We start from the raw sequence: 54,922 nt of genomic DNA, 5'->3' as shown, positions 1-54,922 counted from the left end.
TTGGGGACCGTGGGCGAGAGCGTGGACGAGGCGCTGAGCCGGCTGCAGTCGGTGCTCGACACCACTGACGGCATCACCAAGGGCATGTCCGACTTCGCGGCCACGCTGGCCGGCCTCAACTCCAGCATGGAGGCCGCCGCCAGCCGCTTCACCCGGCTCGACAAGTCGATGGCCGAGCTGGCCGACCGTACCGACCGGGTCGAGGCCGTGGTCAACGACATGTCGGACGGCGTCGGTGAGCGCCTGGCGGGCACGGCCGAGCAGCTGGCGAGCAAGGTGGACGCCGCCGAGCAGCGCTTCACCGTCCGGCTGGACGAGACCGACAAGCGCCTGACAGCCCGCCTGGACGACGCGGACCAGCGGCTGACCGTCCGCCTCGACGAGACCGACCAGCGGCTGGCCACGGCCCTCCTGGAGGCCGACGAGCGCCTGGTGAGCCGGCTCAAGGAGGCCGACGAGCAGCTCACCGGCCGCCTGTCCGGTGTCGAGCAGCGGCTCACCACCAGGCTCGACGAGACCGACCAGCACCTCGCGGTGCAGCTCGGGGAGAGCGAGCAGCGCCTGACGGCCCGGCTCAGCGGCGTGGACGCCCGGCTCGACCGGGCCGAGGGCAAGCTCATGGGCCTCGACACCAGGCTCACCGGGTTCGACAGCCGGCTGGAGTCCGCCGACGAGTGCCTGGCCGACATCGACACCCGGCTCGACGGCATCGACGGCCGGATGAGCGGCGTCGACAAGCGGATCCTGTCCATGGACGGCCAGCTCGGCGCGGTCGACAAGCGGCTCGGCACGCTCGACGGTCACCTGGGCCGCCACGACGACCGCTTCGACGCCCTCGACGTACGCGTCGACGCCCGCTTCGCCTCGCTGGACGAGCGCCTGGTCGCCACCGGCCAGCACGTCAGCGAGAGCGCCACCCGCAGCGAGGGCCGCTTCAACAAGCTCGACAACCAGATCGACGCCATCGACGAGCGGCTGGTCGAGGCCGAGGAGCACATGACCGGCCGCTTCGACGCCATCGACACCCGCTTCAACGGCCTCGACACCCACATGAACGGCCTGGCCACCCGCGCCGAGCAGGCCGGCGAGCACCTGGAGTCGGTGGACGACCGCATCGAGGCCGTCAACCAGCGGATGAGCCAGCTCCCCGCCACCCTGGCCATCCCCGAGCGGGTCGGCGAGCTCATCCAGTCCCACACCGGCGAGCAGGCCGAGCGCCTGACCGCCGCCGCCGACGCGCTCACCGACCTGGTCAGGTCGCGGCCCGACCGCGACGAGCTGGCCGGGACGGTGTCCGGCATCGTCCAGCCCGCGACCGAAGACCTGAACAAGCGCCTGGGCGCGCTGGAGGAGACCATGCTGGCCCTGGCGGAGGCCCTGCTGCGCCCGACCCGGGCCAAGGACTGAGCGCCGCTGTGAGACGGCTCACAGCCGTTCCTGTCACGTCCGGGAGGTCATGACCGTCCGTTGCTCGGAGCGAAAGGAGAGCAACGGATGTTCATCAAGATCACAGTGGTCGTGGCCGCGGCGACGATGCTCGTCGCCGGCGTGTGGATGCGGATCGATCCGACGGGCTTCGCCGCATGGGCGAACTGGCCCGACCACGTGCACTTCCTGCACGATGCCGGTGTCTTCCAGATGGGCATCGGCCTGATGATGTTGTGCGCCCTGTGGTGGCGCGACGTGATCGCGGTGGTGCTGGCGGGCTACGTGTTCACCAACACCTTCCACGCGATCAACCACCTGCTGGACCGGCACCTGGGCGGCAGCGACTCCGACTGGTGGCAGATCGGGCTCTTCTCCGTGCTCGCGGGCGCCGCGCTGGCCGTGCGCCTGCGCGCCCTCCGCGGGCGCGAGGAGCCCGGACGCGCACCGTCGTGATCTGCGGCGAGGAGCTCAGACGTGCACCGTCGTGATAGGCAGCGATGAGTCGGCCGGGATCTCCAGCGTCGAGGGCGTGATGCCGGCCGCGACCAGGTCGGAGCCCAGGGCCGCGACCATGGCGCCGTTGTCGGTGCACAGCCCGGGACGGGGCACGCGCAGGCGTACGCCCGCCGCGTCGCACCGCTCCTGGGCCAGCGCCCGCAGCCGGGAGTTGGCCGCCACCCCGCCCCCGATCAGCAGGTCGTGCACGTCGTATTTCCGGCACGCCTGCAGCGCCTTGCGGGTCAGCACGTCCACCACGGCCTCCTGGAAGGAGGCCGCCACGTCGGGCACGTGGATGGACTCCCCCGCCGTCTCCCTGGCCTCGACCCAGCGCGCCACGGCCGTCTTGAGCCCGGAGAAGGAGAAGTCGAGCGTGCCGTCGTCGATCTTGCCGCGCGGGAAGGAGATGGCCGTCCCCGAACCGTCGCGGGCGGACCGGTCGATGTAAGGTCCGCCGGGGAACGGCAGCCCCAGCACCCGCGCCACCTTGTCGAACGCCTCTCCGGCCGCGTCGTCGACGGTGGAGCCGAGCGAGATCACGTCCTCGGCCACGTCGGGCACGAGCAGCAGCGAGGAGTGGCCGCCCGAGACGAGCAGGGCGATGCACGGCTTGGGCAGCGGCCCGTGTTCGAGCTGGTCGACGGCGACGTGGGCGGCGAGGTGGTTGACACCGTAGAGAGGGACGCCGAGGCCGAGCGCGTAGGACTTGGCCGCGGCCACGCCGACCAGCAGCGCCCCGGCCAGCCCGGGGCCGGCCGTCACGGCGATGGCGTCGATGTCGGAGAACTTCAGCCCGGCCGCGGCCAGCGCGGCCTCCACCGTGGGCGTCATGGCCTCCAGGTGGGCGCGCGAGGCGACCTCGGGCACCACGCCGCCGAACCTGGCGTGCTCCTCCATGCTGGAGGCGATCGTGTTGGCCAGCAGCGTGTGGCCCCTGACGATGCCGATGCCGGTCTCGTCGCAGGACGTCTCGATGCCCAGGACCAGGGGTGCGTCAGTCACCTAGCTTCCTTCTCATCATGATCGCGTCGGTGCCGTCGTCGTAGTAGCGGCGGCGGGTGCCGATCTCCTCGAACCCGAAATGCCGGTAGACCGCCTGCGCGCGCGGGTTGTCGGCGCGTACTTCCAGGAAGATCTCCCGCGCGCCCCTGCGGCTCGCCTCTGCCAGCAGCGCGGTCAGCAGCGCGCTGCCGATGCCCGTGCCCTGGTGCTTCTCCAGCACCGCGATGGTCTGCACGTCGGCCTGGTCGGCCGCGGCGGCGAGCCCGGCGTAGGCGACGATCTCGTCGTCCACCAGGGCCACCACGTAGTGGCGGGAGCGCGGCATGTCGGCCAGCTCGCCGCGCATCATGCCCTCGCTCCACGCGTCGAGCGGGAACGTGGCGCGCTCGATGGCCATGACCGCCGGCAGATCGGCCTCGGTCATCGGCCTGAGGTTCACGCCGTCACCCTCTTGGGCGCTCCCGGCGCCACGGCGTCGGGTCTGCGCAGGTAGATCGGGCGCGGCGGGTCGAGCGGGATGCCCTGGGCCAGCCGCTCGGCCGCCAGGGCGGCCAGCGCGCCGGCGTAGGGGTAGGGCGGCGCGTCGCCCCCGCCCCCCAGGAGGTCGGCGTAGAGCTGGGCGCCCGCGCCCACGACCGGCAGCCCCTCCACCGGCACGTCGGCGGGCCGGTCCACGAAGGGACCGTCGAGCCGGGTGCGCGGATCGGAGTAGCGCGCCCAGAACACTTCCTTCCGCCGCGCGTCGGTGGCGACCAGGAAGGGCCCGGTGAGCCCGCTGCCGTAGGCGACGGCGTCGAGCGTGCAGATGCCGTACGCGGGGGCGCCGAGGGTGGTGGCGAGCCCCTGCGCGGTCATCAGCCCGACGCGCAGCCCGGTGTAGGGACCGGGGCCGCTGCCCGCCACGATGGCCGTCACGTCGCGCGGCGACGCGCCCGCCTCACCCAGGACGAGCTCGATGGTGGGCGCGAGCAGCTCGCCGTGTCGCCGGGCGTCGATCGTCGTCGACTCGGCGAGCACGCGCTCCCCGTCGTGGAGCGCGGCGGTGACGGCGGGCGTCGCGGTATCAAAGGCCAGGACCAGCACGACTGTTTAGCCTACCCGCCGGATGGGTCACGCCCAGCCCGTACGCCGCTTCAGCCAGTCGAGGGCCACCACTCCCTGGGCCCGCTGGAACGCCCTGATCGTGGGCAGGCCGGGCGGATCGGGCTGGCGGCCCTGCCGGACGAGGTAGCCGGTGACCGCCGCCACGACCTGGGTGACCGGGAGGCCGGGCAGGTCGAACAGCTCGTCGGCCGAGGGCCCGCCCTGCATGCTCACCGAGGGCAGCATGCCCACCGTGTCGAACCAGGGCGCGCCGCGGCAGGCCCACGGCCAGTCCACGACGTAGACGCGGTCGTCGGTGAGCAGGATGTTGTCGGCCCGCAGGTCGGCGTGGACCAGGGTGTCGCCCGCCGCGGCCGCGGCCCAGCCGGACTCCAGCTCGGCCAGCTCGCCGAGGTGGCGCAGCGCCCAGGGGTCGAGGCCCGAGGTGTCCTCCTTCAGCAGGCGGCGCCAGCCCTGGAACGCCTGCCCGAACACCTCCCCGATCTCCGGGGCGTCGATCGGGGACGGCGTGAGCGCCTCCGACATCTCCTTGACGGCCGCCAGCACCCGGTCGAGCTGGTCGCGCCGCCACGGCAGCTCGGGGTGCTCGGCCTCGACGTCCTCGAAGACCAGCGCGACCCACCCCGCCAGCTCGAAGCCGGTCAGCAGCCTGGGGGCGGGGACGGACTCGGGCAGGGCGGCGGCGATCTTGAGCTCGGCCTGGTAGATGCGCACGGTGTCGGCGTTCGGCTCGGGACCGACGGCCTTGACGAAGGCGCGCCTGCCGTTGTCCGTGCGCAGACGCACTGCTGCGGCCGGGGAGAAGCCGCCCGGCTGCGTGTCGGCTCCGGTCACGCGGCCGCCGAGGAACTCCTCGACCGCGGCGCGCACCCCCGGGTGCACCTCGTGCCAGGGCAAGCGGGTCCCGGCGGCGGGCGGGTTGGCGGTCATGTGCTCTCAGATCTGGGATGCGTACACGATGACATTGTCGAGGTATTCGCCCTTGGCGTAGTCGAACTTGCCGCCGCACGTTACCAGCTTGAGCCCGTCCTCCAGGTAGACCCGCTTGGCAGGGAAGCTGTCCTTGTGCACCTGCTCGATCGAGTCCACCTTGTACCGCACGACCTTGCCGTCGCTCCGCTCCACCTTGACGGTCTCGCCCTTGCGTAACTGCCTGAGCTTGTAGAACACGGCCGGAGCCGTCTTGGTGTCGACGTGGCCGATGATCACCGAGGCGCCCTTCTCGCCGGGGACGGCGCTGCCGGTGTACCAGCCGGCCACCTTCGGCTTCTCGTAGGGCGGCAGCTCGACCTCGCCGTTCTTCTGCAGGTCGAGCTTCATCAGGTCGGCCTCGACGTCGATCGAGGGGATGTCGATGCTCTGGGGCACGACTGCTGCGGCAGGGGTGGTGCCGGTCTGCATGCTCTTGCCGAACGCGACCAGCAGCAGGCCCGTGACGGCGCCGGCGAGCACCACCCGTCCAGGGCGGGCCATGATCTACGCCCGGCTGCGACGCTTGATCGCGTAACCGACGCCACCGGCCAGGGCCAGGGCGATGAGCACTCCTGCCGGGCCGAGCGGGATCGAGGACTCCTCGGAGGCGTCCTGTGCGTACGTGCCGCCGCCGCCGGCCCTGGGCGCCCTGGTGGGCAGCGTGGTGGTCGGCTCGGCCTCGGCATCGGCCGCGACCACCCTGAGCGTGGCCCGGCCCAGGTCGTTGGTGCCGTCGCACTTGACGTCGACGCGGTAGCTGCCGCGCCGGATCGTTCCCGAGACCTGCGCCTCGCCGCGCACCCAGGGGGAGCCCGCGGCGGGGGTGGCCGTCGAGGTGGGGGTGATCGAGGCCGCGGGGACCGGGTTGAGCGTGACGCCGTTGATGAACGCCCTGGACGTGGCGGTGCCGGTGTGGGCGGGCCCGCCGGTCGGGACCGGGCAGTTGGCCAGGATCCACACCCTGGACGTCTCGCCGGCGGTGACGCGGTCGGGGTTGAGCTGGACCGAGATGGTCTGCCTGGTCGTGGTCGTCCGCGGAGTGCTGGTCGCCGTGGTCGTCGCGGTGGTCGTGGCGGTGCCCGTGGGGGAGGCCGTGCCACTGGCCGTGGGGGTGGGTGTGCCTGTTGGATCGGTCTCCGCCGAGGCCGTGCAGCCGGTCAGACCGACCATGACGATGGCTCCCGCGTACGCGACTCGCCTGACCCTGAGCACCGGCCGCACCCCACTTTGCCGTCTTGCAACCCAGCATCCACCAAAAGTGTGGATGTCGCCCCTCCTGATACCCAGAAATTCTGGGCGAATCCCTGACCAACGATCATGATTTATATCTTCGGCCTGGTAAGTCAAGGGTGCCAGCTATACCCGGGTTTGACGGGCGTTTTAGCCTTCTGGCGGATCAGACGGCGTGTCGGACCACCTGGGGCCCACACCTCGCAGCGTGACGATGCGGGCCTCGTCGCCCGCCTCGCGGTCGATGTGGATTTCCAGCCGGTCGTCGGCCAGCCCCTCGACCAGCCCCTCGCCCCACTCCACGACGGTGACCGACTCCTCCAGCGAGGCGTCCAGGTCGAGGTCGTCCACCTCCAGCTCGCCGCCCAGCCGGTAGGCGTCAGCGTGGACGAGCGGCGGGCCCTGGCGCAGCGAGGGGTGCACCCTGGCGATCACGAACGTGGGCGAGGTGATCGGGCCGCGTACTTTGAGGCCCTCGGCGATGCCCTGCACGAGCGTGGTCTTGCCCGCGCCGAGCGGGCCCGACAGGACGAGCAGGTCTCCGGGGCGCAGGCGGGCGGCCAGGCGGGCGCCGTAGGCCCGCATGTCGTCGGCGGTGGCGAGCCTCATCAGAGCTCCACCCGCTTCACCAGGTCGCGCAGCGCGTCGTTGACGATGCCGGGCCGCTCCAGCTGGATCAGGTGGGAGGTGTCGGGCACCTCGGTGAGCTGCGCCTTGGGCAGGGCGGCGGCGATGGCCTTGCTGTGGTCGGGCGGGGTCAGCCAGTCGCGCTCGCCGACCAGGATCGCGGTGGGCACCGGGTCGAGCACGTGGAGGGCGGAGAGCTTGTCGTGGTTCATCAGCGCCGGGTAGAAGTCGGCGAACACCTCGGTCGGCGTCGCCCTGATCATCGACTCGGCGAAGTCGACCACGGTGGGGCTGATGTTCTTGGAGTCGCCGAAGCCCATGTAACGAGTGATCAGGAAGGCGATGTCGCTGCCCACGTGGCGGGCCCGGTCGGCCAGCGCGCCCCGCTTGCCCAGCATCGAGACCGTGGAGGGTGCCACCTTGTGCACGGCCTTGGACAACATCGCGGGCATGCCCAGCGTCAGCTCGGCGAGCTTGCCGGCCGAGGTCGCGATGAGCGCCACCGCGCGGATCTTGTCGCCGAACAGCTCGGGGTAGCGGTCGGCCAGCGCCATGATCGTCATGCCGCCCATGGAGTGGCCGACCAGCACGCACGGGCCGGGCACGTACTGCCGGATCACCTCGGCCAGGTCCTCGCCCAGCCGGTCGATCGTGCTGTCCTCGGCGGTCGAGCGCTGGGAGCGGCCGTGCGAGCGCTGGTCCCAGAGCAGGATCCGGTAGTTGTCGCGCAGGTCTTTCCGCTGGTAGTGCCACGACTCCAGGCTGAGGCAGTAGCCGTGGCAGAAGACGACCGTCAGCGGCGCGTCCTCGGGGCCGTCGACCTCGATGTGCAGGGCCTTGCCGTCAGAGGTGACGAGCGTGCGCTCCCTGCCCCTCAGCTCACCGAACGGCTCGCTCGCCTCGGTGTCGGGACGCAGCCTGATCCGGCCCACCGCGTAACGTTTGGCCAGCGCCGCCGCCGCGACGCCGGCGGAAGCCGCACCGACGAGCGCGCCGGCGATCCCTACCCTGCGCCGTGTTGTCGTCGTCATGTCCCCGATCCTTCTCCGCTCATGGCCGCCGCGATGTGCCCTTCATCACTGCCGGTAAACCCGGGGCACGCGCGCGCCGATCCTGGTCACGATCTCATGCGTGATCGTGCCGAGAGTATCCGCCCATTCCTGGGCGGTCGGCTCGCCCCCGTCACCTGGCCCGAACAGCACGACCTCGTCGCCCGCCGAGAGCGGGTCGTCACCCATGTCGATCATGAACTGGTCCATGCACACCCGGCCGGCGATCAGCCTCCGGCGGCCGCCCGCCAGGACCTCGGCCCGGCCCGTCGCGTGCCGGAGTATGCCGTCGGCGTATCCGAGGGGGACGAGGCCGAGCGTGGTCTCGCGCTCGGTGGTGTAGAGGTGCCCGTAGGAGACGCCCGCGCCCTCGGTGACCCGCTTGACCAGGCCCACCCGCGCCACGAGCGTCATGGCCTGCCGGAGGCCGAAGTCGCCCAGCTCGGGGATGGGGCTCAGGCCGTACATCGCGATGCCGGGCCTGACCAGGTCGTAGCGGGCGGCGGGGAGCGTGAGGGCGGCGGCCGAGTTGGCGATGTGCCTGATCACGTGGGAGCCGGCCGCGCCGGCCTGCTCGGCCAGCTTGAGCGCGGCCTCGAAGGCTTCCAGCTGCCGCTCGATCGACGGGTGGCCCGGGATGTCGGCGCAGGCGAAGTGGGACCAGAGCCCGACGATCTCGACGACGCCCTCGGCGCGCAGCTCCAGCGCCCTGGCCAGCAGCTCCGGCCAGGCGGCGAGCGGGGCGCCGCCCCTGCTCATGCCGGTGTCGGCCTCCAGGTGCATGCGCGCCGTGCGGCCCGTGCGCCGGGCGGCGGCGGCGATCTCGTCGAGCAGCCGCACGTCGGCGGCCGACAGCTCGATGTCGTGGGTCAGCGCCTCGTCGAGCGGCTCGCCCGGGGTGATCAGCCAGGACAGGATCGGCGCGGTCACGCCGCGCTCGCGCAGCTCCAGGGCCTCCCTGACGAACGCGGTGCCGAGCCGGCCCGCGCCTCCCCGCAGCACCGCCTCGGACACCGGCACCAGGCCGTGGCCGTAGGCGTCGGCCTTGACCGCGCCCATGAGCTCCGCCCCGCCGACCCGCTCCTTGAGCAGGGCCACGTTGTGCCTGATGGCGGCCAGGTCCACCCGGGCCTGGGCGGGCGTGTCCATCGAGGAGTACATCCTTCTAGTGTGGCAGCTCCCGCACGTGGCCGAGCGCGATTCCCGTCGCTCGCCCGTCACGAACTCGCGCTGGTCACGGCACGGATGGCCGCCGGGACCGCGGTCGCCACGTCGGCGGCGGCCAGGGGCGCGCCGTCGGCGGCCAGCCGGCCGGCCAGCCCGTGCAGGAAGGCGCCGCAGGAGGCGGCGTCGTAGCAGCTCAGACCCTGGGCGAGCAGCGCGCCGGCCACGCCGGACAGCACGTCGCCGGTGCCGCCGGTGGCCAGCCAGGGCGTGCCGGTGACGTTCACGCGCACCGGCCTGGAGTCCTCGGCCACCACGGTGGTCGAGCCCTTGAGCAGCACGGTCACGCCCAGCTCGGCCGCCGCCCGGCGGGCGTGCTCCAGCCGGGCCGCCTCGATGTCGTCGCGGTCGGCGCGGATGAGCCGGGCCAGCTCCCCGGCGTGCGGGGTGAGCAGGACCGGGGCGGACCGGCGCAGCAGCCCGCGGTCCCTGGCCACCAGGGTCAGCCCGTCGGCGTCGATCAGCACGGGCACGTTGGAGGCGAGCACCCTGCCCGCCAGCTCGTACGCCCAGTCGTCGGTGCCGAGGCCGGGCCCCAGCACCCACGCCTGCACCCGGCCCACCTGCTCGATCGAGGGCTCGTCCAGCAGCGTGACGACGGCCTCCGGCCAGTGCGCGCGCACCTGGTCGACCGGCGCCCGCCGCCCGGCGTAGCGGACCATGCCCGCGCCGCCCCGCAGCGCGCCGCCCACGGCCAGCACGGCCGCGCCGGTGAACAGGTCGCTACCGGCCGCGACGCCCAGCACCCCCCGGCGGTATTTGTCCGACTCGTTGCCCGGCCGTGGCATCAGGTCGTCCACGTCGCCGCCGGTGAGCGCGGCCACGTCGGGATCAGGCAGGTACGCCCCCAGCCCGATGTCCACCAGCTCGACCTCCCCCGCGAAGGCGGCACCGGGATCGACCAGCAACCCCGTCTTGAACGCCCCCATGGTCACGGTCACCCTGGCCCGGACGGCCGCCCCGGCCACCTGCCCGCTGCTCGCGTCCACGCCGCTCGGCACGTCGACGGCCACGATCGTGCCCCTGGCCGCGTTCGCCTCCTCGGCCAGCCCCGCGTACGGCTCCCGCAGCGCCCCCGACGCCCCGATCCCGACGAGCCCGTCGACGATCAGGTCGGCCCGCTCCAGGGCCGAGCGGTCGACGACCCGCCCGCCCGCGTCCAGCAGCGCCCGCAGGCCCGCCTCGTGCGTCTTGGACCCGGCCAGCACGGCGCCCACCCAGGCCCCGCGCCTGGCCAGCCGCTCGCCCGCGTAGAGCGCGTCGCCTCCGTTGTCGCCGCTGCCGACGAGCAGCACGACCCGTTTGCCGTAGACGCGGCCCAGCAGGTCGGCGCAGGCGGCGGCGAGCCCGGTGGCGGCCCGCTGCATGAGCGTCCCCTCGGGCAGCAGCGCCATGAGCGCGTGCTCGGCGCCCCGGATCTGGATGGCGGAGTAGGCAGTGCGCATGATCCGAAGCTATCCCTCCGCGATCACATAGGCCACGGCCACGCCCGCGTCGTGGCTGAGGGAGATGTGCCAGCGCTGGACCCCGAGGTCGTAGGCCACCTCGGCCACCTTGCCGGAGACCCGCAGCTCGGGCTTGCCGAGCTCGTCGCAGCGCACCTCGGCCTCCAGGTGCCCGAGACCCTTGGGGGCGCCCAGTGCCTTGGCCACGGCCTCCTTGGCGGCGAACCTGGCGGCCAGCGAGTGCACCGGCAGCGGCCGCTCGACCTCGGTGAAGAGCCGGTCCTTGAGCTGCGGTGTACGCGCCAGCGCGGCCTCGAAGCGGGCGATGTCCACGACGTCCACGCCGATACCCAGGATCATCGTCCCAGCGTACTCAGAACGGGCCGCGCCCCCACGGCCCCCAGATGGCGATGGACATCCCCTGTTTGGCCTGGATGTTGACGTAGAGGGTGTGGCCGCCGGGACCGAACGTGGAGCCGGCGAACTCCGCCCCCTCGTCGCCGGAGATCGGCGCCAGGCGGCAGAAGTCGAAGATCTCCCCCGCCTTGCTGAGCCCGCGCAGGTAGTTGTCGCCGTCGCCGTCCTCGCACAGCACCAGCGTGCCGCGCCTGCTGACCGTCACGTTGTCGGGCAGGTCGAGCACGGACGAGCGGGGCGACTCGTAGGCGAGCTTGAGCCGCCCGCTCCACGTCTCGTACGCCCACACCTGCCCCCGGCCGTTCCCGAACCCGTCGGGCGCCGTGTCGCCCGGCGCGGTGGCCCCGCCCTGCGTGGAGACGAAGTAGATCGTCCCCTGGTGGTGGACGGCCCCCTCCAGCCTGGCGAAGATGGCCGCGCCCTCCTCCCGGCCCTGCCTGCCCACCGCCTGGGCGGCCTCGTCGTAGGAGGGCCTGCCCTTGAAGGCGGGGTCGGGGTCGTCGATGTCCACCCAGCGCGTCTCGTACGCGGCGCCGGGCGCCTGCCCCACGGACAGGTTCTTGCGGTCGGCGCCCTTGACGGCGAGCATCTGCAGCCGGCCGCCGTCGAGCAGCCGCCCGGCCAGGACCGGGTGCTTCGGCGGCAGATAGCGGTAGAAGCCGGACGGAAAGCTGTAGTTGTCCTCGGTCAGGTAGATCGCGCCCGAGGAGGGGTCGAAGGCGGCGGACTCGTGCGGGAAGCGCCCGGCCGACCGGATCGGCCTGGCGGTGGCGGCGCGGCCGACCGGCACCTCGAAGATGTAGCCGTGCCCGCGCTCGAGCCTGGCGTTGTCGCCGCCGGAGAAGTCGCCGGCCACGTCGGGCCCGTTGACCGTCTCCTCGCAGCTCACCCAGGCCCGCCAGACCATGGGGCCACCCGAGCAGTTCATCATGGTGCCGTTCAGCGAGGGCGCGCTCTTGATCACCTCGCCGTAGCGGGTGACCTGCAACGTGGAGGTGCCGCCCCCGGCCATGCGGTCGTAGGCCTTGTCCCTGTCGCCGAACGCGCCCACGGGCCCGTTGACCTCGTGGTTGCGGATCAGGACGGTGCTGTCCTTCGGCCCGGCGAAGGCCGCCATGCCGTCGTGCCGGCCCGGGACCGTGGACCCGTCGCTGAACTTGTCGCCGGCCACGCTGAACGAGCGGTATTTGAACCCGTCCGGCAGGTGCAGCCGCGCCTTCCCGTCACGCAGGTCGCGGACGGGACGCAGCGGGCCGTAACCGGGTACGGGCCTGGCCCCGCCATGGGCCCCGGCGCACGCGACCCCCGCGAAGGGCCCGGCGATGCCGGTGACCACGTTGGTGATGAAGCGACGACGGTCCACGGAAAACCTCCCGTCCGGACAGTAGCCGCCGACCCACCGTTGCATAACGGATTTGGGGAAGGCCCCCCTTCTTTCCCCGAACTGGGTCTCGGTAATCCCACGTCTTTATCCACAGGCTGTGGATTCACGGGGACCGCCCCGGACACGATCCGGTTTGTCGCACATCGCTACGCTGCCTAGGTGAACAACGGCTACGTGGAACTGAGCAGGGAGCAGTGGAGCGAGCTCCGCAAGAACACGCCCTTGACTCTCACCGCAGACGAGCTGGAAGAGCTACGCGGCCTCGACGACCCCATCGACCTCACCGAAGTCACCGACATCTACCTCCCTCTGACCCGGCTGCTCAACCTGCACTTCACCGGGTCCAAGCAGCGCAGCAGCGTGCTGAGCGCGTTCCTCGGCCATCCCGAGCAGCGCGTCCCGTACATCCTGGGCATCGCGGGCAGCGTCGCGGTCGGCAAGTCGACCACGGCCCGCCTGCTGCACACCCTCCTGGCCCGCTGGCCCGAGCACCCGCACGTGGAGCTGATCACCACCGACAGCTTCCTCTACCCCAACGCGGTGCTCGACGCCAAGAAGATCATGCATCGCAAGGGTTTCCCGGAGAGCTATGACCGGCGGGCGCTGGTCAGGTTCGTGGCGGAGGTGAAGGCGGGAGCGGCGGAGGTGCACGCACCGGTCTACAGCCACCTCGAGTACGACATCGTCCCCGGCACCACCCAGACCGTGAAAAGTCCCGACATCCTGATCATCGAAGGACTCAACGTCCTCCAGCCCGCCCCGCCCACCTCCCTCGCGGTCAACGACTACTTCGACTTCTCCATCTACGTGGACGCCAAGGTCGAGGACATCCGCTCCTGGTACATCGACCGCTTCCACAAGCTCCGCCGGACCGCCTTCGAGGACCCGAAGTCGTACTTCCGGCACATCGCGGAGCTGTCCTACGACGAGGCCACGAACTTCGCGGTCAACGTCTGGCGCGACATCAACGAGCGCAACCTGGTCGAGAACATCGCCCCCACCAGGGGCCGGGCCGACCTCGTCCTCAAGAAGGGCGTAGACCATTCCGTACGGCGGGTACGCCTCCGCCAGACCTGAACGCCTCCTCGAACAGATAACGGGCGAACCTGCCACCGCACTCCTGGTCGTCCACGTCGGCGAACCAGCACTCCTCACCGTGGTCATGGCACCTGTACCGGATCATGTGAGGAAGCCTCGGGTAATCGCGTCAACACATCGTCAACGTCCGATCGACGACAATGGGGCGCGTGCTCCATCTACGACTGATCATCCCGGCCGCGCGCACCGACGAGGTGACGACGGTGTTGGAGGACTGCCCCGGCGTCACCAACATCGTCGTCCTGCCGGGCGCGGCCCGCGAGCCACGCGGCGACGTGATCCTGTGCGACGCGGCCAGAGAGTCGGCCAACCAGGTGCTGACCCAGCTCAAGTGGCTGGAGACCGAGGGGTCGATCGCCGCCGAGCAGGTCGATCTGTCGCTGTCGAAAGTCGCCGAGGACGCCGTCAAGGAGGCGCCGGGCGAGCCCGACGACGCGGTGATCTGGGAGGAGCTGGCCCAGAAGGTCTACGCCGACACCCGTGTCACGTGGGCCTACCTGGCCTTCCTGGCCATCGCCACGCAGCTCGCGGGCATCGGCGTGCTGCAGAACTCCCCCATCCTGATCGTCGGCGCGATGGTGCTCGGCCCCGAGTTCGGCGCGGTCGCGGCCATCTGCTTCGGCCTGCTGCGCCGCAGGGGCCACCTGATCGCGACCGCGCTGCGGACGCTGGTGATCGGGTTCGCGGTGGCGATCGCGATCACCTACGCCTGCGCACTCGTCTCTTACTGGCTCGGCTGGATCGACCTCGGCAACCTCACCAGGAACGAGGAGGTCCAGTTCATCGTCAAGCCGGACCGCTGGTCGTTCATCGTGGCGCTGCTGGCGGGCGCGGCCGGGGTGCTGTCGGTCACGGCCGGCAAGTCCTCGGCCCTGATCGGCGTCTTCATCTCGGTCACCACCGTGCCCGCCGCCGGCTACGCGGCCGTCGCGCTGGCGCTGAGCGACTGGAAGGAGGTCGCGGGGTCGGTCTCGCAGCTCGCCGTGAACATCGTCGGCATGGTCATCGCGGGCACCGTCACCCTCCTGGTCCAGCGCAGATTCTGGCCTCAAGTAGGACGGCGTTCATCCGTATGACCGAGGCGCCGGCCATGGCGGCCCCGGTAGTGTCCGGCACATGCACATCCTCGCCACCGAGGGGCTGACCAAACGTTTCCCCACCGTCACCGCGGTCGACCAGCTCACGGTCACCGTGGGCGCCGGGGTCACCGGTCTGGTCGGGGCGAACGGCGCCGGCAAGTCCACGCTGATCAAGATCCTGCTCGGCCTGCTGCCGCCCACCGCCGGCGCCGCGCGCGTCCTCGACCTGGACGTCACCGCGCAGGGCGCCGAGATCCGCAGGCTCGTCGGCTACATGCCCGAGCACGAATGCCTGCCCCCCGACGTCTCCGCCACCGAATTAGTCGTCCACCTCGCCCGCATGTCCGGGCTGCCACGAACCGCCGCCCGCGAGCGCGCCGCCGACGTCCTGCGCCACGTCGGCCTGGCCGAAGAGCGCTATCGCGCCGTCGGCACCTACTCCACCGGCATGAAACAGCGGGTGAAGCTGGCCCAGGCGCTCGTCCACGACCCCAAGCTCATCTTCCTCGACGAGCCCACCAACGGCCTCGACCCGCGCGGCCGCGACGAGATGCTGACGCTGATCAGGCGCATCGGCACCGAGTTCGGCATCAGCGTCCTGGTCACCTCCCACCTGCTGGGCGAGCTGGAGCGCGTCTGCGACCACGTGATCGTCATCGACGCCGGGCGGCTGCTGCGCTCGTCCGCGATCGGCGAGTTCACCCAGGCCACGCAGACCGTGACGGTCGAGGTCGACGAGGGCCTCGACGAGCTGGCCGCCCGCCTGGCCGCCGACGGGCAGACCGTCTCGCGTCAGGGGCGCCTGCTGGTGATCAAGGTGCTGGGGCCCGAGACGTACGACGCGATCCGCGACGCCGCCGTCGACCTGGACCTGTGCCTGATCCGCCTCGAAGAGGGCCGCCACCGCATCGAGGACGTCTTCAGGGATGAGGTCGCACATGTCTGAGATTTACGACATCGGCTATCGGCACTACGACGGTCCCCGGCTCGGCCGGGGCTACTCGGCCAGGGCGCTGGCCGTGCACAGCCTGCGCGGCATCTTCGGTCTCGGCCGCCCGGCGCGCAGCAAGGTCGTGCCGTTCGCCCTGGTCGCCATCATGATGCTGCCGGCGGTCGTGAACATCGCCATGATGGCGCTGGTGCAGCAGCGCGGCATCCCCTACAGCGGGTTCGCCGTGGTCATGCAGGCCGTGGTGGCGATCTTCCTGGCCGCGCAGGCGCCCACCGTCGTCGCGCCCGACCTGCGCCACCGCGTGCTGCCGCTCTACCTGTCGCGCCCGGTCTCCGTCGCCGAGTACGTCGGCGCCAAGGTCGTGGCCATGACCGTGGCGGTGTTCGCGCTGGTCGCGGCTCCGCTCACGCTGATCTTCGTGGGCGAGCTGGTGGTGGACATGCCGGGACCGCCGGCCACCGGCGAGTTCCTGGGCGCGGTGGTGATGGCGCTGGCGCTGGCGCTGCTGCTGTCGGCGTTCGGGCTGGCACTGGCCTCGTTCACGCCACGACGCGGGCTCGGCGTGGCCTCGGTGATCACCGTCTACCTGCTGTCGTTCGGGTCGGTCCCGCTGATCTACGGCACGCTGTACTCGTCGGGCAACGAGTCCGTGGCTTCCTGGGCGTGGCTGATGAGCCCGTTCTGGCTGGTCGACTCCGTACAGGTCTGGCTGTTCGACACCCCGCGGCACTCCATCGAGAGCGCGCCCTACCCGAACGGCCCCGCCTCGGCGGCGGTGCTGGTGGTGCTGATCGGCCTCGCCCTGCTCGCGCTGGGGCTGCGCTACAGGAAGGCGGCCGCGCAATGAAGATCGAGCTCTCGCAGGTCTCCCGCTGGTACGGCAACGTGGTGGCGGTCAACGACGTCACGATGACCATCGGCCCGGGCGTCACGGGCCTGCTCGGCCCGAACGGCGCGGGCAAGTCGACCCTCCTGCACATGATGGCCGGCTTCCTGGCCCCGTCGGGCGGCACGGTCACGCTGGACGGCACCAAGGTCTGGAAGAACCACCACATCTACCGAAATATCGGCCTAGTTCCCGAAAAGGAGGGCGTGTATGGCTTCCTGACCGGCTGGCAGTTCGTCCTCTCGGCCGCCCGCCTGCACGGCCTGGGCAACCCGGAGGAGGCCGCCCGCAAGGCCCTGGCCACGGTGGAGATGGAGGAGCCCAAGGACCGGCGGGTCGAGACGTACTCGAAGGGCATGCGCCAGCGCGTCAAGGTCGCGGCGGCGCTCGTCCACGACCCGCCCGTGCTGCTGCTCGACGAGCCGTTCAACGGCATGGACCCGCGCCAGCGCATGCACCTCATGGACCTGATCCGCGCCATGGGCACGGCCGGCAAGACGATCCTGTTCAGCTCCCACATCCTGGAGGAGGTCGAGCGGGTCGCCCAGCACATCGAGGTCCTGGTGGCCGGGCGGCACGCGGCGTCCGGGAACTTCCGCGAGATCAGGCGCCTGATGACGGACCGGCCCCACCTGTTCATGATCCGCTCCAGCGACGACAGGAAGCTCGCCGCCGCCCTCGTACGCGACGACTCGACCGGCGGCATCGCGCTGCGCCCGGAGGGCCTGGAGGTCCAGGCCACCGAGCTCCGCCGCTTCACCCGTCTCCTGCCCCGGGTCGCCCAGGCCGAGGGTGTGCGCCTGCACCAGGTCTCCCCGGCGGACGAGGACCTGGAGAGCGTCTTCTCCTACCTGATCAACAGGAGCACCTGACCATGAACACAGTCGTCGCCGGCATCACCTACCGGGCCCTGCTGGGCCGCCGGCGGATCCTCCTGCTCCTGCTGCTCCCGCTGGCCCTGATCGGCCTGGCCGTGATGCTGCGCGTGTTCGGCGCCGACGACCAGCGCACGACCGTCCAGCTCATGGAGAACTTCGCGCTCGGCACCATGCTCCCGCTGCTGGGCCTGATCGCCGGCACCGGCGTCATCGCCCCGGAGATCGACGACGGCACGATCATCCACCTGATGTCCAAGCCGATCTCCCGCCCGGTCATCGCCCAGACGAAGTTCCTGGTGGCGGTCACGCTGCTGGCCTTGTTCGCGACCGTGCCGACGTACGTGGCGGCCTGGATCCTGGTGGGCAACGAGGACGGCATCGCCCCAGGCTTCGCCGTGGGCTCGCTGGTGGCCGGCATCGCGTACGCGGCCGTCTTCCTCCTGCTCGGCGTCGTCACCCGGCACGCGGTCACGATCGGCATCGTCTACGCCCTGGTCTGGGAGACGCTGGTGGGCAACCTCATCGCGGGCGCCCACAAGTTCTCGATCCAGCGCTGGGGCCAGTCGATCGCCGACCAGATCAGCGACTCGGCGTTCCTCAAGACGGACGTCACGCTGGGCTTCGCCGTACCGGCCCTGCTCCTCGTCACCGTCGGCGCGGTCCTCTGGGCCGGCCAGCGGTTGCGCGCCTTCTCGCTCACGGGCGACGAGTAGACATGGATCCGGCCCGCGGGAATCCCCGCGGGCCGGATCCGAAATGTTCAGACGCAGGCCGTACGCACCACGTCGGCCAGCCGGCCCGCCACCTGCGTGGCGTGCTCCTCCGACGCGGCCTCGACCATGACCCGGATCATCGGCTCGGTCCCGCTCGGCCTGATCAGGACCCGGCCGGTCTCCCCCAGCTCCGCCTCCGCCTCCGCCACCGCGGCGACGAGTTCGGGCACCGAGGACTTGCCCTTGTCCACGTCCTTGACGTTGATCAGGATCTGCGGCAGCGGCGTCATCACCGCGGCCAGCTCCTTCAGCGGCACCCCCGACTTGGCCATCACGCCCAGCAGGTGGAGCGAGGTGAGCAGGCCGTCACCGGTGGTGGCGTGGTCGAGCATGATGACGTGGCCCGACTGCTCGCCGCCGAGGTTGAAGCCGTCGGACTTCATCCGCTCCAGCACGTAACGGTCACCCACCGCGGTCTCCACCACGGTGATCCCGGCATCGCGCATGGCCAGCTTGAAGCCGAGGTTCGACATCACGGTCGCGACCACGGTGTCCTTGGCCAGCAGGCCCTCGCCGTGCATGGCGGCGGCCAGGATGGCCATGATGTGGTCACCGTCGATGATCGAGCCCGTGTGGTCGACCGCCAGGCAGCGGTCGGCGTCGCCGTCGTAGGCCACGCCCAGGTCCGCCCCGCGCGAGATGACCACCTGCTGGAGCTTGTCCAGGTGGGTGGAGCCGTAACCGGCGTTGATGTTGAGGCCGTCGGGCCGCGCGCCGATGGCCTCGACCCTGGCTCCCGCGCGCACCAGCGCCTCCGGAGCCACCATGTGGGCGGCGCCGTGGGCGCAGTCGACCACGATGTTCAGGCCGTCGAGCGTGGCACTCATCGTGGTCAGCACGTGGGAGATGTAGCGGTCGGCCTCGCCGTACGCGTCGCGCACGCGGCCCACGCCGGAGCCGACCGGGAAGCTCCACTCCTCGCCCAGCCGCCGCTCGATCTCGTCCTCGACCACGTCGGACAGCTTGAAGCCGCCGCGGGCCAGGAACTTGATGCCGTTGTCGGGCGCGGGGTTGTGCGACGCCGACAGCATGACGCCGAGGTCGGCGCCGAGCGCGGCGGTGAGGTGGGCGACGGCCGGGGTGGGCAGCACGCCGAGGCGCAGCACATCCACTCCAGACGCCGCGAGGCCGGCGACCACGGCGGCCTCGAGAAACTCTCCCGAGGCACGCGGGTCCCGGCCCACGACCGCTACCGGACGGCGTCCGGTAGCGGCGAACGCGCCTGCATCGCCGAGGACATGAGCCGCCGCCACGGAAAGATCCATGGCGAGCTCGGCTGTGAGGTCGCGACCCGCGACCCCACGTACCCCGTCGGTGCCGAAAAGGCGCGCCAATTTAGCGCTTGCTGTACTGCGGAGCCTTGCGGGCCTTCTTGAGGCCGTACTTCTTCCGCTCCGTGGCGCGGGCGTCACGGGTGAGGAAGCCGGCCTTCTTCAGCGGCGGCCGGTTGACTTCGACGTCCAGGATCGCCAGGGCGCGGGACAGGCCCATGCGCAGCGCGCCGGCCTGGCCGGTCACGCCGCCGCCGTCGATGCGCGCGATGACGTCGAACGCCTCCTCGGCGCCGAGCACCACGAAGGGCTCGTTGACGATCTGCTGGTGGACCTTGTTGGGGAAGTAGACGTCCAGCGAACGACCGTTGATCGTCCACTTGCCGGTGCCGGGGACGATGCGCACGCGGGCGATCGCCTCCTTACGGCGGCCGGTGCCGTACGAGTTGCCCGTGGTGACGGGCTTGCGCACGGGAGCGTCAGCGCTGGCGGCGGACTCGGTGGTGTACTCGGACGGGAAGTCCTCGCTGGAGACTTCCTCCAGCTCGGCCGTCTCTACGACCGTCTCGACACCGGTGGGCTCAGCCACGGTTCTCCTCTAACTCTTTCGAACTACTACTGGGCGATCTGGGTGATCTCGAACGGCACCGGCTGCTGGGCCTGGTGCGGGTGCTCGGAACCCGCGTAGACCTTCAGCTTCTTGGCCATCTTCCGACCGAGGGAGTTCTTCGGCAGCATGCCCTTCACGGCCTTCTCGACGGCCTTGTCGGGGCGCTTGTCCATGAGCTCGCCATAGCTGACGGAACGCAGACCGCCCGGGTAGCCCGAGTGGCGGTACGCCTTCTTCTGCTCACGCTTGTTACCGCTCAGCGCGATCTTGTCGGCATTGATGACGATGACGAAGTCACCCGTGTCGACGTGGTTCGCGAAGATCGGCTTGTGCTTGCCGCGGAGCAGGGTCGCGACGTGGCTGGCCAGCCGGCCCAGCACGACATCGGTCGCGTCGATGACGTACCACTGACGCTGGACGTCGGCGGGCTTCGGTGAGTACGTGCGCACGGTCGTAGCCTTCTTTATGCTCGCGTCTTCGGCGCTGTCGGATGCGACAGCCACATTTGTCGGTCGGTGCGGGCACACGACGGCCCGGACCTTCCGTCTCCGCAACACGGGAGATGACGCCGGACGCGCCGCGCATTGGTCGCGCTGGACCTATGCACACAACGAACCTAAGCTACCCGCCCAATGGCGTGCAGGTCAAAGTGACCGGTAACCCGAAGCGAGTCTACCCGACCGCAGAACGGTTCGATTTCGTTTCCCTGGGACCTCTTCTTTCCCAGGACCCGACATCCCTATCGTTAGCGGCGGTATGTGGCAGAACACTCACACCCGGCAAACCCAGCGGGGCCCACGGCGCCGGAGCCACCTGGGTGTGCTGACCTGCCTCATGGCGGTCCTCTTCACGGGCGTGCTGATCGGCCGGCTGATCGACGACGCGGAGCCGGCCCCCCACATCTACCTCAACGAGACCGCCCCGCCCGCGGCCGCCACCGCCAACCCCGCGCCGACGGCGGCGAAGAAGGCGCAGCCGCAGGTCGACCGGATCCCCCGGGGTGTCACGACCAAGAAGATCCCGAGCGAGGCCGCCACACCCAGGCCGACCAGGACGCCCGAAGGGCAGATCCCCGGCTTCAACTCGCACGACGACCCCGCGGTGCTCGGCGACCAGGACGACGGCGTGCGGGTGCTGGCCGGCATGGCGTACGAGGTCGTCTCCCTGACCAACACCGCCCGGGCCAGGCGCGGCTGCGGGCCGCTCAGGGTGGACGACGGGCTCACCCGGTCCGCGCGTACGCACTCGCTGGAGATGGCCCGTACCGGGCGGCTCTCGCACAACTCCCCCGACGGCGCCTCGCCCTGGGATCGGATGGAGCGCGCCGGATACCGCTGGGGCGCCGCCGAGAACATCGGCGCCGGCTACAGCACGCCCGATGAGGCGGTACGCGGCTGGATGGACAGCCCCGACCACCGCAAGAACATCCTGGACTGCCGCCTGAAGGCCATCGGAGTCGGCGTCGCCTCCGGCCCCGGCGGGCTGTGGTGGACCCAGGACTTCGGAACCCAATGACAAACCTCACGGTAATGTCTCCGCATGGGTTCTCCCCAAGAACGTGAAAACGGCACGGGCGACGCTCCCTTCGCCCCCTTCGGCCCCGGCCCCGCCGGCGGCGCCCCCTACGGGATGGGTGGCTCCCCCAGGAGCGGCCCGCCCAACGGCGGCGGCCCCGCAGGCGGCGGACCCGCGGACGGCGGCCCGGCAGGTCGTCGCCCCGCAGGTGGCGACCCCGCGGGCGGCAACCTAGGGGGCGCATTCAACGGCGGCGGCCCGGCGGGCGGCGCCTTCAACGGCGGCGGTTCCACCGGCGGCCCGTTCAACGGCGACGGACCCGCGGGCGGCGGGCCCGCGGGCCCGTTCAACGGCGGCTCGTTCAACGATGGCCCGTTCAACGGCGGCTCGTTCGACGGCGGCGCGCCGATGAGCGGCGCGCCCGGCGACGGCGGGCCCTCCCGTGGCCGGCGAGGCCGCGGCGGTAGCCACGCGGGCGGCCCCCCGGCGCCCGGCACCTTCGGAGACGACCCATTCGCCGCAGGCCCCGCAGGCGGCCAGCGGCCCGGCGGCCCCCCTGGCGACGGCTCGTTCGGAGGCGGCTCGTTCGGCGCAGGCCCCGCAGGCGGCCCGTCCGGTGGCGCCCCGTCCGGTGGCGGGCCGTCCGGTGGCCGCCCATCCGGTGGCGGCCCTTCCGGCGGACGCGACCCCTTCGGCGGGGGTGACGCGTTCGGCGGCGGCGGAGGCGCGTTCGGCGGCGCACCGTCCGGCGACGGTCCGGGAAGCGGCGCCCCAGGAGCCGGCGACCCCTCGGACGACGGCCCCGCGACCGGCAAGTCCCGCCGCTCCCGCAAGGAGCGCAAGGGCAAGGACAAGGAAGCCTCCGCCGACGACGGCTCCACCAAGGAAGACGCCGCCGGCGACACCACGAGGGCACCACAGAGCAAGGTCGGCTGGAGCCCCTACGACGAGGGCAAGCGCTCGCGCGCCCCGCTGTGGGCCGCGCTCAGCGGCATCGCGGTGCTCGGCCTGCTCGGCGGCGGCCTCGCGCTGATGTGGAACACCGACGACCCAGTCACCGCCGAGACCACCGCCGCACGCCAGACCTCGGCGCCGCTCCCCTCACCCCCACCCGGCAAGTACGGCTACGCCGCCGAGCGCAGCACCGACCCTGACCCGATCTCGGTCAAGGAGGTCTTCGGCTCGAAGAAGAAGCTCTCCGTCTCCGGCCGCAGCTACGAGATGACGATCACCAGCAAGGACAAGAAGTGCACTGACGGCGCCCTGGGCGACGCGCTCCACAAGGCGCTCAAGGCCGCCAAGTGCACCCAGTTCGTACGCGCGAGCTTCCGCGACAAGGACGGCAAGGTCATCGGCACGGTCGGCGTGGCCAACCTCAGCTCCAGCAAGCAGGCGAGCAAGGTGGCCAAGGCGGGCGACACGAAGAACTACGTCAAGCCGCTGGCGGGCAAGGACACCGTCACCAAGTTCCTCGGCTCGGGCAGCGGCGGCGCGAAGATCTCGACGTACGGCCACTACGCGATCTTGTACTGGTTCCAGAACAAGGACGGCACCAAGCCCGACTCGAAGGGGTCGAAGCGGATTTCCGAGGCCATCAACGACATCACCAAGGCCACCTTGTTCCTGGCCCTGGACAACCGGGCACTCACCGGAAGCCGGCTGGGCTGAACCGGGCATTGAGCGTCAAATGTGCCTGAAGGGGATGCCGGATGCCTCTGGGAACACCCATACCGACATAACGATCTCGCTACTCTCGCTAGGCTCCAGCTATGCGTGGCCAGGAACCCGGGTCTGAGCACGATCGCAGGGAAGCCGACCGCTCGGCCGTCCCCGCGACGCCACCGCCGAGCTTCGGCCAGACCAGCGGGCGAGACGTTCCACCGGCGTCCACACCGTCCGATGAGGCGGCGGACGCCGAGGCGCGTCCCGTCCCTCCCGTCTTGCAGGGGCCCCCTCCGCCGGATCTGCCCGATCTGCCCGGTCCGGAGGGGCCGCCCGGCGCCCAGCCGTGGGAGGTGCCGGGCGGCGACGACGACGTCCCGTACGACTGGTTCTCCGACCCCACCAACCCCGAGGTGATCCCACCGGAGCCCTTCGGCGCGCCGCAGCCCGGCCACCGACCGCCGGGCCTGCCGCACGAGGAGCACCAGCCGTTCGTCCCGGCACAGGCCGGCCAGCACGCCTTCGGCCCGCCACACACCGACGCCCCGCCCTTCGGCGCACCCGAGACCACCCCCACGCCCTTCGGCACACCCAATCCGGACCACGCGCCCTTCGGCGCACCCGAGCCCGACCATGCCACCTTCGGCACGGCCAATCCGGACCTCGCGCCCTTCGGCACGCCCGAGCCCAACCCCGCTCCCTTCGCCGCGCCTGAGCCCGACCACGCGCCTTTCGGCCCGCCCGAGACGGACCACACGGCCCTCGGCACGCCTGAGACCGGCCACACGGCCTTCGGCACGCCCCAGACCGACCACACGCCCTTCGGGGTCGAGGCCGGCCACGCCTGGCCCGGCGAGCCGCACACGCCTCAGGCAGCGAGCGACCAGACCCAGCCCGGGCGGCTCCACGACATCCGCCCGTGGGACGAGCCGAAGCAAGCCCCCGGCGAGCAGCCCGGCAGCTGGCCGGTCGAGCCGGTGGTGCCCGGTGCGCCGCCCTGGGAGCCGCCGCCCGCGTTCACCGCCGCCGCGGCGGGCATGCCGGTCTGGCCCGCGCCCGTCACCGACCCGAACGCCGTGCCGCCGTGGCCGGCCGCCACGGGCGAGCTGGTGGCCGAGCCAGACGCCGACGAGCCGAGCCCGCCCTTCGACCCGAACGCCACCAACCCGGAGGGCTTCACCCGCCCGGCCCACTTCTTCGCCCCGAACGCCGCAGAACGGGACACCGCCCAGCACCCCACGGCAGCCCAGCACCCGGCATCCGGCCCGAACCCAATTCCGAACCCGAACCCGAACCACCCCACACCCGCCCAGCCGGGCACCCCACAGCCCGACAGCACCCACACGGACCCGGACACCACGCAGTCCGCCACCGTCCCCCCGGCCCCGGCCCCGGCCGCCCCGCACCTCCCCGAGCCCGACGACTCAGGCGACACCCGGCCGGGCCTCCGGCTCCCGGCAACCGCCCACTCAGACGACTCGGAAGCGGCCCGACCGGACACCCGGCCACCGGCCCCGGCCGGGCCCGACGCCACACCCGACCGCAAGGTCCCCCTGTCCGCCCCCGTGGCGGAGCACGCCGACACCCGCCCCGCCGTCCCCAACGACCCCGCCCGGCAGCAGGACGACACCACCCGGCCGGCCCACTACTTCGACCCGAACGCGGCCAGGCGCGACCCCGCCAACCCGTCCATCCGCCCCCCGGAGCCCGGCGACGTACCCGTCTGGCCTCCCATCCCCCCTGCCGGTGACAAGCTGCCCGAGCTCCCGTTCTCCAGAGACACCTGGGGCCAGAAGGCCTCGACCTCCCTCGACCTGCCCACGCCCCCCACGGGCGGCCCCGCGTTCCCACCGGGAGCGTTCAAGCAGCCTCCGTTCCAGACCCCGCCCCCACCCCCGCCTCCGGGCAAGAGCAAGCGGGCCCTGCTGGTGACGCTGGGGGCGCTGGCGCTGGCCGGCGTGGCGACGGGCGGATTCTTCGCCTACCAGACCGTGAGCCCCGGGACGCCCACGGCGGCCGAGTCCCGCCCCGCCGTGTCCACCCCGCCGACCGACACGGAGCCGTCCGCCGCCCCGCCCGCCGACGGGGCCGGCACGTCCGTGCTCAACTCCGAGCAGACCGACCCGCAGAAGCTGTCGCTGTCGGAGGCGTTCCCGAAGAAGAAGGTGAGCGCGGCCGGCACGACGTTCACCAGGGTCAAGGCAGACATGGAGACGACCTGCGACAAGGCCGCCACCGGGGACTTCGCCGACGCGCTGAAGGAGCAGAAGTGCAGCCGCGTGCTGCGGGCCACGTACGTCGACAGCAAGCGCCGCTACGCCGTCACCACCGGCATCGCCGTGCTGCCTGACAAGGACGCCGCCGCCACCGCCGACCAGGCGAAGAACCTCTCCCGCAACATCTGGTTCCGCCCGCTCCCGGGCGCCTCCGGCTCGGGCGGCGAGCGCGTGCACATCGCCGGCGGCTACGCGGCGGGCCTGGTCTGGGGCCGCTACATCGTCTTCAGCTACGCCACCCACGCCGACGGCCACACCCCGGCGGCCAAGGAGAAGACGCTGCCCAAGGTCAGCGGCGCGTTCCGCGACCAGACCTCGCTCGTGCTGGAACGCCGCATCACCGGCAACTGATCACTCGGACGCCGTACGCACTCGCCGCGTGGCCTGGGCCCGCGCGGCGAGCTCGGCCTCCGGCGGGTAGCCGACCTCCTCCAGGCACAGCCCGTGCGCCGGAGCCACGTGCACGGCGGAGTCGCGTACGGCCCGCGTCAGCACCTCGCCCGGCCACTCCACCGGCCGCCGCCCGTCCCCGGCCGCCAGCAGCGACCCGACCAGCGCCCGCACCATCGAGTGGCAGAACGCGTCCGCCACCACGGTGGCCACCAGCACCCCGTCCGCCTGCCGCACCCAGTCCAGCCGCTGCAGCTCCCGGATCGTCGTGGCCCCCTCGCGCTTCTTGCAGAACGCCGCGAAGTCGTGCTCGCCGAGCAACCGCGCGGCGGCCGCGTTCAGCGCCCCGAGATCCAGCGGCCGGTTGTGCCAGACCACCTCTCGCCGCCGCAGCGGGTCGACACCGCCCGGGCCGTCACCCACCCGGTACGCGTACCGCCGGAACATCGCCGAGAACCGTGCGTCAAAGCCCTCAGGAGCCACCGAGACCCGATAAATCCGTACATCTGGCTCCAGGACCCCACCGAGCCGTCTCACGAGCGCAGAGAGCCGCTCATCGACGCCCAGCGGCCCCCGGTTCCCGTCGAGCTCGCCCAGCGACCCCTCGGCCACGTCCACGTGCGCGACCTGCCCCCGCGCGTGCACCCCCGCGTCGGTACGCCCCGCCACGGTCAGCTCGGCCGGCCCGCCGAGCCGCAGGATCCGCCCGAGCGCCTGCTCGATCTCCCCCTGCACCGTACGCAGCCCCGGCTGCCTGGCCCATCCCGAGAAGTCGGTCCCGTCGTACGCGAGGTCGAGGCGGAGCCGTACCACGATGATCCTCCCTAGATATGGAAAACGGGCCCGAACCCCCGCAAGGGGATCCGGGCCCGTCTCGTCCGGCCTGGAAGATCAGGCCTCGTCCTTCTTCGCCTCGGCGGGAGCCTCAGCGGCCTCGGCGGCCGGGGTCTCCTCGGCGGCGGCCTCGGGAGCCTCAGCAGCCTCGGCCTTGGCCTCGGCGGCCTCCTCGGCCTCCGGCGCCTCGGTCTCCTCGGCGGCCGGCGCGGGCGCGGCGGCAGCGGCGGGAGCCTCGGTGCGGCGGGTCGTGACGCCGTTCAGCGGCTCGGTCACCAGCTCGATGACCGCCATGGGGGCGTTGTCGCCCTTACGCGCACCGATCTTGGTGATGCGGGTGTAGCCACCGGGACGCTCGGCGAACGTGGTCGCGATCTCGGTGAAGAGGTGGTGCACGACGCCCTTGTCCCGAACGACGGTCAGGACCTGACGCCGGTTGTGGATGTCGCCCTTCTTCGCCTTGGTGATCAGGCGCTCCGCCAGCGGGCGCAGGCGCTTGGCCTTCGCGACCGTCGTACGGATCTTGCCGTGGCGGAACAGATCGGTGGCGAGGTTCGCCAGGATCAGCCGCTCGTGCGCCGGGCTGCCGCCAAGACGTGCACCCTTGGTGGGCTTGGGCATGGTCTTTCTCCTCCTGGATTAACCCGCCCCGGCCGTACCAGGTACCGGAGTCGGGCCGGACCGCGGTCGCTCGCGCGGTCCGTTATTGAACCCCGCGCCGCACGGCGACGCGGGGAAAAGCGAAGATCAGTACTGCTCGGTCTCGACGTACGCGCTGTCGTCGTCGTCGTAGCCGCCGCCGGCCACCGCGCTCGGGTCGAACCCGGGCGGGGAGTCCTTGAGCGCCAGCGACATCTCGTGCAGCTTCTGCTTGACCTCTTCGATCGACTTGGCGCCGAAGTTCCTTATGTCGAGCAGGTCCTGCTCGCTGCGGGCGACGAGCTCACCCACGGTGTGGATGCCCTCGCGCTTGAGGCAGTTGTAGGAGCGAACGGTGAGGTTCAGCTCCTCGATCGGCAGCGCCAGGTCGGCGGCCAGGGCGGCGTCGGTCGGCGACGGGCCGATGTCGATGCCCTCGGCCTCGACGTTGAGCTCGCGGGCCAGGCCGAAGAGCTCGACGAGGGTCTTGCCGGCGGAGGCCACCGCGTCGCGGGGCTTCATCGCGGGCTTGGTCTCGACGTCGAGGATGAGGCGGTCGAAGTCGGTACGCTGCTCGACTCGGGTCGCCTCGACCTTGTAGGTGACCTTGAGCACCGGGGAGTAGATCGAGTCGATCGGGATCCGGCCGATCTCCTGACCCGGCTGCTTGTTCTGGGCGGCGGAGACGTAGCCGCGACCGCGCTCGACGGTCAGCTCCATCTCCAGCTTCGCCTTCCCGTTGAGGGTGGCGATGCGGAGCTCGGGGTTGTGCACCTCGACACCGGCCGGAGGCGCGATGTCGGCGGCGGTGACCTCACCCGGGCCCTGCTTGCGCAGGTACATCACGACCGGCTCGTCGTGCTCGGAGGAGACGACCAGCTCCTTGAGGTTGAGGATGATGTCGGTGACATCCTCCTTGACCCCGGGAACGGTCGAGAACTCGTGCAGGACGCCCTCGATGCGGATGCTCGTCACGGCCGCGCCCGGGATGGACGACAGCAGCGTGCGACGCAGCGAGTTGCCGATGGTGTAGCCGAAGCCCGGCTCCAGCGGCTCGATGACGAATCGGGACCGGGTCTCGTCGATCGACTCTTCGAGAAGAGTCGGACGCTGAGCGATCAGCATGTTCGGGTTCTCCCCTTTTCGTGTGGCGCCCGCTATATGACGCCACTCCGATAAACAGCCTAGCCCGGGTGCGGTCTCCCACACCCGGACCGGACGAGTGACTACTTACTTCGAGTAGTACTCGACGATGAGCTGCTCCTGGACCTGGGTGTCGATCTGCTGGCGAACCGGCAGCTGGTGAACCAGGACGCGGAGCTTGTCCGGCACGACGCCGAGCCACGCGGGAACCGTGCGCTCGCCGGCGGTGGCGCGAGCCACCTCGTACGGCAGCAGGTTGCGCTTGGTCTCGCGGACCTCGATGATGTCGTGCTCGCGAACGCGGTAGGACGGGATGTCGACCTTCTTGCCGTTCACCAGGAAGTGCCCGTGACGGACCTGCTGGCGGGCGGCGTCGCGCGACTGGGCGAAACCGGCGCGGTAGACGACGTTGTCGAGACGGCTCTCCAGGATCTGGAGCAGCACCTCACCCGACTTGCCCGTCTTGCCCGCGGCCTCCTCGTAGTAGTTGTGGAACTGCTTCTCGAGGACGCCGTAGATGCGCCGGGTCTTCTGCTTCTCGCGAAGCTGAAGCTGGTACTCGGTGTCCTTCGGACGACCGCGGCCGTGCTCACCCGGCGGGTAAGGACGGATCTCGATGGGGCACTTGGCGGACTCACACTTGCTGCCCTTGAGGAAGAGCTTGGTCTTCTCGCGACGGCAGAGCTTGCAGTCCGCGCCCGTGTAACGAGCCATTTCTCTGTATCTCCTGGGCTAATTCAGACGCGGCGGCGCTTCGGCGGCCGGCAACCGTTGTGCGGAACCGGGGTGACGTCCTGGATCGAGCCCACCTCGAGGCCGGTGGCCTGCAGCGAGCGGATCGCGGTCTCACGGCCGGAGCCGGGACCCTTGACGAAGACGTCGACCTTGCGCATGCCGTGCTCCATGGCGCGGCGAGCGGCGTTCTCGGCGGCCATCTGAGCGGCGAACGGGGTGGACTTACGGGAGCCCTTGAAACCCACGTGGCCGGCGCTGGCCCAGGAGATCACGTTCCCGTTCGGGTCGGTGATCGAGACGATCGTGTTGTTGAACGTGCTCTTGATGTGGGCGTGCCCATGAGCGACGTTCTTCTTCTCCTTGCGGCGCACCTTCTTAGGCGCACCCTGGCGGCTCTTAGGAGGCATTCTTTGCCTTCACTCCTGAGGTCTTCGGTCCCGCGGCTGCGTGGACTACTTCTTACCGGGCTTCTTCTTGCCGGCGACGGTCTTCTTCTTGCCCTTACGGGTGCGCGCGTTGGTCTGCGTGCGCTGACCGTGCACGGGCAGGCCCTTGCGGTGCCGGATGCCCTGGTAGCAACCGATCTCGATCTTGCGACGGATGTCGGCCTGAACCTCACGGCGCAGGTCACCCTCGATCTTGAAGTTCGCCTCGATGTAGTCACGCATCGGGACGAGCTCGGTGTCGCTGAGCTGGTGGACCCGGAGGTCACCGCTGACACCGGTGGCCTCGAGGATCTCCTGGGCGCGGGTGCGGCCGATTCCGTAGATGTAGGTGAGAGCGATCTCCAGCCGCTTGTCGCGGGGGAGGTCGACGCCAACCAGGCGAGCCATGGTCGGGCATTCTCCTTCTTTGTGGCGGAGGTCTTGCGCCTCACAACCCCTCCCCAATGCCCGGGGTGAGGGCCCCGGCCTCCGACCGGGGGTCTCCTGAGTGGTTCGACCGGAGTCGCCTGCTCAGGCGTGACACGCGATTACTGACTCAGGCTCCTCATGCGTCGAGCCCGCTCCCTGATGGGGCGGACTCGGAGGAGCCTTGCGGCGACTAACCCTGGCGCTGCTTGTGGCGCAGGTTGTCGCAGATCACCATGACGCGACCGTGCCGGCGAATCACCTTGCACTTGTCGCAGATCTTCTTGACGCTCGGCTTTACCTTCATTGTCCTTCGTGTTCCTCAGACGTTGCTTCCTTGCGAGCGAAGCTCGCGCCTCACGGCGGAATGTCCTCGCTACGCTGCGGATTCAGTCGTTACTTGTATCGGTAGACGATCCGCCCACGACTAAGGTCGTAGGGGCTCAGTTCAACGACAACCCGGTCGTCAGGCAGGATCCGGATGTAGTGCATCCGCATCCGTCCGCTGATGTGGGCCAGGACCTTATGGCCGTTGTCGAGCTGAACCCGGAACATGGCGTTCGGGAGCGACTCGACCACAGTGCCCTCGATCTCGATGGCGCCGTCTTTCTTGGCCAAAATTCCTCGCGTTTCACTGATCGGTCGTCTGAGGCTCCGGTTCACTACGCAGCCGCGACCTTCACGCTTCGAAGAGAGCGACGATCAGCGAAGATCGCCGACGCGTGATAGTCATAGTGAGCCGACTAAGGAGTGTACGACACCTGAGCCCAAAACGCGAAACGCGTGCCAGGTGTCCTGACACAACCATGTAAGAGTGTACCCCACGCTCCGCGCGACAGCCCCCACTCCGGCATGGCGGAAGGCCCGCCGGAGATTCTCGGCGGGCCTTCCGCGGAACGGGGGCCTCCTAGTAGATGCGGTGCGCCGAACCGCAGTACTTGTCCTTGCCGCCCCAGCAGGTGTAGGTGTAGATCTTCGAGATCCCCTTGCCCGACCAGGTCTTGTCGTACGAGCCGTTCCACTTGCGGTAGAACTTGTGCCACTTGCCGCCGGAGTAGTACTTGAACCAGACGTAGCCGTACTTCGGCGAGTACTCCTTGCCGTACCACCGGGTGTAGACCTTCTTGCCCGACTTGTAGGTCTTGCCGTAGGTGTAGGCCTTGTTGTTGCTGGAGTAGTACTTGCCCCAGCTACCCATGGAGCCGGTCGCCTGAGTGGCGGTCGTGGTGGCGGTGGTGGCCTGGGCGGCGGGGGCGACAGCGAGTCCGGTGACGGCGATCGAGCCGGCGAAGGCGGCTGCTGCAAGGACCTTACGCATTTGGTTTCCTTCGTGAGTGGTGTTCTCGACACACCTCACGTTAGGAATCCGGACGTATCCGGACTGCGGACGAATGCACACAGTGCACTAGTGCACAAAGTCCTCAGGAGCGCTTCGGATGGCCGTTGCCGAAGATGGTGCTCATCAGCAGGATCACGCCCCACGGGCCCATGACCCACAGCGGCCACGGATAGACCAGGTCACCCGACGTGATGCTCACGATCAGCCAGATCACCCAGTTGATGCCGCTGGCCACGGCCCAGGCGCTCCAGGCCGCCATCATCCCCGAATGCATGCGGCGCTGCTCCGGCGCCGGCGCGGGGGCCGCCCTGGCGGGCAGGTGGCGCATGTCCACATCGGGCAGGTCAACCGTCAGCTTGGCCAGCTCACCGTAGGTCTTGCTGCGGTAGAGCTCCTCAAGCCGCTCGTTGAACTCCTCCATCGTGATGCGGCCCTGCGCGGTGTGCTCGCGGAGGATGGCGGCGACACGATCGCGGTCGACGTCGGAGGCACGCATCTCGGGGCTGTTCGCCATCCCACCCACTCCCGGCTAGTTCTGCAGTTGGGTCAGGCGCTCTTTGCCCCCGTCCAGGGCGGTAAGCACCCAAGGACCATTATGTGTCACGGCGACGCTGTGCTCGAAGTGTGCGGAGTGCTTGCCGTCAATCGTGACCACGGTCCAGTCGTCGGCCAGCACGCGGGTGCGCTCGGTGCCCAGGTTCACCATGGGCTCGATGGCCAGGCACATGCCCTCCTCCAGCACCGGGCCGCGGCCGGGCTTGCCGTGGTTGGCGATCCACGGGTCCATGTGCATCTCGGTGCCGATGCCGTGGCCGCCGTACTCGGGCGGGATGCCGAAGCGGCCCTGCGACTTCACGTACCGCTCGACCTCGTAGCCGATGTCCGACAGGTGGCGGCCCGGGGTCAGCGCGGCGATGCCGCGCCACATGGCCTCCTCCGTGATCCGCATCAGCTCGGTCAGCTTGGGGTCCACCTCGCCGACCGGTACGGTCACCGCCGAGTCGCCGTGCCAGCCGTCCAGGATCGCGCCGCAGTCGATGGAGATGATGTCCCCCTCGCGCAGCTTGCGGGCGTTCGTCGGGATGCCGTGCACCACCTCGTCGTTGACCGACGCGCAGATGGTCGCGGGGAAGCCCTGGTAGCCCTTGAACGACGGGATCGCGCCCTCGTCCCTGATCGCCTTCTCGGCGATGACGTCGAGGTCGAGCGGCGTCATCCCGGGCTCGACGGTACGCCTCAGCAGGTCGAGCGTGCGCCCGACCACCAGGCCGGCCGAGCGCATCTTCTCCAGCTGCTCCGGCGACTTGATCTGGATGCCGTGTCTGTTGCGTTTGAACATCTCTTGCCCCCCTGGGTCTCAACGGGCCACGGTGGGAGCCCAATTCCCCCCACAATAGCCGCGAGGTGGCACGGAAACCCGTGCCACCTCCGCAAATCGGTCGTGCTTCGGCTATCCCATGAACGGCCGGATCGCGTCCATGGCACGTTGCGTGACCTCTTCGACCGGTCCGGTCGCGTCGACGCCGACCAGGATGTCCTCGTCGGCGTAGTAGGAGACCAGCGGTGCCGTCTGCTCCTGGTAGACCTCCAGGCGGTGCCTGACGGTCTCCTCCTTGTCGTCGTCACGCTGGAACAACGCGCCCCCGCACGCGTCGCACCTGTCGTCCTTCTTGTCGTCGAACTCGACGTGCCAGATGCGCCCGCACTGGCTGCAGGTGCGCCGGCCGGCCAGTCGCCTGACCACCTCGTCGTCGTCGACGACGAGCTCGAGCACGAGGTCGAGCGCCTGGCCCCAGTCCTTGAGCATGTCGCGCAGGATCTCAGCCTGCGCGACGTTCCTCGGGAAGCCGTCGAGCAGGAAACCGTCCTGCGCGTCGTCCTCGGACAGACGGTCGCGGACCATGGCAATGGTGACCTCGTCGGGCACCAGGTCGCCACGGTCCATGAACGTCTTGGCCAGCTTGCCAAGGTCCGTGCCGCCCGAGACGTTGGCACGGAAGATGTCACCTGTCGAGATCTTCGGGATGGACAGGTTCGATGCGATGTACTGGGCCTGTGTCCCCTTACCCGCTCCGGGGGGCCCGACCAGAACGAGACGCACTACCGCAGGAAACCTTCGTAGTTACGCTGCTGCAGCTGGCTCTCGATCTGCTTCACCGTGTCCAGGCCGACGCCTACCATGATCAGAATGCTCGTCCCTCCGAACGGGAAGTTCTGGCTCGCACCGGCCACCGCAAGCGCGACGATCGGGACCATGGAGATGAGACCCAGATAGAGCGCGCCAGGCGCGGTCAGACGGGTGAGCACGAAGTTCAGGTATTCAGCCGTCGGACGGCCGGGACGGATGCCCGGAATGAAACCACCGTACTTCTTCATGTTGTCGGCGACTTCAGCGGGGTTGAACGTGATGGACACGTAGAAGTACGTGAAGAAAATGATCAGCAGGAAGAACGTGGCCATGTAGATCGGCGTGTCGCCGGTGGCCAGGTTCTGCGAGATCCAGGTGATCACCACGTTTTCGCTGGTCGAGAAGAGCGAGGTGACCAGCTGAGGCAGGTAGAGCAGCGAGGACGCGAAGATGACCGGGATGATGCCGGCCTGGTTGACCTTCAGCGGGATGTAGGTGGACGTGCCGCCGTACATCCTGCGGCCCACCATGCGCTTGGCGTACTGCACCGGGATGCGGCGCTGGGCCTGCTCGACGAACACCACGGCGGCGATCATGAAGACGCCGACGACCAGCACCACGGCGAAGGTGAACTTGTTCGCCTGGAAGATGTTGGCCAGCTCGGACGGGAAGACCGCGACGACCTGGGTGAAGATCAGGATGGACATGCCGTTGCCGACGCCACGGTCGGTGATGAGCTCACCGAGCCACATGATCACGGACGTACCGGCGGTCATGATGATGACCATCGTCACGATCTGGAAGATGTTGTCGGGGTCGAGCAGAACGTCCTGCTGGCAGTTCGGGAAGAGCTGGCCGGTACGGGCCAGCGCGATGAAGGCGGTCGACTGCAGGACGGCGAGCCCGATGGTCAGATAACGCGTATACTGCGTGATCTTGGTCTGGCCGGCCTGGCCTTCCTTCTTCAGCGCTTCGAGACGTGGAATGACGACGACGAGCAGCTGCAGAATGATGCTCGCCGTGATGTACGGCATGATGCCCAGCGCGAACACCGAAAGCTTCAGCAGCGCGCCGCCGCTGAACAGCTGGACCATCCCGTAGATGTTGCCGGTTTCGCCACTACGGGCCTGATCGAAACAGGCGGCGAGGTTCTGGACGTGGACTCCCGGAGTCGGAAGAACCGAGCCGAGACGGAAAAGCGCGATGATGCCCAGGGTGAAGAGCAACTTCTTGCGCAGGTCCGGTGTCCGGAACGCCCGGGTAAACGCGGTCAGCACGGTCCCTCCTGCGCGCCTTTACGGCGGTGTGAGTATGCGATGGTGCGGGGATCTGCCATCTGAAGTCTCATGTCAAACGAGCCGGACAGAAGCCTGCCGTCTCGCGAACTCTAACGCACTACGGGCGTGGGGGCCCATTGTCAAAGCCCCCACGCCTCGTAATAGCTCTTACAGCTCGGTAACGGAACCACCTGCAGCGGCGATCTTCTCCTTGGCGGAGGACGAGAAGGCGTGAGCCTGCACGTTCACCGCGACGGAGATCTCGCCGGTGCCGAGCACCTTCACGAGCTGGTTCTTGCGAACAGCACCCTTGGCGACCAGCGTCTCGACGGTGACTTCGCCACCCTCGGGGAACAGCTCGCCGATCCTGTCAAGGTTGACGACCTGGTAGGTCGTCTTGAACAGGGCGTTGGAGAAGCCCTTGAGCTTCGGCAGACGCCTCTGCAGCGGCACCTGGCCACCCTCGAAACCGAGGGGGACCGTCGTACGGGCGTGGCTGCCCTTGGTGCCGCGACCGGCCGTCTTGCCCTTCGACGCCTCGCCACGACCCTTGCGGATCTTGGCCTTGTTGGAGCCGGGGGCAGGACGCAGGTCGTGAATCTTGAGCGGAGCCTTGTCAGTCATGACTAGTCGACCTCTTCCACCTCGACGAGGTGCGTCACCACGGAGACCATCCCGCGAATCTCGGGACGGTCCTCCTTGACGACGACATCGCCGATTCGCTTCAGGCCAAGCGAACGCAGCGAGTCACGCTGGTTCTGCTTGCCACCGATCTTCGAGCGAACCTGAGTGATCTTCAGGCGTGCCATGACTAGCTCACCGCCTTCGCCGCCGCGGCCTCCGCGATGCCTTCGCGCTGAGCCTTCAGCATCGCCGGCGGAGCGACGTCCTCGATCGGCAGGCCACGACGGGCGGCGATCTCCTCGGGGCGCGAGAGGCCCTTCAGAGCCGCCACGGTGGCGTGCACGATGTTGATCGGGTTGTCCGAGCCGAGCGACTTGGACAGCACGTCATGGATGCCGGCGCACTCCAGGACCGCGCGCACCGGGCCACCGGCGATGACGCCGGTACCGGCCGAGGCCGGACGCAGGAAGACGACACCCGCCGCCTCCTCGCCCTGCACGGTGTGCGGGATGGTGCCCTGGATCCGAGGCACCTTGAAGAAGTGCTTCTTCGCCTCTTCGACGCCCTTGGCGATGGCCGCGGGGACTTCCTTGGCCTTGCCATAGCCGACGCCGACCAGGCCGTTGCCGTCACCGACGACCACGAGGGCGGTGAAGCTGAAGCGACGACCACCCTTCACGACCTTGGCCACTCGGTTGATCTTCACTACGCGCTCGATGTACGAGACGCCCTTGTCGGCGGCGCCACCGCGGCGATCGTCACGACGGTCCCGCCGCTCGCCACCGGTGCCGCCACCGCGACGCGGAGCTGCAGCCATCAGTGGTTCCTCATCTCAATTGCGGTCATCAGAATTCGAGCCCGCCTTCGCGGGCGCTGTCCGCCAGAGCAGCGATGCGCCCGGCGTAGCGGTTGCCACCGCGGTCGAAGACGACCGCCGTGATCCCGGCTTCCTTGGCCCGCTGAGCGAGGAGCTCGCCGACCTTCTTGGCCTTCTCCGTCTTGTCCGCCTCCAGCGTGCGCAGCGAGGGGTCCATGGTGGACGCGCTCACCAGCGTGTGGCCGACGGTGTCGTCCACGATCTGGACGAACATGTGACGGGTCGAACGGTTCACGACCAGACGCGGGCGCGCAGTCGTACCGACGACGTTCTTGCGGACGCGGCGGTGACGGCGGGCCCGCGAGACGGTGCGGGCAGCCGTGTGCTTGCTGAACGCAGTCTTCGGAGCCATGCCTACTTACCAGCCTTTCCGACCTTGCGGCGGATCTGTTCGCCCTGGTAACGCACGCCCTTGCCCTTGTACGGGTCAGGCTTGCGCAACTTGCGGATGTTGGCCGCGACCTCGCCGACCTTCTGCTTGTCGATGCCGTCCACGTGGAACAGGGTCGGCTTCTCGACGCGGAAGGTGACGCCCTCGGGGGCGTCGACGATGACCGGGTGGCTGAAGCCCAGAGAGAACTCCAGCTGCGTCGGCCCCTTGGCCTGGACGCGGTAACCCACGCCGACGATCTCAAGGCTCTTGGAGTAGCCCTGAGTGACGCCCTGCACCATGTTGGCGATCAGCGTCCGGGACAGACCGTGCAGCGCACGGACCTTGTTCTCGTCGTTCGGGCGGGTGACGGCGATGGCGCCGTCCTCGTCGCGAGCCACAGCGATGGGCTCGGCGACCGTGTGAGAAAGCGTGCCCTTCGGGCCCTTGACCTGGACATCCCGGCCGTCGATCGTGATGTCTACGCCGGTGGGCACAGGGATGGGCAGCCGTCCGATTCTCGACATGCTGTGTTCCTCCCCTCTACCAGACGTAGGCGAGGACTTCCCCGCCCACACCACGCTTGCCGGCCTGCTTGTCGGTCATGAGACCGGCGGACGTCGAGATGATCGCGACGCCCAGCCCCCCCAGGACTCGAGGCAGGTTGTCCTTCTTTGCATAAACCCGCAGACCGGGCTTGGAAACCCGGCGCAGGCCCGCGAGCGACCGCTCACGGGTGGGCCCGAACTTGAGCTCCACCACGAGGTTCTTCCCAACCTTGGCGTCCTCGACGGTCCAAGCCTGGATGTAACCCTCCTGCTGGAGGATCTCGGCGATGTGCGCCTTGATCTTCGAGTACGGCATCGACACGCTTTCGTGGTACGCCGAGTTCGCATTGCGCAGACGTGTGAGCATGTCTGCGATCGGGTCGGTCATCGTCATGGCCAGTGGCCTTCCTCGCCGCGGTTTCCAGTCGGTGAAGCGCGATGCTCTACCGGTGGACCTACGGCGTGGTCACGGACGCGGAGTGCGTCCTGTCTTCTACTACCGAATATGAGTGCCTGAGGGGCGGCGCGAGACCGCCCCTCAGGTTACCTACCAGCTCGACTTGGTGATGCCGGGCAGCTCGCCCCGGTGCGCCATCTCGCGGAAGCACACGCGGCACAGCCCGAACTTGCGGTAGACCGCACGCGGCCGGCCGCAGCGCGAGCAACGAGTGTATGCCCGGACCTCGAACTTCTGCTTGCGCCCCGCCTTGGCGATCAGCGACTTCTTCGCCATTGGATCAGGCCTCCTTGAACGGGAAGCCGAGGAGCTTCAGCAGCGCCCGGCCCTGGTCGTCGTTCTTCGCCGTGGTCACGATCGTGATGTCCATGCCCCGCGGCCGGTCGACCTTGTCCTGGTCGACCTCGTGGAACATGACCTGCTCGGTCAGACCGAAGGTGTAGTTCCCGTTGCCGTCGAACTGCTTGGGCGACAGACCGCGGAAGTCCCGGATACGGGGCAGCGCGAGCGCCAGCAGCCGGTCGAGGAACTCCCACATGCGGTCGCCGCGCAGCGTGACGTGAGCGCCGATCGGCATGCCCTCGCGCAGCTTGAACTGGGCGATGGACTTGCGCGCCCGGACGACGGCCGGCTTCTGGCCGGTGATCGAGGTGAGGTCGCGAACGGCACCCTCGATGAGCTTGGAGTCGCGAGCCGCCTCGCCGACGCCCATGTTGACCTTGATCTTGGTCAGGGCCGGGATCTGCATGACGTTCTCGATGCCGAACTGCTCGCGAAGCTGGGCCGCGATCTCCTCGCGGTACTTCGTCTTGAGTCGCGGCGTCGGGCGCTCGGTCTCAGTGGTGGTGGCAGTCATCAGCTGTCCTCACCCGTCTCGTCGGCCTTGTTGTCGACCTTCTCGTCGTCGGCCTTCTTCTCGGCGGGCTTGTCGTCCTTGAGCTTCTTCACGTTGGACACGTGGAGCGGAGCCTCCATGGTCTGCACGCCGCCGGTCTTGGCGCCGCGCGGGCCCTGGTGGGTCTCCTTGGTGTGCTTCTTGATCATGTTGACGCCCTCGACCACCACGCGGTCCTCGCGCGGCAGCGTGGCGATCACACGGCCCTTGGCACCCTTGTCCTTGCCGGCGATGACCTGAACCAGGTCACCCTTCTTCACATGCAGCTTCGGCATTACAGCACCTCCGGGGCGAGCGAGATGATGCGCATGAACTTCTTGTCGCGCAGCTCGCGGCCGACCGGGCCGAAGATACGAGTGCCACGAGGGTCACCGCTGTCCTTGATGATGACCGCGGCGTTCTCGTCGAAGCGGATGTAGGAGCCGTCGGGCCGGCGGCGCTCCTTGACCGTGCGGACGATGACGGCCTTGACCACGTCGCCCTTCTTGACGCCCGTGCTGCCCGGCAGCGCGTCCTTGACAGTGGCGACGATGACGTCGCCGATACCGGCGTAGCGTCGGCCCGAGCCACCGAGAACACGGATGCAGAGAATCTCCTTCGCACCCGTGTTGTCGGCGACCTTGAGCCGCGACTCCTGCTGGATCACGTCTGAACTCCTGTTAGTCGCGCCGGTTCTCCCGCGGGGGCTGCGCCCCCGCGAACCCCCGAAAAGCTCCGTGCTTCGCACGCTTCCAGAGACTCGAAGCAGAGCTTCGAACCCCCCGAAAAGCTCCGTGCTTCGCACGTTTCCAGAGACTCGAAGCAGAGCTTCGAATCCTCGGAAAGCTCCGTGCTTCGCACGTTTTTCCTAGGGTTCGAAAGCGGAGCTTTCGAACCCTCAGCAGCTACGTACTTCGCACGTTTTCTGGGATTCGCGAAAGCGGAGCTTTCGCGTGAGCCTGGCGGAACCTGTCATTGTCTTGTTCCCCCGGCCACAGCGCCCCGTAGGGCGCCGCACCGCAGGCGACGCGAGGCCGGGAGGCCCCGCGTCCTTGGACGCCGTCATGGGGGCTCTGAGAGCCCCCACGAGGCGCGGTGCAACAGAGAGGGCCCGGCTTACTTGGCCTTCTCGAGGATCTCCACGACCCTCCACCGCTTGGTGGCGGAGAGGGGGCGGGTCTCCATCAGCAGCACGCGGTCGCCGACGCCACAGGCGTTGGCCTCGTCGTGCGCCTTGTACTTGGTCGTACGGCGGATGACCTTGCCGTACAGACGGTGCTTGACGCGGTCCTCGACGGCGACGACGACGGTCTTGTCCATCTTGTCGCTCACCACGAGGCCCTCACGAACCTTGCGGAAGTTCCGCTGCTCGTTCGTCGTCTCGGTGGTCTCGGTCTCAGCCATCGCTCGTCTCCTTCTCGACCGTGACGATGCCCAGCTCGCGCTCGCGCATCACGGTGTAGATACGGGCGATCTCGCGGCGGACGGCACGCAGCCGCCCGTGGCTCTCCAACTGACCGGTCGCTGCCTGGAAACGGAGGTTGAACAGCTCCTCCTTGGCTTCCTTGAGCTTCTGGACGAGGGTGTCCTCGTCCTCCACTCGCAGCTCGCCGGCGGTCAGGCCCTTAGCCATCACGCCTCACCCACTTCACGCTTAACGATCTTGCACTTCATCGGCAGCTTGTGGATCGCCCTGGTGAGCGCCTCACGCGCGACCGACTCCGCCACGCCGGACAGCTCGAACATCACGCGTCCGGGCTTGACGTTGGCGATCCACCACTCCGGCGAACCCTTACCGGAACCCATGCGGGTCTCGGCGGGCTTCTTCGTGAGGGGACGGTCGGGGTAGATGTTGATCCACACCTTGCCGCCACGGCGGATGTGACGGGTCATGGCGATACGAGCGGACTCGATCTGGCGGTTGGTCACGTAGGAGTGCTCAATCGCCTGAATGCCGAACTCGCCGAACACGACCCTGGTGCCGCCCTTGGCGGCTCCGCTGCGGTCAGGCCGGTGCTGCTTGCGGTGCTTGACCCTGCGCGGGATCAGCATGGTCAGCTCCCTTCAGCACCCGGCTGCGCAGCCGGGCCGGTCTCGGGGGCGGCCTGCGAGGCCGCCTCGGTGCGGGGGGCGCGGTCGCCGCGGCCACCACCACGACGGGGGCGGTCACCGCCACCACGACGCGGACGGTCACCGCCGCCGCCGCCACCGCGACGGTCGTCGCGGTCACGACGCTGGCCGGCACGAGCGCCGGCGGCAGCCGCCTCACGCTCGGCGCGGCTCGTCGGAGCCTCGCCCTTGTAGATCCAGACCTTCACGCCGATGCGGCCGAAGGTCGTACGGGCCTCGTAGAAGCCGTAGTCGATGTCCGCGCGAAGGGTGTGCAGCGGCACGCGACCCTCGCGGTAGAACTCCGACCGGGACATCTCGGCGCCGCCCAGACGACCGGAGCACTGGACACGGATGCCCTTGGCGCCGGACTTCATGGCCGACTGCATCGCCTTGCGCATGGCGCGGCGGAACGAGACACGGCTGGACAGCTGCTCGGCGACGCCCTGGGCGACCAGCTGAGCGTCGATCTCGGGGTTCTTGACCTCGAGGATGTTCAGCTGGACCTGCTTCTTGGTCAGCTTCTCCAGGTCGCCACGGATACGGTCCGCCTCGGCGCCGCGGCGGCCGATCACGATGCCGGGACGCGCGGTGTGGATGTCCACCTGCACGCGGTCCGTCGTGCGCTCGATCTCGACCTTGGAGATGCCGGCCCGCTCCATGCCCTTCTGCAGCATGCGGCGGATCGCCACGTCCTCGGCGACGTATGCCTTGTACAGCTTGTCGGCGTACCACCGGCTCTTGAAGTCGGTCGTGATGCCGAGGCGGAACCCGTGCGGGTTAACCTTCTGGCCCACTATCGGGTCCTTCCCTTCGGCTCGCGGGACTCCACGATCACGGTGATGTGGCTCGTCCGCTTGTTGATCCGATAGGCGCGACCCTGTGCACGCGGACGGAACCGCTTCAGCGTCGGGCCCTCGTCGACCCACGCGCGGCTCACGACGAGCGTGCTGGGGTCGAGATCGAAATTGTGCTCGGCATTCGCCATGGCGGAGCTGAGCACCTTGTAGATCGGCTCGCTCGCCGACTGGGGAGCGAACTGCAGCACGGCCTGCGCCTCCGAAGCGGGCAGCCCGCGAATAAGGTCCACCACGCGGCGGGCCTTGAGGGGCGTGACACGGACGAACCGCGCCTGAGCCCTGGCTTCCATCGCTTTCTCCTACTTTCGGGACGCTTACCGCCGGCTGCGGCGGTCTTCCTTGACGTGGCTGCGGAAGGTACGCGTGGGGGCGAACTCTCCGAGCTTGTGACCGATCATCGACTCGGTGACGAACACCGGGACGTGCTTGCGGCCGTCGTGCACGGCGATCGTGTGCCCGAGCATGTCGGGAACGATCATGGAGCGCCGCGACCACGTCTTGATGACGTTCTTGGTGCCCTTCTCGTTCTGGACGTCGACCTTCTTCTGAAGGTGCTCGTCCACAAAGGGACCCTTCTTAAGGCTACGTGGCATTTCGGCTGCTCCTACCGCTTCTTCCTCTTGGACCGACGGCGGATGATCAGCCTGTCGCTGGCCTTGTTCGCCTGACGGGTACGGCCCTCGGGCTTGCCCTTGGGGTTCACCGGGTGACGACCACCGGAGGTCTTACCCTCACCACCACCGTGCGGGTGGTCGACGGGGTTCATCGCGACACCACGAACGGTCGGGCGCTTGCCCTTCCACCGCATACGGCCGGCCTTGCCCCAGTTGATGTTGGCCTGCTCGGCGTTGCCGACCTGGCCCACCGTGGCGCGGCAGCGCACGTCGACCATGCGCATTTCGCCGGACGGCATACGCAGCGTGGCGTACGTGCCCTCCTTGGCGAGCAGCTGGATCTGGGCGCCCGCGGAACGGCCGAGCTTGGCGCCACCGCCCGGACGGAGCTCCACCGCGTGGATGAAGGTACCGGTCGGGATGTTGCGCAGCGGCAGGCAGTTGCCCGGCTTGATGTCGGCGGCCGGGCCGTTCTCGATGCGGTCACCCTGCTTGAGACCCGTCGGCGCGATGATGTAGCGCTTCTCACCGTCGGCGTAGTGGAGCAGAGCGATGTTGGCGGTGCGGTTGGGGTCGTACTCGATGTGAGCGACCTTCGCCGGGATGCCGTCCTTGTCATGCCTACGGAAGTCGATGATCCGGTAGGCGCGCTTGTGACCGCCGCCCTGGTGGCGAGCGGTGACTCGGCCGTGTACGTTGCGGCCGCCCTTGCTGTGAAGGGGTGCAAGCAACGACTTCTCAGGGGTGCTGCGGGTGATCTCGGAGAAGTCCGAGACACTCGATCCGCGGCGACCCGGAGTCGTCGGCTTGTATTTACGGATGCCCATCTTTTTCGTTCATCCTTCGTCGGTTACATGGGTGAGCCCGCCGCACCGGAGTGCGACGGTCTCAGCCCCGCGGACCTCTCGGCCCACTCACTTCTATGGCTGTCAGCCGATCTGACCGAAGATGTCGATCCGATCGCCCTCCACCAGGCTCACGATGGCGCGCTTGGTGTCGGGACGCTTGCCGAAACCGGTACGGGTGCGCTTGCGCTTGCCCTGCCGGTTGATGGTGTTCACGCTGGTGACCTTGACCCCGAAGATCTGCTCAACGGCAATCTTGACCTGGGTCTTGTTCGCGGTCTTCCGCACCAGGAACGTGTACTTGTTGTTCTCATCGATCAGGCCGTAGCTCTTCTCAGAGACGACCGGCTTGATGATGATGTCGCGCGGGTCGGCGATCTTCTCCATCAGGCGTCTTCCTTCCCGCCACTCAGCCGCGACACGACCTGGTCGTACGCCTCCTGGGTGAAGACCACGTCGTCGTGCACGAGCACGTCGTAGGTGTTGAGCTGCCCGGCGTCCAGCAGGTGGACCTCCGGAGCGTTGCGCAGGCTCAGCCAGGTCAGCTCGTCGTCCGCGTCGACCACGACGAGGACGCGGGCCGACTCGGTGATCTTGCGCAGGGCCTCCAGGGCGGCCTTGGTCTTGGGCGTCTCGCCCGTGACCAGGGAGCTCACCACGTGGACGCGACCGCCGCCGGCCCGGTCGGAGAGGGCGCCACGCAGGGCGGCGACCTTCATCTTCTTGGGCGTCCGCTGCGCGTAGTCACGCGGGACGGGGCCGTGCACAGTGCCACCGCCGGTGAACTGCGGCGCACGGGTCGAACCCTGACGGGCGCGGCCGGTGCCCTTCTGGCGGTACGGCTTCTTGCCACCGCCGGAGACCTCACCACGGGTCTTGGCCTTGTGGGTGCCCTGCCGGCGAGCGGCGAGCTGGGCCACGACCACCTGGTGGATCAGCGGAATGTTGACCTTGGCGCCGAAGATGTCTTCGGGCAGGTCAACCGTGCCGGTCTTCGCGCCGCTGGCGTCGAGGACGTCAATAGTGGTGCTCACTTGGCAGCCCCCTTCTTGGCAGCGGTACGGACGAGGACCAGGCTGCCGTTGGCACCGGGGATCGCACCCTTGATCAGGATGAGACCGTTCTCGGCGTCCACGGCGTGAACCTTCAGGCTCTGCACGGTGGTGCGGACGTTACCCATCCGGCCAGCCATACGCAGACCCTTGAAAACGCGGCCCGGGGTGGCGCAGCCACCGATGGAACCCGGCGAGCGGTGCTTGCGCTGCGTACCGTGCGACGCGCCCAGACCACCGAAGCCGTGCCGCTTCATGACACCGGCGAAGCCCTTGCCCTTGCTCTTGCCCGTCACGTCGACGAACTGGCCGGCCTCGAAGGTGTCGGCCAGCAGCTCCTGGCCCAGGGTGTAGTCGCTCGCGTCGTCGGTGCGGATCTCCGCGAAGTAACGGCGCGGGGTGATGTCGTGCTTACGCAGGTAGTCGCCGAGCGGCTTGTTGACCTTCCGGGGGTCGACCTGCCCGAACCCGAGCTGGATGGCGGAGTAGCCGTCCTTGTCGGCAGTGCGGACGCGGGTCACCACGCACGGACCGGCCTCGACCACGGTCACCGGCACCATCCGGTTGTCCGCGTCGAAGACCTGGGTCATGCCGAGCTTCTTGCCCAGGACGCCCTTGATCGTCTTAGCCATGTCAGTGCGTTCCCTCAGAGCTTGATCGAAATGTCGACACCCGCGGGGAGGTCGAGCCGCATGAGCGAGTCAACCGTCTTGGGGGTCGGGTCGATGATGTCAATCAGCCGCTTGTGCGTGCGCATCTCGAAGTGCTCGCGGCTGTCCTTGTACTTGTGCGGCGAGCGGATGACGCAGTACACGTTCTTCTCGGTCGGCAGCGGCACCGGGCCTGCGACCTTCGCGCCAGTCCGCGTCACCGTCTCGACGATCTTCTTGGCCGAGCTATCGATGACCTCGTGGTCATAGGCCTTAAGCCGGATGCGGATCTTCTGTCCCGCCATAATGGCCTCGGTGTCCTTCGCTGTCGTCTGAAAAAGTATCGTGCGGCCTGTTGCCGCTGTGTGTTCATGCAGGTCGAACCCGCACTGACCCCACGAGGCAGACGTAGTCGATCTGCCTTTTCTTCCGTGATCCGGCAGTGACTTCGGTCACTGTGTCTCCACCGCCGGCCGAAGCTACTGCTGGATCACGGCGCCTTGCATGGGGCCTTACGTGGTGCGGCGGTCGGTCCCGAGGTCCGGGGCCGACCGCCGCCCCGACGGTCCAGCTACTTGATGATCTTGACGACCCGGCCGGCGCCGACGGTACGGCCACCCTCACGGATCGCGAACTTCAGGCCTTCCTCCATGGCGATGGGCTGGATCAGCTCAACGCGCATTTCGGTGTTGTCGCCCGGCATGACCATCTCGGTGCCCTCGGGGAGGTTCACCACACCGGTCACGTCAGTCGTACGGAAGTAGAACTGCGGGCGGTAGTTGTTGAAGAACGGCGTGTGGCGGCCGCCCTCGTCCTTGGACAGGATGTAGACCTGGCCGGTGAACTCGGTGTGCGGGGTGGTCGTGCCCGGCTTGATGATGCACTGGCCGCGCTCGACCTGCTCGCGCTTGATACCACGGAGGAGCAGAGCGGCGTTGTCGCCGGCGTGACCCTCGTCGAGCATCTTGTTGAACATCTCGATGCTGGTGACGGTGGTGGTCGTCTTCTCTTCCTTGATACCGATGATGTCAACCTGCTCGTTGACCTTCACGATACCGCGCTCGATACGGCCGGTGACGACCGTACCGCGACCGGTGATCGAGAAGACGTCCTCGACCGGCATGAGGAACGGCTTGTCCGTCTCACGCGGGGGCTCGGGAACGTTCTCGTCCACGGCGTTCATGAGCTCGACGATGCTGTCGGCCCACTTCTCGTCACCCTCGAGAGCCTTGAGGGCGGAGACGCGGACGACGGGCAGGTCGTCGCCGGGGAACTCCTGAGCGGACAGAAGCTCGCGGACCTCGAGCTCGACGAGCTCGAGGATCTCCTCGTCGTCGACCATGTCGGCCTTGTTGAGAGCCACGACGATGTAGGGGACGCCGACCTGGCGGGCCAGGAGGACGTGCTCCTTCGTCTGCGGCATCGGGCCGTCGGTGGCGGCGACCACCAGGATGGCGCCGTCCATCTGAGCGGCACCGGTGATCATGTTCTTCACGTAGTCGGCGTGACCGGGGCAGTCAACGTGAGCGTAGTGACGCTTCTCGGTCTGGTACTCGACGTGCGCGATGGAGATCGTGATGCCGCGAGCCTTCTCCTCGGGCGCCTTGTCGATCTTGTCGAACGGGGTCGCCTTGTTGAGCTCGGGGAAACGGTCGTGAAGCACCTTGGTGATCGCCGCGGTCAGCGTGGTCTTGCCGTGGTCGATGTGCCCAATGGTGCCGATGTTCATGTGCGGCTTGGTCCGCTCGAACTTGGCCTTAGCCACTGGTTCTCTCCTTGAGAATCTGACTGACTTTCGTCTACACACTCGGGCCCGGGAACTCCCGAAACCCTTGGCGGTGGGGTGGCTCTCACCACCCCACCAGGGACCAGGACTGAAGTCCTGGTCCGATCCCTCGCGGGACCGGACCGGGAACTACTCGCCCCGGGCCTTCGCGACGATCTCCTTGGCGATGCCCGGAGGCACCTCCGAGTAGGAGTCGAACTGCATGCTGTAGCTCGCGCGCCCCTGCGTCTTGCTACGCAGGTCACCCACGTAGCCGAACATCTCAGACAGCGGCACGAGCGCCTGGACGACCTTGGCGCCTGCCCGGTCGTCCATCGCCTGGATCTGCCCGCGGCGACCGTTGAGGTCACCGATGACATCACCCATGTAGTCCTCGGGCGTGGTGACCTCAACGGCCATCATCGGCTCGAGAAGAACGGCGTCCGCCTTGCGCGCGGCCTCCTTGAAGGCCATCGAGCCGGCGATCTTGAAGGCCATTTCCGAGGAGTCCACGTCGTGGGCCGCACCGTCGGTCAGCGTAACCTTCACGCCCACCATCGGGTAACCGGCCAGCACGCCGAACTCGGCGGCCTCCTGCGCGCCCGCGTCGACCGACGGGATGTACTCCCTCGGGACGCGGCCACCGGTGACCTTGTTCTCGAACTCGTAGCCGTCGTTGCCTTCGCCCAGCGGCTCGAGGTTGATGATCACCCGCGCGAACTGACCGGAACCACCGGTCTGCTTCTTGTGGGTGTAGTCGATCTTCTCCACCTTGCGGCGGATGGTCTCGCGGTAGGCCACCTGCGGGCGGCCCACGTTGGCCTCGACCTTGAACTCGCGACGCATACGGTCGACGAGGATCTCCAGGTGAAGCTCGCCCATGCCCCAGATGACGGTCTGACCGGTCTCCTCGTCACGACGGACCTGGAAGGACGGGTCCTCCTCGGCCAGGCGCTGGATCGCGATCGACAGCTTCTCCTGGTCGCCCTTGGTCTTGGGCTCGATGGCGACGTTGATGACCGGAGCCGGGAACGTCATCGACTCGAGCACGACCTGGTTCGACGGGTCGGACAGGGTGTCGCCGGTCGTGGTGTCCTTCAGACCCATGACGGCGACGATCTGACCAGCGATCGCCGACGGGCGCTCTTCGCGCTTGTTGGCGTGCATCTGGTAGATCTTGCCGATCCGCTCCTTCTTACCCTTCACAGAGTTGATGACCTGTGAACCGGTCTCGAGCGTGCCCGAGTAGATGCGGATGTAGGTGAGCTTGCCCAGGTGCGGGTCGCTGGCGATCTTGAAGGCCAGCGCGGAGAACGGCTCGGTCGGGTCGGCGTGCCGCTCGATCACCTTCTCCTCGTTGCCGACCGCGTGGCCCTTGAAGGCCGGGATGTCGGTCGGGGCGGGGAGGTAGGCGACGATCGCGTCGAGCAGGGGCTGAACGCCCTTGTTCTTGAACGCGGTGCCGCACAGGACCGGGTTGATGGCGCTGGCCAGCGTGGCGCGGCGGATGGCCGCCACCAGCTGCTCCTCGGTCGGCTGCGTGCCTTCGAGGTAGAGCTCCATCAGCTCGTCGTCGTTCTCGGCGACGGTCTCGATCAGCCTGTCGCGCCACTCGCGGGCGGCGTCGACGTGGTCGGCCGGGATGTCGACGACGTCGTACATCTCGCCCTTGGCCGCCTCGGCGGACCAGATGAGACCCTTCATCTTGATGAGGTCGATGACGCCCTTGAAGTCGGCCTCAACGCCCCACGGGAGCTGGATGACGGCCGGGGTCGCGCCCAGGCGGCCGATCATCATGTCGACGCAGCGGTGGAACTCCGCGCCGACACGGTCCATCTTGTTCACGAAGCAGATGCGGGGCACTTCGTAGCGGTCAGCCTGGCGCCACACCGTCTCCGACTGCGGCTCGACACCGGCGACGCCGTCGAACACGGCGACCGCGCCGTCGAGGACGCGGAGCGAACGCTCCACCTCGATGGTGAAGTCGACGTGACCCGGAGTGTCGATGATGTTGATCGTGTGACCGACCCACTCGCAGGTGGTCGCGGCAGACGTGATCGTGATGCCGCGCTCCTGCTCCTGCTCCATCCAGTCCATCGTGGCTGCGCCTTCGTGGACCTCACCGATCTTGTAGTTGATACCGGTGTAGAACAGGATGCGCTCGGTCGTGGTGGTCTTGCCCGCGTCGATATGGGCCATGATCCCGATGTTTCGGACCTTGGCCAGGTCAAGAGCGGTCTGGGTGGCCACTTCTCTCGCGTCCTCGTCGTCTCGTCGAACCCACTACCAGCGGTAGTGAGCGAAGGCCTTGTTGGACTCGGCCATCTTGTGGGTGTCCTCGCGCTTCTTGACGCTCGCCCCGAGGCCGTTGCTGGCGTCGAGGAGCTCGTTCATGAGGCGCTCGGTCATGGTCTTCTCGCGGCGGGCGCGGGAGTACTGCACCAGCCAGCGCAGGGCCAGGGTGGTGCTGCGCGCCGCGCGCACCTCAACCGGCACCTGGTAGGTCGCGCCACCGACACGACGGCTGCGGACCTCGAGAGTCGGCTTGACGTTGTCAAGCGCGCGCTTCAGGGTGACGACCGGGTCGTTGCCCGTCTTCTCCCTGCAGCCCTCGAGGGCGCCGTAGACGATCGACTGCGCGATGGAGCGCTTGCCGTCCAGCAGCACCTTGTTGATCAGGGCGGTCACCAGAGGCGAGCTGTAAACCGGGTCAGCCATGAGCTGACGACGGCCAGGAGAACCCTTACGAGGCATTGTTAGCTCTTCTCCCTCTTCGCGCCGTAGCGGCTACGGGCCTGCTTGCGGTTACGGACACCCTGGGTGTCGAGCGAACCGCGGATGATCTTGTAGCGAACACCAGGCAGGTCCTTCACACGACCGCCACGCACGAGCACGATGGAGTGCTCCTGCAGGTTGTGACCCACACCCGGGATGTAGGCCGTGACCTCGATGCCGTTCGTGAGCCGAACGCGGGCCACCTTGCGCAGTGCCGAGTTGGGCTTCTTCGGAGTCGTGGTGTAAACGCGCTGGCACACACCGCGCCGCTGCGGACTCCCCTTGAGGGCAGGAGTCTTGGTCTTGGAGACCTTGTCCTGCCGGCCCTTGCGGACCAACTGCTGAATAGTGGGCACTGCCACTCCGTTTCGTGCCTTGGCCGGTGTTACGTCGTTGGGTCTTGCATTTCGCAGGTTCTGCCGGTGTCATGACCTGCTGGTTTATCTTGTCTCGGCGCCCCCGCGCTCGGGCGTGTCGCGCTGTTCACACAGACACATCCGCGAGGATTACGAGCCAGGAAGCCGTCCCGCGCCCGCAATGAGCGCACGGTCGAGAGCCCGCAAGAAGACGGGCACGATGCTCAAGACTACCCAGGCCCTGGCGACACGTCAAAACGGCGCGGCAAAGCGGATAAGCCTTGCCACTCCGGGTCGCCCGGGGCCTATTTCATCCAGCCCATCTACAGCTCCGCAGACATGATATAGCCCCCTGGGGTGTTCCGCCCCCAAGTCCACGAACCGCCATCCACCCGTAACTTCCCATTGCCCGGCCGTAGGCGTGGGCGGTGCCCGCCTGACCACCGACACGGCCCACAGAGCGTCGTAACGGCGGCTCACCACTGACGGGCTCAGAGGCCGTCTCCCTGGAAGGCCCCCGGCCCCGTACGGCGTCTGGGGCGGCCACGGCTCCGCCGTAACGGGACAAAGGCCGGAAAGCGAACACGCCCGGGCCTCTCGGCAGAGAGTCCCGGGCGCGTCACCTACAGACGACTAGGAAATCACCTGTTGTACTGGCCGAAGTCGTACTCCTCCAGGGGGACGGCCTCGCCGCTGCCCGTGCCGAAGGTGTAGTCGGCCGCCGAGCCGTCGTAACCGCCGACGGTGTACATCGCGGCCTTGGCCTCCTCGGTCGGCTCCACCCGGATGTTGCGGTACTGCGGCATGCCGGTACCGGCCGGGATGAGCTTACCGATGATGACGTTCTCCTTCAGGCCCAGGAGCGAGTCGGACTTGGCGTGGATCGCCGCGTCCGTCAGGACCCTGGTCGTCTCCTGGAAGGAGGCCGCCGACAGCCACGACTCGGTGGCGAGCGAGGCCTTCGTGATGCCCATGAGCACCGGACGGCCCGCGGCCGGCGAGCCGCTCTCCGCCACCGTCTCACGGTTCATCTGCTCGAAGCGCGGACGCTCGACGAGCTCGCCGGGCAGCAGGTCGGTGTCACCGGACTCCAGCACGTTCACGCGCTTGAGCATCTGCCGCACGATGATCTCGATGTGCTTGTCGTGGATCGACACACCCTGCGAGCGGTAGACCTGCTGGACCTCCGCCACCAGGTGCAGCTGCACGGCCCGCGGGCCGAGGATGCGCAGCACCTCGTTGGGGTTGACCGCACCGGCGACCAGCTGCTGGCCGACCGTGACGCGCTGGCCGTCCTGCACGAGCAGGCGGGAACGCATCGAGACCGGGTAGGCGATCTCCTCCGAACCGTCGTCGGGGGTGATCACGATCTTCCTGGTCTTGTCGGTCTCGTCGATCCGGACCCGGCCCTCGGCCTCGGAGATCGGGGCGACACCCTTGGGGATGCGCGCCTCGAAGAGCTCCGTGACACGGGGCAGACCGTGGGTGATGTCGGCGCCGGCCACACCACCGGTGTGGAACGTACGCATCGTCAGCTGCGTGCCGGGCTCACCGATCGACTGGGCGGCGATGATGCCGACCGCCTCGCCGACGTCCACGAGCTTGCCGGTGGCCAGCGAGCGGCCGTAGCAGGTCGCGCACACACCGATCTTGGCCTCGCAGACGAGCGCGCTGCGGGTGCGGACGGTCTCGACGCCGGCCTCGACCAGCTTCGTCACGTGGTTGTCGTTGATGTCGACACCCGCCGGGACGATGATCTTGCCGTCCACCTCGACGTCCTCGGCCAGGATGCGGCCGTGCACGTTGGACTCGGCGTTCTCCGCCTTGACCAGGTTGCCCGACGCGTCGCGGTCGGCCACGTGGAGCGGGACCGCGCGGTCGGTGCCGCAGTCGATCTCGCGCACGATGACGTCCTGCGCCACGTCCACCAGACGACGGGTCAGGTAACCCGAGTCGGCGGTACGCAGAGCGGTGTCGGCCAGACCCTTCCGCTGACCGTGGGTGGAGATGAAGTATTCCAGCACCGACAGGCCCTCGCGGAACGAGGCCTTGATCGGCCGCGGGATCGTCTCACCCTTGGTGTTGGACACCAGGCCACGGATGCCGGCGATCTGCCGGACCTGCATCTTGTTACCACGGGCGCCGGAGTTGACCATCATCCAGACCGGGTTGGTCGCCGGGAAGGCGTTGACCATGTCGGTCTCGACGTCGGCCGTCGCGTGCGTCCAGATCTCGATGAGCTCCTGACGGCGCTCCTCGTCGGTGATCAGACCGCGCTCGTACTCGCGCTGGACCTTGTCGGCCCGGCGCTCGTAGTTCTCCATGATGTCGGTCTTGTTCGGGGGCGCGACGACGTCCTCGATCGAGATGGTGACACCGGAACGGGTCGCCCAGCGGAAGCCGGCGTCCTTGAGCGCGTCGAGCGAGTTGGCGACCTCGATCTTGGGGTAGGTCTCCGCCAGCTCGTTCACGATCGTGGACAGCTGCTTCTTGCCGACCTGGAAGTCGACGAAGGGGTAGCTGTCCGGCAGCGTCTGGTTGAACAGGCACCGCCCGAACGTCGTCTCCAGGCGGATCGCGTCGCCCTGCTCCCAGCCCTCGGGGGCCACCCACTCGCGCGGCGGCAGGACGTCCTTCAGCCGGATCTGGATCTTCGCCTGGATCTCCAGCTCGCGGCGGTCGAAGGCCATCTGCGCCTCGGCGATCGAGCCGAACACGCGGCCCTCACCCTCAGCGCCGTCCTTCTGGGTGGTCAGCCAGTAGAGGCCGATGACCATGTCCTGGGTGGGCATCGTCACGGGCTTGCCGTCGGCCGGCTTGAGGATGTTGTTGGTCGAGAGCATCAGGATGCGAGCCTCGGCCTGGGCCTCAGCCGACAGCGGCAGGTGCACGGCCATCTGGTCGCCGTCGAAGTCCGCGTTGAACGCGGTGCAGACGAGCGGGTGGATCTGGATGGCCTTGCCCTCGACCAGCTGCGGCTCGAACGCCTGGATGCCCAGGCGGTGGAGCGTCGGAGCACGGTTGAGCAACACCGGGTGCTCGGTGATGACCTCTTCGAGCACGTCCCACACCACGGGGCGGGCGCGCTCGACCATCCGCTTGGCCGACTTGATGTTCTGCGCGTGGTTGAGGTCCACGAGCCGCTTCATCACGAACGGCTTGAACAGCTCCAGCGCCATCTGCTTGGGCAGACCGCACTGGTGCAGCTTGAGCTGCGGGCCGACGACGATGACCGAACGGCCGGAGTAGTCGACTCGCTTGCCCAGCAGGTTCTGGCGGAAACGACCCTGCTTGCCCTTCAGCATGTCGCTGAGGGACTTCAGCGGCCGGTTGCCGGGGCCGGTGACCGGGCGACCGCGACGGCCGTTGTCGAACAGCGCGTCCACGGCCTCCTGCAGCATCCGCTTCTCGTTGTTCACGATGATCTCGGGCGCGCCGAGGTCGAGCAGACGCTTGAGGCGGTTGTTCCGGTTGATGACCCGGCGGTAGAGGTCGTTGAGGTCGGAGGTCGCGAACCGGCCACCGTCGAGCTGCACCATCGGGCGTAGGTCCGGCGGGATGACCGGGATGCAGTCGAGCACCATGCCGCGCGGCGAGTTGGTCGTGTTGAGGAACGCCGACACGACCTTGAGCCGCTTGAGCGCGCGGGCCTTCTTCTGGCCCTTGCCGCTGCGGATGGTCTCGCGCAGGTTCTCGGCCTCGGCGTCGAGGTCGAAGCTGATCAGGCGGTCCTGGATCGCCTGCGCGCCCATGCCGCCCTTGAAGTAGCGGCCGAAGCGGTCACGCATCTCGCGGTAGAGCAGCTCGTCGCCCTCGAGGTCCTGGACCTTGAGGTTCTTGAAGCGGCTCCAGACCTCGTCGAGCCGGTCCAGCTCGCGCTGGGCCCGGTCACGGAGCTGACGCATCTCGCGCTCGGCGCCCTCGCGGACCTTGCGGCGCTGGTCGCCCTTGGCGCCGGCGGCCTCGAGCTCGGCCAGGTCACCCTCGAGCTTCTTCTGCCGGGCCTCGACGTCGGCGTCACGGCGCTGCTCGATGTGCTGCCGCTCGACGGAGATCTTCGCCTCCAGCGAGGGCAGGTCACGCTCACGCATCTCGGTGTCGACATGCGTGATCATGTACGCCGCGAAGTAGATGACCTTCTCCAGGTCCTTCGGGGCCAGGTCGAGCAGGTAACCGAGGCGCGACGGGACGCCCTTGAAGTACCAGATGTGCGTGACCGGCGCGGCCAGCTCGATGTGGCCCATCCGCTCACGACGCACCTTGGCGCGAGTCACCTCGACGCCACAGCGCTCACAGATGATGCCCTTGAAGCGGACGCGCTTGTACTTGCCGCAGTAGCACTCCCAGTCGCGGGTCGGGCCGAAGATCTTCTCGCAGAAGAGTCCGTCCTTTTCCGGCTTGAGAGTCCGGTAGTTGATGGTCTCGGGCTTCTTGACCTCGCCGTGCGACCACTGACGGATGTCGTCGGCGGTCGCGAGGCCGATCCTGAGCTCGTCGAAGAAGTTGACGTCTAGCATTTTGTGCGATCTCCCCCTCAGACTTCTTCCACGCTGCTCGGCTCACGCCGGGACAGATCGATGCCGAGCTCCTCCGCCGCGCGGAAGACGTCCTCGTCGGTGTCGCGCATCTCGATGGACATGCCGTCGCTGGAGAGCACCTCGACGTTGAGGCACAGCGACTGCATTTCCTTGATGAGGACCTTGAAGGACTCGGGGATGCCGGGCTCGGGGATGTTCTCGCCCTTGACGATGGCCTCGTAGACCTTCACGCGGCCCAGGACGTCGTCGGACTTGATGGTCAGCAGCTCCTGCAGGGCGTAGGCGGCGCCGTACGCCTCCAGCGCCCAGACCTCCATCTCACCGAAGCGCTGGCCACCGAACTGGGCCTTACCGCCGAGCGGCTGCTGGGTGATCATGGAGTAGGGGCCGGTCGACCGAGCGTGAATCTTGTCGTCGACCAGGTGGAGCAGCTTGAGGATGTAGATGTAGCCGACCGCGATCGGGTACGGGAACGGCTCGCCGGAGCGGCCGTCGAACAGCCGGGCCTTGCCGCTCTGCTGCACCATCCGGTCCCCGTCGCGGTTGGGGATGGTGCTGTCGAGCAGACCGACGATCTCCTCCTCGTGGGCACCGTCGAAGACCGGCGTGGCCATGTTGGTGCGCGGAGCGACCTTCTCGAAGCCCTTGTCACGCAGCCGCTCGGCCCAGGCCTCCTGGATGCCCGAGATGTCCCACCCTCTGGCGGCGATCCATCCGAGATGGGTCTCCAGGACCTGGCCGACGTTCATTCGGCCGGGCACGCCCAGGGGGTTGAGGATGATGTCGACCGGGGTGCCGTCCTCCAGGAACGGCATGTCCTCGACCGGCAGGATCTTGGAGATGACGCCCTTGTTGCCGTGGCGGCCGGCCAGCTTGTCGCCGTCGGTGATCT

At 68.7% G+C, this 54,922-nt stretch carries 65 protein-coding genes and 1 pseudogene (1 of these 66 cut by a window edge); 11 read left to right on the top strand and 55 right to left on the bottom strand.

Annotation, left to right across the window (positions count from 1 at the left end; genetic code table 11):
* Both ACBJ59_RS47355 and ACBJ59_RS47350 read left to right on the top strand, forming a co-directional pair.
* Positions 1–1,407, top strand: the 3' portion of a protein-coding gene (locus ACBJ59_RS47355) for a hypothetical protein (RefSeq protein ID WP_375116607.1). The gene continues 393 nt to the left of window position 1, outside the view; only the last 1,407 of its 1,800 coding nucleotides appear in the window; its start codon lies off the left edge, out of view; its stop codon occupies positions 1,405–1,407.
* Between the two features lie 87 nt (positions 1,408–1,494).
* The gene (locus ACBJ59_RS47350) at positions 1,495–1,881 is read left to right on the top strand and encodes a hypothetical protein (RefSeq protein WP_375116606.1); all 387 of its coding nucleotides are present in this window, start codon (positions 1,495–1,497) and stop codon (positions 1,879–1,881) included.
* A gap of 15 nt (positions 1,882–1,896) precedes the next feature.
* Here the strand turns inward: ACBJ59_RS47350 and tsaD are convergent, their stop codons facing one another.
* The 12 genes from tsaD to ACBJ59_RS47290 all read right to left on the bottom strand — a co-directional run bounded on the left by tsaD (position 1,897) and on the right by ACBJ59_RS47290 (position 12,359).
* A complete protein-coding gene (gene tsaD, locus ACBJ59_RS47345) occupies positions 1,897–2,928 on the bottom strand; it encodes a tRNA (adenosine(37)-N6)-threonylcarbamoyltransferase complex transferase subunit TsaD (RefSeq protein WP_375116605.1) in 1,032 nt (343 codons plus the stop codon).
* Positions 2,921–3,352: a ribosomal protein S18-alanine N-acetyltransferase gene (gene rimI / locus ACBJ59_RS47340; protein ID WP_375116604.1), complete on the bottom strand. Its 432-nt coding sequence runs from the start codon at positions 3,350–3,352 to the stop codon at positions 2,921–2,923. The genes tsaD and rimI overlap by 8 nt, the downstream gene beginning before the upstream one ends.
* An 11-nt stretch (positions 3,353–3,363) precedes the next feature.
* Positions 3,364–4,011, bottom strand: a complete 648-nt coding sequence (tsaB, locus tag ACBJ59_RS47335; protein WP_375116603.1) for a tRNA (adenosine(37)-N6)-threonylcarbamoyltransferase complex dimerization subunit type 1 TsaB — start codon at positions 4,009–4,011, stop codon at positions 3,364–3,366.
* 27 nt (positions 4,012–4,038) lie between these two features.
* Positions 4,039–4,962 carry an aminoglycoside phosphotransferase family protein gene (locus ACBJ59_RS47330; protein ID WP_375116602.1) on the bottom strand — a complete coding sequence of 308 codons (924 nt, stop codon included), beginning with the start codon at positions 4,960–4,962 and terminating at the stop codon, positions 4,039–4,041.
* 6 nt (positions 4,963–4,968) lie between these two features.
* Positions 4,969–5,505 carry a class F sortase gene (locus ACBJ59_RS47325; protein ID WP_375116601.1) on the bottom strand — a complete coding sequence of 179 codons (537 nt, stop codon included), beginning with the start codon at positions 5,503–5,505 and terminating at the stop codon, positions 4,969–4,971.
* 3 nt (positions 5,506–5,508) lie between these two features.
* Complete coding sequence (locus tag ACBJ59_RS47320) at positions 5,509–6,216, bottom strand: hypothetical protein (RefSeq protein WP_375116600.1); 708 nt, start codon at positions 6,214–6,216, stop codon at positions 5,509–5,511.
* Between the two features lie 168 nt (positions 6,217–6,384).
* Positions 6,385–6,843 carry a tRNA (adenosine(37)-N6)-threonylcarbamoyltransferase complex ATPase subunit type 1 TsaE gene (tsaE, locus tag ACBJ59_RS47315; RefSeq protein ID WP_375116599.1) on the bottom strand — a complete coding sequence of 153 codons (459 nt, stop codon included), beginning with the start codon at positions 6,841–6,843 and terminating at the stop codon, positions 6,385–6,387.
* The gene (locus ACBJ59_RS47310; RefSeq protein WP_375116598.1) at positions 6,843–7,892 is read right to left on the bottom strand and encodes an alpha/beta fold hydrolase; all 1,050 of its coding nucleotides are present in this window, start codon (positions 7,890–7,892) and stop codon (positions 6,843–6,845) included. The genes tsaE and ACBJ59_RS47310 overlap by 1 nt, the downstream gene beginning before the upstream one ends.
* A 45-nt stretch (positions 7,893–7,937) precedes the next feature.
* On the bottom strand, positions 7,938–9,059 hold the full coding sequence (gene alr, locus ACBJ59_RS47305) for an alanine racemase (protein WP_375116726.1): 1,122 nt from the start codon (positions 9,057–9,059) through the stop codon (positions 7,938–7,940).
* A 68-nt stretch (positions 9,060–9,127) separates the two neighbouring features.
* Entirely contained in the window at positions 9,128–10,579 is a 1,452-nt protein-coding gene (locus tag ACBJ59_RS47300) for an NAD(P)H-hydrate dehydratase (RefSeq protein ID WP_375116597.1), read from the bottom strand.
* 9 nt (positions 10,580–10,588) lie between these two features.
* Positions 10,589–10,939 carry a holo-ACP synthase gene (locus ACBJ59_RS47295; protein ID WP_375116596.1) on the bottom strand — a complete coding sequence of 117 codons (351 nt, stop codon included), beginning with the start codon at positions 10,937–10,939 and terminating at the stop codon, positions 10,589–10,591.
* A 13-nt stretch (positions 10,940–10,952) separates the two neighbouring features.
* On the bottom strand, positions 10,953–12,359 hold the full coding sequence (locus ACBJ59_RS47290; RefSeq protein WP_375116595.1) for an alkaline phosphatase PhoX: 1,407 nt from the start codon (positions 12,357–12,359) through the stop codon (positions 10,953–10,955).
* A gap of 195 nt (positions 12,360–12,554) precedes the next feature.
* On the opposite strand from ACBJ59_RS47290, the gene coaA reads away from it, so the two are divergent.
* The 6 genes from coaA to ACBJ59_RS47260 all read left to right on the top strand — a co-directional run bounded on the left by coaA (position 12,555) and on the right by ACBJ59_RS47260 (position 17,986).
* A complete protein-coding gene (gene coaA / locus ACBJ59_RS47285) occupies positions 12,555–13,457 on the top strand; it encodes a type I pantothenate kinase (protein ID WP_375116725.1) in 903 nt (300 codons plus the stop codon).
* Positions 13,458–13,627: 170 nt separating this feature from the next.
* Entirely contained in the window at positions 13,628–14,554 is a 927-nt protein-coding gene (locus ACBJ59_RS47280) for a DUF389 domain-containing protein (protein ID WP_375116594.1), read from the top strand.
* Between the two features lie 40 nt (positions 14,555–14,594).
* Positions 14,595–15,503 (top strand): ABC transporter ATP-binding protein, encoded by a 909-nt coding sequence (locus tag ACBJ59_RS47275; protein WP_375116593.1) that lies wholly within the window; start codon positions 14,595–14,597, stop codon positions 15,501–15,503.
* Positions 15,496–16,356 carry an ABC transporter permease gene (locus tag ACBJ59_RS47270; protein WP_375116592.1) on the top strand — a complete coding sequence of 287 codons (861 nt, stop codon included), beginning with the start codon at positions 15,496–15,498 and terminating at the stop codon, positions 16,354–16,356. The genes ACBJ59_RS47275 and ACBJ59_RS47270 overlap by 8 nt, the downstream gene beginning before the upstream one ends.
* Positions 16,353–17,267, top strand: a complete 915-nt coding sequence (locus tag ACBJ59_RS47265) for an ABC transporter ATP-binding protein (protein WP_364112914.1) — start codon at positions 16,353–16,355, stop codon at positions 17,265–17,267. Before ACBJ59_RS47270 ends, ACBJ59_RS47265 begins: the two co-directional genes overlap by 4 nt.
* Before the next feature lie 2 nt (positions 17,268–17,269).
* The gene (locus tag ACBJ59_RS47260) at positions 17,270–17,986 is read left to right on the top strand and encodes an ABC transporter permease (protein WP_375116591.1); all 717 of its coding nucleotides are present in this window, start codon (positions 17,270–17,272) and stop codon (positions 17,984–17,986) included.
* 47 nt (positions 17,987–18,033) lie between these two features.
* Here the strand turns inward: ACBJ59_RS47260 and glmM are convergent, their stop codons facing one another.
* From glmM to rplM, 3 genes are read right to left on the bottom strand one after another with little or no spacing between them, the layout of a single operon-like run.
* Positions 18,034–19,380 carry a phosphoglucosamine mutase gene (glmM, locus tag ACBJ59_RS47255; RefSeq protein WP_375116590.1) on the bottom strand — a complete coding sequence of 449 codons (1,347 nt, stop codon included), beginning with the start codon at positions 19,378–19,380 and terminating at the stop codon, positions 18,034–18,036.
* 1 nt (position 19,381) lies between these two features.
* A complete protein-coding gene (gene rpsI, locus ACBJ59_RS47250; protein WP_364112919.1) occupies positions 19,382–19,906 on the bottom strand; it encodes a 30S ribosomal protein S9 in 525 nt (174 codons plus the stop codon).
* Positions 19,907–19,932: 26 nt separating this feature from the next.
* Complete coding sequence (gene rplM / locus ACBJ59_RS47245; protein WP_106236123.1) at positions 19,933–20,376, bottom strand: 50S ribosomal protein L13; 444 nt, start codon at positions 20,374–20,376, stop codon at positions 19,933–19,935.
* 385 nt (positions 20,377–20,761) lie between these two features.
* Here rplM and ACBJ59_RS47240 point away from each other — a divergent pair, with 385 nt between their 5' ends.
* From ACBJ59_RS47240 to ACBJ59_RS47230, 3 genes are all read left to right on the top strand, one after another.
* The gene (locus tag ACBJ59_RS47240) at positions 20,762–21,442 is read left to right on the top strand and encodes a CAP domain-containing protein (protein ID WP_375116589.1); all 681 of its coding nucleotides are present in this window, start codon (positions 20,762–20,764) and stop codon (positions 21,440–21,442) included.
* A 24-nt stretch (positions 21,443–21,466) separates the two neighbouring features.
* Positions 21,467–23,110, top strand: a complete 1,644-nt coding sequence (locus ACBJ59_RS47235; protein ID WP_375116588.1) for a hypothetical protein — start codon at positions 21,467–21,469, stop codon at positions 23,108–23,110.
* A 272-nt stretch (positions 23,111–23,382) separates the two neighbouring features.
* Entirely contained in the window at positions 23,383–25,731 is a 2,349-nt protein-coding gene (locus tag ACBJ59_RS47230; RefSeq protein ID WP_375116587.1) for a hypothetical protein, read from the top strand.
* Here ACBJ59_RS47230 and truA read toward each other — a convergent pair whose 3' ends face one another.
* The 40 genes and pseudogenes from truA to ACBJ59_RS47030 all read right to left on the bottom strand — a co-directional run.
* Complete coding sequence (truA, locus tag ACBJ59_RS47225) at positions 25,732–26,583, bottom strand: tRNA pseudouridine(38-40) synthase TruA (RefSeq protein ID WP_375116586.1); 852 nt, start codon at positions 26,581–26,583, stop codon at positions 25,732–25,734.
* A 78-nt stretch (positions 26,584–26,661) separates the two neighbouring features.
* Positions 26,662–27,225, bottom strand: a complete 564-nt coding sequence (gene rplQ, locus ACBJ59_RS47220; RefSeq protein ID WP_375116585.1) for a 50S ribosomal protein L17 — start codon at positions 27,223–27,225, stop codon at positions 26,662–26,664.
* 126 nt (positions 27,226–27,351) lie between these two features.
* Positions 27,352–28,368 carry a DNA-directed RNA polymerase subunit alpha gene (locus ACBJ59_RS47215; RefSeq protein WP_043623495.1) on the bottom strand — a complete coding sequence of 339 codons (1,017 nt, stop codon included), beginning with the start codon at positions 28,366–28,368 and terminating at the stop codon, positions 27,352–27,354.
* A 105-nt stretch (positions 28,369–28,473) separates the two neighbouring features.
* Complete coding sequence (gene rpsD / locus ACBJ59_RS47210; RefSeq protein WP_346113072.1) at positions 28,474–29,100, bottom strand: 30S ribosomal protein S4; 627 nt, start codon at positions 29,098–29,100, stop codon at positions 28,474–28,476.
* Positions 29,101–29,123: 23 nt separating this feature from the next.
* Positions 29,124–29,528 carry a 30S ribosomal protein S11 gene (gene rpsK, locus ACBJ59_RS47205; RefSeq protein ID WP_020542285.1) on the bottom strand — a complete coding sequence of 135 codons (405 nt, stop codon included), beginning with the start codon at positions 29,526–29,528 and terminating at the stop codon, positions 29,124–29,126.
* A gap of 45 nt (positions 29,529–29,573) precedes the next feature.
* Positions 29,574–29,954, bottom strand: coding sequence for a 30S ribosomal protein S13 (gene rpsM, locus ACBJ59_RS47200; protein ID WP_020542286.1), 381 nt, complete (start codon positions 29,952–29,954; stop codon positions 29,574–29,576).
* 211 nt (positions 29,955–30,165) lie between these two features.
* The gene (rpmJ, locus tag ACBJ59_RS47195) at positions 30,166–30,279 is read right to left on the bottom strand and encodes a 50S ribosomal protein L36 (protein ID WP_003956441.1); all 114 of its coding nucleotides are present in this window, start codon (positions 30,277–30,279) and stop codon (positions 30,166–30,168) included.
* Positions 30,280–30,368: 89 nt separating this feature from the next.
* Positions 30,369–30,590, bottom strand: coding sequence for a translation initiation factor IF-1 (gene infA / locus ACBJ59_RS47190; RefSeq protein WP_012887858.1), 222 nt, complete (start codon positions 30,588–30,590; stop codon positions 30,369–30,371).
* Positions 30,591–30,879: 289 nt separating this feature from the next.
* The gene (locus tag ACBJ59_RS47185) at positions 30,880–31,290 is read right to left on the bottom strand and encodes a hypothetical protein (RefSeq protein WP_375116584.1); all 411 of its coding nucleotides are present in this window, start codon (positions 31,288–31,290) and stop codon (positions 30,880–30,882) included.
* A 103-nt stretch (positions 31,291–31,393) separates the two neighbouring features.
* Complete coding sequence (locus ACBJ59_RS47180) at positions 31,394–31,825, bottom strand: DUF1707 domain-containing protein (RefSeq protein ID WP_364112933.1); 432 nt, start codon at positions 31,823–31,825, stop codon at positions 31,394–31,396.
* 15 nt (positions 31,826–31,840) lie between these two features.
* Positions 31,841–32,650 carry a type I methionyl aminopeptidase gene (map, locus tag ACBJ59_RS47175; protein ID WP_375116583.1) on the bottom strand — a complete coding sequence of 270 codons (810 nt, stop codon included), beginning with the start codon at positions 32,648–32,650 and terminating at the stop codon, positions 31,841–31,843.
* Between the two features lie 111 nt (positions 32,651–32,761).
* On the bottom strand, positions 32,762–33,412 hold the full coding sequence (locus ACBJ59_RS47170; protein WP_364112937.1) for an adenylate kinase: 651 nt from the start codon (positions 33,410–33,412) through the stop codon (positions 32,762–32,764).
* Positions 33,412–34,716, bottom strand: coding sequence for a preprotein translocase subunit SecY (gene secY / locus ACBJ59_RS47165; protein ID WP_364112939.1), 1,305 nt, complete (start codon positions 34,714–34,716; stop codon positions 33,412–33,414). The genes ACBJ59_RS47170 and secY overlap by 1 nt, the downstream gene beginning before the upstream one ends.
* A gap of 168 nt (positions 34,717–34,884) precedes the next feature.
* The gene (gene rplO, locus ACBJ59_RS47160; RefSeq protein WP_364112941.1) at positions 34,885–35,340 is read right to left on the bottom strand and encodes a 50S ribosomal protein L15; all 456 of its coding nucleotides are present in this window, start codon (positions 35,338–35,340) and stop codon (positions 34,885–34,887) included.
* 2 nt (positions 35,341–35,342) lie between these two features.
* Entirely contained in the window at positions 35,343–35,525 is a 183-nt protein-coding gene (rpmD, locus tag ACBJ59_RS47155; RefSeq protein WP_080043226.1) for a 50S ribosomal protein L30, read from the bottom strand.
* Between the two features lie 2 nt (positions 35,526–35,527).
* On the bottom strand, positions 35,528–36,157 hold the full coding sequence (rpsE, locus tag ACBJ59_RS47150; protein ID WP_173521477.1) for a 30S ribosomal protein S5: 630 nt from the start codon (positions 36,155–36,157) through the stop codon (positions 35,528–35,530).
* 28 nt (positions 36,158–36,185) lie between these two features.
* On the bottom strand, positions 36,186–36,569 hold the full coding sequence (gene rplR / locus ACBJ59_RS47145; protein WP_103960876.1) for a 50S ribosomal protein L18: 384 nt from the start codon (positions 36,567–36,569) through the stop codon (positions 36,186–36,188).
* 2 nt (positions 36,570–36,571) lie between these two features.
* Positions 36,572–37,114 (bottom strand): 50S ribosomal protein L6, encoded by a 543-nt coding sequence (gene rplF / locus ACBJ59_RS47140; protein ID WP_364112944.1) that lies wholly within the window; start codon positions 37,112–37,114, stop codon positions 36,572–36,574.
* Between the two features lie 16 nt (positions 37,115–37,130).
* Positions 37,131–37,529: a 30S ribosomal protein S8 gene (gene rpsH / locus ACBJ59_RS47135; RefSeq protein WP_106253393.1), complete on the bottom strand. Its 399-nt coding sequence runs from the start codon at positions 37,527–37,529 to the stop codon at positions 37,131–37,133.
* A 153-nt stretch (positions 37,530–37,682) separates the two neighbouring features.
* Positions 37,683–37,868: a type Z 30S ribosomal protein S14 gene (locus ACBJ59_RS47130; protein WP_020542298.1), complete on the bottom strand. Its 186-nt coding sequence runs from the start codon at positions 37,866–37,868 to the stop codon at positions 37,683–37,685.
* Positions 37,869–37,872: 4 nt separating this feature from the next.
* Entirely contained in the window at positions 37,873–38,448 is a 576-nt protein-coding gene (rplE, locus tag ACBJ59_RS47125; RefSeq protein WP_364112946.1) for a 50S ribosomal protein L5, read from the bottom strand.
* Positions 38,448–38,753, bottom strand: coding sequence for a 50S ribosomal protein L24 (gene rplX / locus ACBJ59_RS47120; protein ID WP_364112977.1), 306 nt, complete (start codon positions 38,751–38,753; stop codon positions 38,448–38,450). Before rplX ends, rplE begins: the two co-directional genes overlap by 1 nt.
* An 8-nt stretch (positions 38,754–38,761) precedes the next feature.
* Positions 38,762–39,133 carry a 50S ribosomal protein L14 gene (gene rplN / locus ACBJ59_RS47115; RefSeq protein ID WP_026214151.1) on the bottom strand — a complete coding sequence of 124 codons (372 nt, stop codon included), beginning with the start codon at positions 39,131–39,133 and terminating at the stop codon, positions 38,762–38,764.
* Positions 39,134–39,582: 449 nt separating this feature from the next.
* Entirely contained in the window at positions 39,583–39,870 is a 288-nt protein-coding gene (rpsQ, locus tag ACBJ59_RS47110; RefSeq protein WP_364112948.1) for a 30S ribosomal protein S17, read from the bottom strand.
* On the bottom strand, positions 39,863–40,099 hold the full coding sequence (gene rpmC, locus ACBJ59_RS47105) for a 50S ribosomal protein L29 (protein WP_364112950.1): 237 nt from the start codon (positions 40,097–40,099) through the stop codon (positions 39,863–39,865). Before rpmC ends, rpsQ begins: the two co-directional genes overlap by 8 nt.
* Positions 40,099–40,518, bottom strand: coding sequence for a 50S ribosomal protein L16 (rplP, locus tag ACBJ59_RS47100; protein ID WP_106253402.1), 420 nt, complete (start codon positions 40,516–40,518; stop codon positions 40,099–40,101). Before rplP ends, rpmC begins: the two co-directional genes overlap by 1 nt.
* 2 nt (positions 40,519–40,520) lie before the next feature.
* Entirely contained in the window at positions 40,521–41,372 is an 852-nt protein-coding gene (gene rpsC, locus ACBJ59_RS47095) for a 30S ribosomal protein S3 (protein WP_364112952.1), read from the bottom strand.
* A complete protein-coding gene (rplV, locus tag ACBJ59_RS47090) occupies positions 41,372–41,725 on the bottom strand; it encodes a 50S ribosomal protein L22 (protein WP_103960883.1) in 354 nt (117 codons plus the stop codon). Before rplV ends, rpsC begins: the two co-directional genes overlap by 1 nt.
* 24 nt (positions 41,726–41,749) lie before the next feature.
* Complete coding sequence (gene rpsS, locus ACBJ59_RS47085; protein WP_049572698.1) at positions 41,750–42,028, bottom strand: 30S ribosomal protein S19; 279 nt, start codon at positions 42,026–42,028, stop codon at positions 41,750–41,752.
* Between the two features lie 11 nt (positions 42,029–42,039).
* Positions 42,040–42,876: a 50S ribosomal protein L2 gene (gene rplB, locus ACBJ59_RS47080; RefSeq protein WP_043623439.1), complete on the bottom strand. Its 837-nt coding sequence runs from the start codon at positions 42,874–42,876 to the stop codon at positions 42,040–42,042.
* Between the two features lie 102 nt (positions 42,877–42,978).
* Complete coding sequence (gene rplW / locus ACBJ59_RS47075) at positions 42,979–43,281, bottom strand: 50S ribosomal protein L23 (protein ID WP_125644678.1); 303 nt, start codon at positions 43,279–43,281, stop codon at positions 42,979–42,981.
* Positions 43,281–43,928, bottom strand: coding sequence for a 50S ribosomal protein L4 (gene rplD / locus ACBJ59_RS47070; RefSeq protein ID WP_375116582.1), 648 nt, complete (start codon positions 43,926–43,928; stop codon positions 43,281–43,283). Before rplD ends, rplW begins: the two co-directional genes overlap by 1 nt.
* A complete protein-coding gene (gene rplC, locus ACBJ59_RS47065; RefSeq protein WP_364112957.1) occupies positions 43,925–44,578 on the bottom strand; it encodes a 50S ribosomal protein L3 in 654 nt (217 codons plus the stop codon). Before rplC ends, rplD begins: the two co-directional genes overlap by 4 nt.
* 14 nt (positions 44,579–44,592) lie before the next feature.
* Entirely contained in the window at positions 44,593–44,901 is a 309-nt protein-coding gene (gene rpsJ / locus ACBJ59_RS47060; RefSeq protein WP_012887830.1) for a 30S ribosomal protein S10, read from the bottom strand.
* A gap of 266 nt (positions 44,902–45,167) precedes the next feature.
* Positions 45,168–46,361, bottom strand: coding sequence for an elongation factor Tu (tuf, locus tag ACBJ59_RS47055; RefSeq protein WP_364112959.1), 1,194 nt, complete (start codon positions 46,359–46,361; stop codon positions 45,168–45,170).
* Between the two features lie 150 nt (positions 46,362–46,511).
* Positions 46,512–48,560, bottom strand: a complete 2,049-nt coding sequence (fusA, locus tag ACBJ59_RS47050) for an elongation factor G (protein ID WP_375116581.1) — start codon at positions 48,558–48,560, stop codon at positions 46,512–46,514.
* 84 nt (positions 48,561–48,644) lie between these two features.
* Positions 48,645–49,115 (bottom strand): 30S ribosomal protein S7, encoded by a 471-nt coding sequence (gene rpsG, locus ACBJ59_RS47045; RefSeq protein WP_020542314.1) that lies wholly within the window; start codon positions 49,113–49,115, stop codon positions 48,645–48,647.
* Between the two features lie 2 nt (positions 49,116–49,117).
* A complete protein-coding gene (gene rpsL / locus ACBJ59_RS47040) occupies positions 49,118–49,492 on the bottom strand; it encodes a 30S ribosomal protein S12 (RefSeq protein WP_049572713.1) in 375 nt (124 codons plus the stop codon).
* Between the two features lie 641 nt (positions 49,493–50,133).
* On the bottom strand, positions 50,134–54,009 hold the full coding sequence (locus tag ACBJ59_RS47035; protein ID WP_364112963.1) for a DNA-directed RNA polymerase subunit beta': 3,876 nt from the start codon (positions 54,007–54,009) through the stop codon (positions 50,134–50,136).
* Positions 54,010–54,026: 17 nt separating this feature from the next.
* Positions 54,027–54,922: pseudogene (locus tag ACBJ59_RS47030) on the bottom strand (DNA-directed RNA polymerase subunit beta); the annotation flags it as partial.

Source organism: Nonomuraea sp. MTCD27, assembly GCF_041950495.1.
In the GTDB taxonomy this organism is placed as follows: domain Bacteria; phylum Actinomycetota; class Actinomycetes; order Streptosporangiales; family Streptosporangiaceae; genus Nonomuraea.
Note: the sequence above shows the minus strand (reverse complement) of the source record. Positions and strands in the feature narration are given on the sequence as shown.

Bases quoted from the DNA above. Each gene is read 5' to 3' on its own strand.
- rpsH (WP_106253393.1), bottom strand. From the start codon at position 37,529: ATGACGATGACCGACCCGATCGCAGACATGCTCACACGTCTGCGCAAT.
- ACBJ59_RS47240 (WP_375116589.1), top strand. From the start codon at position 20,762: ATGGCGGTCCTCTTCACGGGCGTGCTGATCGGCCGGCTGATCGACGAC.
- rplR (WP_103960876.1), bottom strand. From the start codon at position 36,569: ATGGCTCCGAAGACTGCGTTCAGCAAGCACACGGCTGCCCGCACCGTC.
- tsaE (WP_375116599.1), bottom strand. From the start codon at position 6,843: ATGAGGCTCGCCACCGCCGACGACATGCGGGCCTACGGCGCCCGCCTG.
- ACBJ59_RS47275 (WP_375116593.1), top strand. From the start codon at position 14,595: ATGCACATCCTCGCCACCGAGGGGCTGACCAAACGTTTCCCCACCGTC.
- ACBJ59_RS47260 (WP_375116591.1), top strand. From the start codon at position 17,270: ATGAACACAGTCGTCGCCGGCATCACCTACCGGGCCCTGCTGGGCCGC.
- fusA (WP_375116581.1), bottom strand. From the start codon at position 48,560: ATGGCCCATATCGACGCGGGCAAGACCACCACGACCGAGCGCATCCTG.
- alr (WP_375116726.1), bottom strand. From the start codon at position 9,059: ATGGACACGCCCGCCCAGGCCCGGGTGGACCTGGCCGCCATCAGGCAC.
- ACBJ59_RS47310 (WP_375116598.1), bottom strand. From the start codon at position 7,892: ATGACGACGACAACACGGCGCAGGGTAGGGATCGCCGGCGCGCTCGTC.
- rpsS (WP_049572698.1), bottom strand. From the start codon at position 42,028: ATGCCACGTAGCCTTAAGAAGGGTCCCTTTGTGGACGAGCACCTTCAG.
- ACBJ59_RS47270 (WP_375116592.1), top strand. From the start codon at position 15,496: ATGTCTGAGATTTACGACATCGGCTATCGGCACTACGACGGTCCCCGG.
- rpmJ (WP_003956441.1), bottom strand. From the start codon at position 30,279: ATGAAGGTAAAGCCGAGCGTCAAGAAGATCTGCGACAAGTGCAAGGTG.
- ACBJ59_RS47330 (WP_375116602.1), bottom strand. From the start codon at position 4,962: ATGACCGCCAACCCGCCCGCCGCCGGGACCCGCTTGCCCTGGCACGAG.
- rimI (WP_375116604.1), bottom strand. From the start codon at position 3,352: ATGACCGAGGCCGATCTGCCGGCGGTCATGGCCATCGAGCGCGCCACG.
- map (WP_375116583.1), bottom strand. From the start codon at position 32,650: ATGTTCAAACGCAACAGACACGGCATCCAGATCAAGTCGCCGGAGCAG.
- rpsE (WP_173521477.1), bottom strand. From the start codon at position 36,157: ATGGCTGCAGCTCCGCGTCGCGGTGGCGGCACCGGTGGCGAGCGGCGG.
- ACBJ59_RS47130 (WP_020542298.1), bottom strand. From the start codon at position 37,868: ATGGCGAAGAAGTCGCTGATCGCCAAGGCGGGGCGCAAGCAGAAGTTC.
- rpmC (WP_364112950.1), bottom strand. From the start codon at position 40,099: ATGGCTAAGGGCCTGACCGCCGGCGAGCTGCGAGTGGAGGACGAGGAC.
- rpsG (WP_020542314.1), bottom strand. From the start codon at position 49,115: ATGCCTCGTAAGGGTTCTCCTGGCCGTCGTCAGCTCATGGCTGACCCG.
- rpsK (WP_020542285.1), bottom strand. From the start codon at position 29,528: ATGCCTCCTAAGAGCCGCCAGGGTGCGCCTAAGAAGGTGCGCCGCAAG.
- rpsQ (WP_364112948.1), bottom strand. From the start codon at position 39,870: ATGGCTGAGACCGAGACCACCGAGACGACGAACGAGCAGCGGAACTTC.
- ACBJ59_RS47215 (WP_043623495.1), bottom strand. From the start codon at position 28,368: ATGCTGATCGCTCAGCGTCCGACTCTTCTCGAAGAGTCGATCGACGAG.
- rplQ (WP_375116585.1), bottom strand. From the start codon at position 27,225: ATGCCCAAGCCCACCAAGGGTGCACGTCTTGGCGGCAGCCCGGCGCAC.
- rplB (WP_043623439.1), bottom strand. From the start codon at position 42,876: ATGGGCATCCGTAAATACAAGCCGACGACTCCGGGTCGCCGCGGATCG.
- ACBJ59_RS47235 (WP_375116588.1), top strand. From the start codon at position 21,467: ATGGGTTCTCCCCAAGAACGTGAAAACGGCACGGGCGACGCTCCCTTC.
- ACBJ59_RS47035 (WP_364112963.1), bottom strand. From the start codon at position 54,009: ATGCTAGACGTCAACTTCTTCGACGAGCTCAGGATCGGCCTCGCGACC.
- ACBJ59_RS47265 (WP_364112914.1), top strand. From the start codon at position 16,353: ATGAAGATCGAGCTCTCGCAGGTCTCCCGCTGGTACGGCAACGTGGTG.
- rplF (WP_364112944.1), bottom strand. From the start codon at position 37,114: ATGTCGAGAATCGGACGGCTGCCCATCCCTGTGCCCACCGGCGTAGAC.
- rpsM (WP_020542286.1), bottom strand. From the start codon at position 29,954: ATGGCTCGCCTGGTTGGCGTCGACCTCCCCCGCGACAAGCGGCTGGAG.
- ACBJ59_RS47325 (WP_375116601.1), bottom strand. From the start codon at position 5,505: ATGGCCCGCCCTGGACGGGTGGTGCTCGCCGGCGCCGTCACGGGCCTG.
- rplC (WP_364112957.1), bottom strand. From the start codon at position 44,578: ATGGCTAAGACGATCAAGGGCGTCCTGGGCAAGAAGCTCGGCATGACC.
- rpmD (WP_080043226.1), bottom strand. From the start codon at position 35,525: ATGGCACGCCTGAAGATCACTCAGGTTCGCTCGAAGATCGGTGGCAAG.
- rplE (WP_364112946.1), bottom strand. From the start codon at position 38,448: ATGACTGCCACCACCACTGAGACCGAGCGCCCGACGCCGCGACTCAAG.
- rplV (WP_103960883.1), bottom strand. From the start codon at position 41,725: ATGGAAGCCAGGGCTCAGGCGCGGTTCGTCCGTGTCACGCCCCTCAAG.
- rpsD (WP_346113072.1), bottom strand. From the start codon at position 29,100: ATGGCTCGTTACACGGGCGCGGACTGCAAGCTCTGCCGTCGCGAGAAG.
- ACBJ59_RS47300 (WP_375116597.1), bottom strand. From the start codon at position 10,579: ATGCGCACTGCCTACTCCGCCATCCAGATCCGGGGCGCCGAGCACGCG.
- rplO (WP_364112941.1), bottom strand. From the start codon at position 35,340: ATGACTGACAAGGCTCCGCTCAAGATTCACGACCTGCGTCCTGCCCCC.
- rplW (WP_125644678.1), bottom strand. From the start codon at position 43,281: ATGGAGAAGATCGCCGACCCGCGCGACATCATCATCAAGCCGGTCGTC.
- ACBJ59_RS47350 (WP_375116606.1), top strand. From the start codon at position 1,495: ATGTTCATCAAGATCACAGTGGTCGTGGCCGCGGCGACGATGCTCGTC.
- ACBJ59_RS47295 (WP_375116596.1), bottom strand. From the start codon at position 10,939: ATGATCCTGGGTATCGGCGTGGACGTCGTGGACATCGCCCGCTTCGAG.
- ACBJ59_RS47185 (WP_375116584.1), bottom strand. From the start codon at position 31,290: ATGCGTAAGGTCCTTGCAGCAGCCGCCTTCGCCGGCTCGATCGCCGTC.
- rplP (WP_106253402.1), bottom strand. From the start codon at position 40,518: ATGCTGATCCCGCGCAGGGTCAAGCACCGCAAGCAGCACCGGCCTGAC.
- ACBJ59_RS47180 (WP_364112933.1), bottom strand. From the start codon at position 31,825: ATGGCGAACAGCCCCGAGATGCGTGCCTCCGACGTCGACCGCGATCGT.
- rpsJ (WP_012887830.1), bottom strand. From the start codon at position 44,901: ATGGCGGGACAGAAGATCCGCATCCGGCTTAAGGCCTATGACCACGAG.